This window comes from Bradyrhizobium sp. LMG 9283 (assembly GCF_045571415.1).
In the GTDB taxonomy this organism is placed as follows: domain Bacteria; phylum Pseudomonadota; class Alphaproteobacteria; order Rhizobiales; family Xanthobacteraceae; genus Bradyrhizobium.
The window spans coordinates 1,935,468-1,993,138 of the sequence record NZ_CP120691.1 but is presented as its reverse complement, the minus strand read 5'-3'; the positions used below and the strand labels follow the sequence as shown (position 1 = coordinate 1,993,138).

At 59.3% G+C, this 57,671-nt stretch carries 48 protein-coding genes and 3 pseudogenes (2 of these 51 cut by a window edge); 17 read left to right on the top strand and 34 right to left on the bottom strand.

Going from position 1 to position 57,671, the window contains the following annotated elements:
• Positions 1-3,232, bottom strand: the 5' portion of a protein-coding gene (locus P6U29_RS09240) for an Ig-like domain-containing protein (RefSeq protein WP_407117301.1). It extends 2,006 nt beyond the left edge of the window; the window shows 3,232 of its 5,238 coding nt (coding positions 1-3,232); the start codon lies at positions 3,230-3,232; its stop codon lies off the left edge, out of view.
• Positions 3,233-4,435: 1,203 nt separating this feature from the next.
• On the opposite strand from P6U29_RS09240, the gene P6U29_RS09235 reads away from it, so the two are divergent.
• Positions 4,436-5,434 carry a glycosyltransferase family 2 protein gene (locus tag P6U29_RS09235; protein ID WP_407117300.1) on the top strand — a complete coding sequence of 333 codons (999 nt, stop codon included), beginning with the start codon at positions 4,436-4,438 and terminating at the stop codon, positions 5,432-5,434.
• Here P6U29_RS09235 and P6U29_RS09230 read toward each other — a convergent pair.
• Positions 5,423-6,619 carry a glycosyltransferase gene (locus tag P6U29_RS09230; RefSeq protein ID WP_407117299.1) on the bottom strand — a complete coding sequence of 399 codons (1,197 nt, stop codon included), beginning with the start codon at positions 6,617-6,619 and terminating at the stop codon, positions 5,423-5,425. The two genes, P6U29_RS09235 and P6U29_RS09230, sit on opposite strands and share 12 nt — an antisense overlap.
• A gap of 107 nt (positions 6,620-6,726) precedes the next feature.
• Between P6U29_RS09230 and P6U29_RS09225 the strand changes: the two genes are divergently transcribed.
• The gene (locus P6U29_RS09225) at positions 6,727-7,776 is read left to right on the top strand and encodes a glycosyltransferase family 2 protein (protein ID WP_407117298.1); all 1,050 of its coding nucleotides are present in this window, start codon (positions 6,727-6,729) and stop codon (positions 7,774-7,776) included.
• A 59-nt stretch (positions 7,777-7,835) separates the two neighbouring features.
• Here P6U29_RS09225 and P6U29_RS09220 read toward each other — a convergent pair whose 3' ends face one another.
• Entirely contained in the window at positions 7,836-8,654 is an 819-nt protein-coding gene (locus P6U29_RS09220) for a glycosyltransferase family 25 protein (RefSeq protein WP_407117297.1), read from the bottom strand.
• A gap of 229 nt (positions 8,655-8,883) precedes the next feature.
• Between P6U29_RS09220 and P6U29_RS09215 the strand changes: the two genes are divergently transcribed.
• On the top strand, positions 8,884-10,593 hold the full coding sequence (locus P6U29_RS09215) for a putative Ig domain-containing protein (RefSeq protein ID WP_407117296.1): 1,710 nt from the start codon (positions 8,884-8,886) through the stop codon (positions 10,591-10,593).
• A gap of 10 nt (positions 10,594-10,603) precedes the next feature.
• Here the strand turns inward: P6U29_RS09215 and P6U29_RS09210 are convergent, their stop codons facing one another.
• Entirely contained in the window at positions 10,604-11,731 is a 1,128-nt protein-coding gene (locus tag P6U29_RS09210) for a polysaccharide pyruvyl transferase family protein (RefSeq protein ID WP_407117295.1), read from the bottom strand.
• Positions 11,732-12,157: 426 nt separating this feature from the next.
• Between P6U29_RS09210 and P6U29_RS09205 the strand changes: the two genes are divergently transcribed.
• Positions 12,158-12,958 carry an FkbM family methyltransferase gene (locus P6U29_RS09205; protein WP_407117294.1) on the top strand — a complete coding sequence of 267 codons (801 nt, stop codon included), beginning with the start codon at positions 12,158-12,160 and terminating at the stop codon, positions 12,956-12,958.
• Positions 12,959-13,052: 94 nt separating this feature from the next.
• On the opposite strand, the gene P6U29_RS09200 is transcribed toward P6U29_RS09205, so the two are convergent.
• The 6 genes from P6U29_RS09200 to P6U29_RS09175 form a co-directional block, all read right to left on the bottom strand.
• A complete protein-coding gene (locus P6U29_RS09200) occupies positions 13,053-14,009 on the bottom strand; it encodes a GDP-L-fucose synthase family protein (RefSeq protein WP_407117293.1) in 957 nt (318 codons plus the stop codon).
• Complete coding sequence (gene gmd / locus P6U29_RS09195) at positions 13,990-15,072, bottom strand: GDP-mannose 4,6-dehydratase (RefSeq protein ID WP_407117292.1); 1,083 nt, start codon at positions 15,070-15,072, stop codon at positions 13,990-13,992. The genes P6U29_RS09200 and gmd overlap by 20 nt, the downstream gene beginning before the upstream one ends.
• A 5-nt stretch (positions 15,073-15,077) precedes the next feature.
• Positions 15,078-16,625 (bottom strand): lipopolysaccharide biosynthesis protein, encoded by a 1,548-nt coding sequence (locus P6U29_RS09190; protein WP_407117291.1) that lies wholly within the window; start codon positions 16,623-16,625, stop codon positions 15,078-15,080.
• A 13-nt stretch (positions 16,626-16,638) separates the two neighbouring features.
• A complete protein-coding gene (locus tag P6U29_RS09185; protein ID WP_407117290.1) occupies positions 16,639-17,739 on the bottom strand; it encodes a glycosyltransferase family 61 protein in 1,101 nt (366 codons plus the stop codon).
• A gap of 182 nt (positions 17,740-17,921) precedes the next feature.
• Complete coding sequence (locus P6U29_RS09180; RefSeq protein ID WP_407117289.1) at positions 17,922-19,268, bottom strand: family 16 glycosylhydrolase; 1,347 nt, start codon at positions 19,266-19,268, stop codon at positions 17,922-17,924.
• Between the two features lie 147 nt (positions 19,269-19,415).
• Positions 19,416-20,543: an acyltransferase family protein gene (locus P6U29_RS09175; RefSeq protein WP_407117288.1), complete on the bottom strand. Its 1,128-nt coding sequence runs from the start codon at positions 20,541-20,543 to the stop codon at positions 19,416-19,418.
• Positions 20,544-20,747: 204 nt separating this feature from the next.
• Here P6U29_RS09175 and P6U29_RS09170 point away from each other — a divergent pair, with 204 nt between their 5' ends.
• On the top strand, positions 20,748-22,028 hold the full coding sequence (locus tag P6U29_RS09170) for a hypothetical protein (protein WP_407117287.1): 1,281 nt from the start codon (positions 20,748-20,750) through the stop codon (positions 22,026-22,028).
• A gap of 25 nt (positions 22,029-22,053) precedes the next feature.
• Here the strand turns inward: P6U29_RS09170 and P6U29_RS09165 are convergent, their stop codons facing one another.
• Positions 22,054-23,154: a glycosyltransferase family 2 protein gene (locus P6U29_RS09165; protein ID WP_407117286.1), complete on the bottom strand. Its 1,101-nt coding sequence runs from the start codon at positions 23,152-23,154 to the stop codon at positions 22,054-22,056.
• Positions 23,155-23,595: 441 nt separating this feature from the next.
• On the opposite strand from P6U29_RS09165, the gene P6U29_RS09160 reads away from it, so the two are divergent.
• From P6U29_RS09160 to P6U29_RS09135, 6 genes are all read left to right on the top strand, one after another.
• Entirely contained in the window at positions 23,596-23,874 is a 279-nt protein-coding gene (locus tag P6U29_RS09160; RefSeq protein WP_247279499.1) for a hypothetical protein, read from the top strand.
• 448 nt (positions 23,875-24,322) lie between these two features.
• Positions 24,323-25,306, top strand: coding sequence for an NAD-dependent epimerase/dehydratase family protein (locus P6U29_RS09155; protein ID WP_407117285.1), 984 nt, complete (start codon positions 24,323-24,325; stop codon positions 25,304-25,306).
• A gap of 641 nt (positions 25,307-25,947) precedes the next feature.
• A complete protein-coding gene (locus P6U29_RS09150) occupies positions 25,948-28,365 on the top strand; it encodes a polysaccharide biosynthesis tyrosine autokinase (protein ID WP_407117284.1) in 2,418 nt (805 codons plus the stop codon).
• A gap of 67 nt (positions 28,366-28,432) precedes the next feature.
• Positions 28,433-29,074, top strand: coding sequence for a hypothetical protein (locus tag P6U29_RS09145; RefSeq protein WP_407117283.1), 642 nt, complete (start codon positions 28,433-28,435; stop codon positions 29,072-29,074).
• A 137-nt stretch (positions 29,075-29,211) separates the two neighbouring features.
• Positions 29,212-30,612: a hypothetical protein gene (locus tag P6U29_RS09140; protein WP_407117282.1), complete on the top strand. Its 1,401-nt coding sequence runs from the start codon at positions 29,212-29,214 to the stop codon at positions 30,610-30,612.
• A gap of 15 nt (positions 30,613-30,627) precedes the next feature.
• The gene (locus P6U29_RS09135) at positions 30,628-31,296 is read left to right on the top strand and encodes a hypothetical protein (RefSeq protein ID WP_407117281.1); all 669 of its coding nucleotides are present in this window, start codon (positions 30,628-30,630) and stop codon (positions 31,294-31,296) included.
• Between the two features lie 933 nt (positions 31,297-32,229).
• On the opposite strand, the gene P6U29_RS09130 is transcribed toward P6U29_RS09135, so the two are convergent.
• Positions 32,230-33,660 (bottom strand): undecaprenyl-phosphate glucose phosphotransferase, encoded by a 1,431-nt coding sequence (locus P6U29_RS09130; protein WP_407117280.1) that lies wholly within the window; start codon positions 33,658-33,660, stop codon positions 32,230-32,232.
• A 597-nt stretch (positions 33,661-34,257) separates the two neighbouring features.
• Here P6U29_RS09130 and P6U29_RS09125 point away from each other — a divergent pair.
• A complete protein-coding gene (locus P6U29_RS09125) occupies positions 34,258-34,995 on the top strand; it encodes a metallophosphoesterase family protein (protein ID WP_407117279.1) in 738 nt (245 codons plus the stop codon).
• Between the two features lie 90 nt (positions 34,996-35,085).
• Here P6U29_RS09125 and P6U29_RS09120 read toward each other — a convergent pair whose 3' ends face one another.
• From P6U29_RS09120 to P6U29_RS09075, 10 genes are all read right to left on the bottom strand, one after another.
• Positions 35,086-35,364 (bottom strand): hypothetical protein, encoded by a 279-nt coding sequence (locus P6U29_RS09120; RefSeq protein ID WP_407117278.1) that lies wholly within the window; start codon positions 35,362-35,364, stop codon positions 35,086-35,088.
• Between the two features lie 732 nt (positions 35,365-36,096).
• Positions 36,097-36,804: a M10 family metallopeptidase C-terminal domain-containing protein gene (locus P6U29_RS09115; RefSeq protein ID WP_407117277.1), complete on the bottom strand. Its 708-nt coding sequence runs from the start codon at positions 36,802-36,804 to the stop codon at positions 36,097-36,099.
• Between the two features lie 362 nt (positions 36,805-37,166).
• Entirely contained in the window at positions 37,167-37,388 is a 222-nt protein-coding gene (locus P6U29_RS09110; protein WP_407117276.1) for a hypothetical protein, read from the bottom strand.
• Entirely contained in the window at positions 37,385-38,380 is a 996-nt protein-coding gene (locus P6U29_RS09105) for a calcium-binding protein (RefSeq protein WP_407117275.1), read from the bottom strand. Before P6U29_RS09105 ends, P6U29_RS09110 begins: the two co-directional genes overlap by 4 nt.
• A gap of 528 nt (positions 38,381-38,908) precedes the next feature.
• The gene (locus P6U29_RS09100) at positions 38,909-39,223 is read right to left on the bottom strand and encodes a hypothetical protein (RefSeq protein WP_407117274.1); all 315 of its coding nucleotides are present in this window, start codon (positions 39,221-39,223) and stop codon (positions 38,909-38,911) included.
• A gap of 22 nt (positions 39,224-39,245) precedes the next feature.
• Entirely contained in the window at positions 39,246-39,416 is a 171-nt protein-coding gene (locus P6U29_RS09095) for a hypothetical protein (protein WP_407117273.1), read from the bottom strand.
• Complete coding sequence (locus tag P6U29_RS09090) at positions 39,416-40,033, bottom strand: DUF433 domain-containing protein (RefSeq protein ID WP_407117272.1); 618 nt, start codon at positions 40,031-40,033, stop codon at positions 39,416-39,418. The genes P6U29_RS09095 and P6U29_RS09090 overlap by 1 nt, the downstream gene beginning before the upstream one ends.
• On the bottom strand, positions 40,030-40,635 hold the full coding sequence (locus tag P6U29_RS09085) for a hypothetical protein (RefSeq protein WP_407117271.1): 606 nt from the start codon (positions 40,633-40,635) through the stop codon (positions 40,030-40,032). Before P6U29_RS09085 ends, P6U29_RS09090 begins: the two co-directional genes overlap by 4 nt.
• A 93-nt stretch (positions 40,636-40,728) precedes the next feature.
• Positions 40,729-41,580 carry a metallophosphoesterase gene (locus P6U29_RS09080; RefSeq protein ID WP_407117270.1) on the bottom strand — a complete coding sequence of 284 codons (852 nt, stop codon included), beginning with the start codon at positions 41,578-41,580 and terminating at the stop codon, positions 40,729-40,731.
• A complete protein-coding gene (locus P6U29_RS09075) occupies positions 41,555-41,746 on the bottom strand; it encodes a hypothetical protein (RefSeq protein WP_407117269.1) in 192 nt (63 codons plus the stop codon). The genes P6U29_RS09080 and P6U29_RS09075 overlap by 26 nt, the downstream gene beginning before the upstream one ends.
• Before the next feature lie 267 nt (positions 41,747-42,013).
• Here P6U29_RS09075 and P6U29_RS09070 point away from each other — a divergent pair, with 267 nt between their 5' ends.
• Positions 42,014-42,268 (top strand): hypothetical protein, encoded by a 255-nt coding sequence (locus tag P6U29_RS09070; protein WP_245266644.1) that lies wholly within the window; start codon positions 42,014-42,016, stop codon positions 42,266-42,268.
• A gap of 224 nt (positions 42,269-42,492) precedes the next feature.
• Here P6U29_RS09070 and P6U29_RS09065 read toward each other — a convergent pair whose 3' ends face one another.
• From P6U29_RS09065 to P6U29_RS09045, 5 genes are all read right to left on the bottom strand, one after another.
• Positions 42,493-42,819: a hypothetical protein gene (locus tag P6U29_RS09065; RefSeq protein ID WP_407117268.1), complete on the bottom strand. Its 327-nt coding sequence runs from the start codon at positions 42,817-42,819 to the stop codon at positions 42,493-42,495.
• A gap of 13 nt (positions 42,820-42,832) precedes the next feature.
• The gene (locus P6U29_RS09060) at positions 42,833-43,756 is read right to left on the bottom strand and encodes a hypothetical protein (RefSeq protein ID WP_407117267.1); all 924 of its coding nucleotides are present in this window, start codon (positions 43,754-43,756) and stop codon (positions 42,833-42,835) included.
• A gap of 244 nt (positions 43,757-44,000) precedes the next feature.
• Positions 44,001-44,159, bottom strand: coding sequence for a hypothetical protein (locus P6U29_RS09055; RefSeq protein WP_407117266.1), 159 nt, complete (start codon positions 44,157-44,159; stop codon positions 44,001-44,003).
• A gap of 331 nt (positions 44,160-44,490) precedes the next feature.
• A complete protein-coding gene (locus P6U29_RS09050; RefSeq protein ID WP_407117265.1) occupies positions 44,491-46,227 on the bottom strand; it encodes a MobA/MobL family protein in 1,737 nt (578 codons plus the stop codon).
• A 307-nt stretch (positions 46,228-46,534) separates the two neighbouring features.
• A complete protein-coding gene (locus P6U29_RS09045) occupies positions 46,535-47,170 on the bottom strand; it encodes a hypothetical protein (protein ID WP_407117264.1) in 636 nt (211 codons plus the stop codon).
• A 14-nt stretch (positions 47,171-47,184) separates the two neighbouring features.
• Between P6U29_RS09045 and P6U29_RS09040 the strand changes: the two genes are divergently transcribed.
• Positions 47,185-47,364 carry a hypothetical protein gene (locus tag P6U29_RS09040; RefSeq protein ID WP_407117263.1) on the top strand — a complete coding sequence of 60 codons (180 nt, stop codon included), beginning with the start codon at positions 47,185-47,187 and terminating at the stop codon, positions 47,362-47,364.
• Between the two features lie 66 nt (positions 47,365-47,430).
• Here the strand turns inward: P6U29_RS09040 and P6U29_RS09035 are convergent, their stop codons facing one another.
• From P6U29_RS09035 to P6U29_RS09010, 6 genes and pseudogenes are all read right to left on the bottom strand, one after another.
• The gene (locus P6U29_RS09035; protein ID WP_407117262.1) at positions 47,431-47,967 is read right to left on the bottom strand and encodes a hypothetical protein; all 537 of its coding nucleotides are present in this window, start codon (positions 47,965-47,967) and stop codon (positions 47,431-47,433) included.
• A 459-nt stretch (positions 47,968-48,426) separates the two neighbouring features.
• Entirely contained in the window at positions 48,427-49,170 is a 744-nt protein-coding gene (locus P6U29_RS09030; protein WP_407117261.1) for a hypothetical protein, read from the bottom strand.
• Between the two features lie 255 nt (positions 49,171-49,425).
• On the bottom strand, positions 49,426-50,637 hold the full coding sequence (locus tag P6U29_RS09025) for a hypothetical protein (protein ID WP_407117260.1): 1,212 nt from the start codon (positions 50,635-50,637) through the stop codon (positions 49,426-49,428).
• A 6-nt stretch (positions 50,638-50,643) separates the two neighbouring features.
• The gene (locus P6U29_RS09020) at positions 50,644-51,081 is read right to left on the bottom strand and encodes a hypothetical protein (protein ID WP_407117259.1); all 438 of its coding nucleotides are present in this window, start codon (positions 51,079-51,081) and stop codon (positions 50,644-50,646) included.
• Positions 51,082-51,324: 243 nt separating this feature from the next.
• Entirely contained in the window at positions 51,325-51,576 is a 252-nt protein-coding gene (locus P6U29_RS09015; protein ID WP_407117258.1) for a hypothetical protein, read from the bottom strand.
• A 68-nt stretch (positions 51,577-51,644) separates the two neighbouring features.
• Positions 51,645-52,835, bottom strand: a pseudogene (locus P6U29_RS09010) (IS3 family transposase).
• 65 nt (positions 52,836-52,900) lie between these two features.
• Between P6U29_RS09010 and P6U29_RS09005 the strand changes: the two are divergent.
• From P6U29_RS09005 to P6U29_RS08995, 3 genes and pseudogenes are all read left to right on the top strand, one after another.
• Positions 52,901-53,209, top strand: a pseudogene (locus P6U29_RS09005) (DUF1214 domain-containing protein); the annotation flags it as partial.
• Between the two features lie 919 nt (positions 53,210-54,128).
• Positions 54,129-55,286, top strand: coding sequence for an FAD-dependent oxidoreductase (locus tag P6U29_RS09000; protein ID WP_407117257.1), 1,158 nt, complete (start codon positions 54,129-54,131; stop codon positions 55,284-55,286).
• 257 nt (positions 55,287-55,543) lie between these two features.
• Positions 55,544-56,903 (top strand): annotated as a pseudogene (locus P6U29_RS08995) (transposase).
• Between the two features lie 207 nt (positions 56,904-57,110).
• Here the strand turns inward: P6U29_RS08995 and P6U29_RS08990 are convergent.
• Positions 57,111-57,671: the 3' portion of an AAA family ATPase gene (locus P6U29_RS08990; RefSeq protein ID WP_407117256.1), read on the bottom strand. 2,388 nt of this gene lie beyond the right edge of the window; 561 of the gene's 2,949 nt are visible here — the last part of the coding sequence; its start codon lies off the right edge, out of view; its stop codon occupies positions 57,111-57,113.

The following is a 57,671-nucleotide window of genomic DNA, read 5'->3' as shown; positions in this document are numbered from 1 at the left end:
GGGCGGTGAGATTGCCGACACCGTCCATCGCTGCGGCGGCAAAGGCGTGGCTGCCTTCGGCCAGCATTGCGGTCGCCATGCTCCAGTTACCGTTGCCGTCAGCGATCGCCGTGCCAATCTGAGTTGTCCCGTCGAAAACCTTGACGGTTACACCTGCCTCCGCGCGCCCCGTGAGGACCAGATGATTTGTATTGATGAGGCCCGACACGATCGAACCGCTGTCGTTGACAGCCGAGATCGTCGGCACGGCGATAGGTGTCATCGCCATCGGCGAATTCGTCGCGGAAACGAATGAATAGTCGGCCGACGTCAAGCTGGTGACGCCCGCAATGCGCAGCGTATCTGCTCCACCCGCGTAGTGAACGGTCCACACGTCGTTCACATGGGTCAAATAGGCGCCGCTGTCGTATCCTTTCAGAATCAGCTTGTCGTGTTCGGCAGTCGCGGTCGTGAAGACGTGGAAATCGGCGACCGTATCGTTGCCGCTGCCTGCATTGTAAATGAACGTATCGTTCCCGGCTCCTCCGGAGAGCCAGTCATTCCCGCCGGCGCCATCCAGGGAATCGTCACCGCTCGAGCCGACCATGCGGTTTGCCATTTGGTTGCCGACGCCCGCGAGCCCGCCCATCATCAACGTCAGGTTTTCGACGTTTGCCGGCAACGTGTACGACGTCCACGCCTCCACACTGTCAATGCCGCCGCCGGGAATTTCGACGATTTTCTGGTTCGCGTTACCGATGACGTAGGTATCATCGCCGTTCCACCCGACGAGCGTGTCATCGATATTGACCGCCGAGAGCTTGTCGTTCGCCGCGGTGCCGTACACCATGCGGCTGCTCGCTTTCCCGCTGATCCAGGACGTAATTGTCCCGCCGACCGGGAGTGTTGCTGGCAATTGGAAATCGTCGCTGGTGAATGCCGAGACCGTCGTGTTGCGGAACACCAGGGTGTCCTGGCTGGTCAACTTCAGATAGACGTTGCTTGCGACCTGGGTCATCGCCGCCTGCACGTCGGCGAATGAGGTGAAGGCAAAGCCGTTGAGCTGGACGACGTCGTGCGCGGCACCCGATCCCGGAGAAAAGTCGGTGATGATGTCCGAACCATCGCCGGAGTTGACCACGAAGATATCCGCACCGCCGCCGCCCGTCAGGATATCATTGCCGAGCCCGCCGCTGATCACGTTCGCCGCGGAATTGCCGATGATGATGTTGGACTGAATATTGCCGGTGGCGTTGATGGCCGCCGAACCGGTGAGCGTCAGATTCTCGACGTAGCTCGAAAGCGTATACGTCACGGAGGAGTTTACCGTGTCGATGCCTCCGCCATAGGCCTCGATAACCTTCGCACCGGAATCGGGCACGACATAGGTATCATCGCCGGCACCGCCGGTCATGGCATCGGCGCCTCCTGCACCACCGATCAGGTCATTACCGGCTGTGCCGCTCAGCGTGTCCGCAGCCGCGCTTCCCACGATCGTGTTGGTCGGTGCGCCACTCGTGAGCAGGGTGTAATTCGCAAGCGTGTACTCCGGCAACTGATAGGCTTTGATTGAATCGATGGTCATCGTCGCCGTCGATCCTGGAGCGGCATTGCCCGGCCAGCTCCCGCCCATCGCCAGATTGGCGATCATATACATCGCCGAATTCATGTCGGAGGGTGTGGCCTGCTGTGCGACCACCTTCCCGTCGACGAAGAATGTCAGGTCGTAAGGGGTCCATTTGAGCGCAAACGTGTGTTCTCCGGTGGTCAGGTTGGCTGTATTTGCCCAACCCCCATTCGTCGCAGGCGCGTAGGGCGAGTGAATGGCCCAATGCGCCTGGTCAGGATCCTGACCAAAGGCCTCGAGCACATCGATTTCCGTCTTGAGGTTATTGGCAGTGCTGGGCAGCAACCAGAACGCTGGCCACGCGCCGCTTGTGCTGGGCAGCGTGGCCGTCATCTCGAAATAGCCGTAGGTCTGTGTAAAGCTGTTCTGGGTCGAGATCATGCCCGACGAGAAAATGGCACTGCCTGTATAAGGCGTTGCGCTCGCAGGCAACGGTTGCGCCGTGATGACGAGATGACCGTCCTGAATCGAGAACGGATTAAGCCCGAGCGACGTTGATGCCTGAGTGGCCGGCAGTCCGGAAAAGCTGGGATCGACATACACTTCCTGTTCGCCGGCTAGCCCGTACCCTGCGGCTCCGCTCCAGGCATAGCTCGTGCGCCAGGTCAGGCTCGGATCCTGGCCCGCGGAGAGCGCGTTGAAGTCATCGTTGAAAGTCTGGACCAGTCCGGTCAGCGGACTGACGATGTTTATATTGGCGGTCGTGAGATTCTGGAGGCTGGTGTTTTCAAGTGTTATGGTTTCGCCGCTGGCGATCGTCAGGACAAGATCGGTGCCCACCTGCTTCATGGCCGCCGTGACATCGGTGAACGTCTTGAAGCCGGTGTTGTTGAGCTGCAGGACGTCCCCGCCGGCGCCCGCCTGAAAGTCCGTGACGATGTCGTTGCCGTTGCCCGCTGTCACGACAAAGGTGTCGCGACCGGCCCCACCGGTCAGCACATCGTTGCCTCGCCCGCCGTCGATCATGTTGTCACCGGCATTGCCGACAATGATGTTGTTGAGATCATTGCCGGTGGCGGGCGACGGAACGTTATCTGTCAGGACAAGATTCTCGACGTTCGGCGCATTGACGAGGCTATATCCGTTGACGTTCCAGACACGGATCGTATCGATACCATTTCCGGCCTGCTCGACGACCTTGGTGTTGTGGTCATAGACATAGTAGGTGTCGTCCCCTGCTCCGCCGATCAGCGTGACGCCCGTACCGCCGGCCTCCATGCCGTCATTTGTCGCCCCGGTCGTCAGCGTGCCGCCTGCGGGGACGGTACCCGCCCAGTTCCATGCCGTTCCGCTCGCTGGGAGCGGATTGTCCAGCACGACATTGCTTGCAACCAAGGTCGAAAGCGCGACATTCTGCAGCGTCAGGGTTTCGGTGGACGACAGCGTGACGATCGTATCGGAGCCCATTTGGGTGGCCGCTGCCAGGAAACTGGCGAACGTCGCAAAACCGTAGTTCTGCAACCGCAACACATCGCCGCCTAAACCCGCCTGGAAATCAACGACCGTATCGGAGCCGTACCCCTTCGAGATGACGAAGGTATCGCTGCCTGCGCCTCCGGTCAGAACATCGTTTCCGGTCCCGCCAAACAGAATGTCAGCACCGGAACTTCCATTGATAATGGTCATGATGGATACGTGCTCCTTTTACGTGGCACACAACTATGCACGCGTTCAAAAGAACCTTATGGATTCGACGCAATTTGACGCATGACGAGAGAAACAGCTGGCGTCTGGCGATTTCTGCGGAGACACCGGAATGCTACGGGCTCATGTGAAGTCCAAGCTGCTTTACAACAAGCATGCTCAGTGCAGGGCCGTCATCACGCTGGGTTCCGACCAGGGAACCATCGCATCCGATAGTGAACACATCATCCTGCGAAGTTCCTGTTACGCACGCTCGTCGACTCGCCAGAACTTTCGCCGGAGGGCCCTCGGCCCGAACCCGGCCGTCTTCAATGCACACCACAATGGTCCGCATCGCGCACCGAATTCATGCGATGTGTTATCAGTAACGAGCATGCCGAGCCCGGCGAACGTCTTCGATGGATTGCCCATCAACCCGTATGTCACCCTCGTTGCCGAATAGAGCCGCAACAACGTGGGTACGATCAATCGGCGGCATGCCAACGCGTGGAGCTGCCACAAAGGCCCGAAACGGTGCAATACGTGGATTGACGTTGCGAAATTATTGCTTCGCTGCGGTCTGGTCCGCGGGATAGTATCGCGCCTGATGCGCTTCCGATAGAATCTGTCCCGTCGATGATTTCACGAGGGCGGTCCATTCATACAGACCTGGCTTGCAAGGACCAAATGTCCGGATTGTCCCAGACGGCACAACGCCATTACCAGGAACCGGAACGTTCTGGCCTCCCATTTCGCGAGCGCCTTCCGCAAGTGTGAGCGTCATCGAAGTGGCACCGGCGGGGATGTTGCGCAGACGTATCTCCGGATTTGGGAACAGCGTGACACAGCCATGCGCCCCGCGCCATGAAAAATCCAACGTCATCGGATCGGCCGATGCAGGATGACAGACCGCTAGCAACAAAGCGACGGCAACAACAACAACAGCAGCTCTCACATATCGCTCCCAGTCCGGTTCGCTTCCGATCTTCGAGCGATCGGGGCACGCACTATTCACAATTCACGCAGAATAGATCGCCCATTTTAAGGCGCCATCAGCAAGCCCACTTGCAACCGATGCATTAAAAGAAGCAGTCATGAGTTGGCCATTCTTTTGACGGACCGTCGGTTCGTCCTTTGGCGTGCATCAACGACCATTCCCGCGCCTGCCAACGGATTAAGCAAACAACCGCAAGCCGCAGCTGAATCGTGTCCAGAGAAGTCCTGATTGTCATACCGGTACTGAACGAGGCCCCCCACATCGAGACGGTTGTCCGCAACCTGGCCCGGGACAGTCTTCAGGCAGGTCGCACAATAGTGGTTGCAGATGGCGGCAGCACCGATGGGACACCCGACATTGTCCGCCAGCTCGCCAAAGACATTGGCGGCGTCCATCTGTTGCGCAATCCGCAGCGGCTGCAGAGTGCCGGGGTCAATCTAGCCGTACAGGTCTATGGTGCTGCGGCGCAGGTCCTAGTGCGGTGTGACGCCCATTGCGGATATCCAGCGGATTATGTTTCGAGCCTCCTCAAGACTCTGGACGAGCGCAAGGCCGACTCGGTCGTGGTCCCCATGGACTCGCGTGGCGAGGGCTGCCTGCAGAAGGCCGTCGCCTGGGTCTCGGACACCAAGGTCGGTTCGGGCGGATCGGCACATCGCGGCGGAAAGCAAAGCGGCTTTGTCGATCACGGGCATCATGCGGCGATGACCATCGACGCGTTCCGCAGGGCTGGTGGTTACGACGAAACCTTCGCTCATAATGAAGATGCAGAGTTTGATTGCAGGCTGCGTGCAATCGGCGGCCGGATATTTCTGGATTCGAATATCCGCCTTTCATATCGACCGCGGTCGAGTTTTCTGAGCCTGGCGAAGCAGTACTTCAACTACGGTCGCGGTCGATCGAGAACCGTGAGACGGCATCCAGGATCGTTGCGACTGCGTCAATTCCTGGTGCCCACGCATGTTGCATTAACGATTGGTGCCATCGTGCTGTCGCCGGCGGCGCCGCTGCTGTTGACGTTGCCGGCGGCCTATCTGGGGATAGTGGCGCTGATCGCAATGATGATTGCAGTAAAACATCGCTCTATTTGCGGGCTGCTTGCACTGCCGGCCGCTGTCGTGATGCACTTCGCGTGGGCACTTGGCTTTTTCTGGGGCATCGTGTCGATCCGCCAGGCCACCTGGCAGATGACCCCTTCAGTTTCCTGAACCCTGCAGAACCTGGGCAGTGGCCGGTGCGACCACACGCCGGCCCGCCTTCGCATAGGCGGCCTCAGTCAGGCGTGCAATCGAGGTCCACGTCGGCACCGAGTCTCGCAGATCCAACATTCCTTGACTCTTGCGGTTTCGATAATCCGGGTCGCTGATCAAGCGCTCGAGCGTCCGGGACAATGCGGCGGGATCACCTGGAGGAACGAGCGTCCCCTCTGCCCGATCGCTCAGCCATTCCGAAAACGTTCCAAGGTTCGACGCGACGATCGGACGTCCCGCCGCGATCGCCAGCATCAGCACCCCCGATGCGTCGATATCCCGGTACGGAAAAGCCAGGATGTCAGCGCGCGCGACCAGCGAGGTCACTTCATCTTCCGGAATGAAACGCAGGTCGAATTCGACATGGTCTTCGAGCTGCAGATCCTTCACCATCGCAAATAGCGGCTCCATCGCCATTTCCGGCCAGCCCACGACCTTCACCACGCAATTCGCCCTGACCTCTCGGGGAAGCAGCGCAAGTGCGCGAAGCATGACGTCGACGCCCTTGTAGGGCTTTATCTTGCCGAACAGGAGTATTTGAACGCGCCCGTCCCCTGCCGAGGGCTCGTCCGCCGGTCGGGTGATATGATCCGTCAGCAATCCGTGCGCGATAACGGATATCTTTTCGTCCGGGATACCAACGCGTAGCAGGCGATCGCGTGCAACGGTCGTATGAACGATAAGATGGTCGAAGCAATGCAGAATGCTGAACGCGCCAATTCGCTGTATCCGCGAGCTCGGATTATTATTGAACGGATTCGAGTCATGAACGGTCAGAACCGTTGGCGCGATCCTCCTGAACTTTGGAATGAACTGGCTGTCGACGATCGCCAGCGGCGCCCATTGGAAATGGATCACATCAGGCGGCGTCCTCCTGAACCGCCTGATCAGCCGTGTCATTGATTCAGCGTGACTGAGGCCCTTCAGCCCCAGTTGCACGTTGCGTGGAAGTTTCTTGAAAAAGCGCGACTGCAATCCCGGATAAAAATGCCGGTCAAGAAACAGGTCTTCATCAACGGAAGGCTTCCGCCCGAGCTGGCGCCCGACAATGCTGGCCGCATGCCCAATATCGGTCAATCCTTTGGCTAATTTAAGATCATATGGCCAAGTAAACAGCGACGGATCGATCAGAGCGATTTTCATGCGATTGCCTCACCAACCATGCTTTGCGGACCGTGAAATTACTTCTGGCTCATCAAGGCATGGATTGATAGCCTCTTCTGTCACCTGCAAATTGTGAGCGACACGCGTTGAAGATCAGCATCGTCATAACTGTCTACAATTACGAACGGTATGTCGGATTGGCAATCGACAGCGCGTTGAATCAGACCCGTCCGGCGGACGAAATCGTCGTCGTCGACGACGGATCGATCGACGGTTCCCGCCAGATCATCGCCGGCTATGGTGACAGGATACGAGCCATATTTCAGGAAAATCAGGGCAACATCGCAGCATTCGAAGTTGGGTATCGCGCAGCGACAGGCGATGTACTGCTGTTCCTCGATGCGGATGACATCCTGATGCCGACAGCGGTCGAAAACGTCGCTGCGCACTGGCGTGAAGGTGTTTCGAAAGTTCAGTTCAATCTGGACATCATCGATGGCGCCGGCAGGCGACTTGGGCGCTCGTTTTGTGCGTTTCCTAAATCCTACGCGCCAGATGATGTGCACGCAGAATTTACCAGGTCGGGAACGTACATCTGGCCAGTCATGTCGGGAAATGCGTACTCCCGAGAGTTTCTTCAACAGGTCATCCCGCTCAATCCGCCCGTGGGATACGACGGCGCCCTCAACACGATCGCGCCTCTTTACGGAGACGTGGTCACGGTGCAGGAAACCCTGGGGCAATATCGGCTCCATGGCAGAAATATCAGCCGAAATGATGCGAAGGGCCGGGCGCAGCGGTTTCCGGACTTTCCTAGGCAGATCGGGTTCCGTGTCGCAGAGTTCGATATCCTTAAGGCGCATTGCGACAAGAAGTCCATGCACGTGCAAGCGGCACGGCCGATCGATAACGAGATCGTCTTTGTCAACTATCGCCTCGCGTCGCGTAAACTGGGATTGCACTATGTTCGGCAGGACGCGGACACATCGAGTTCACTTCTGCGCCGTGGGATATGGCTTGCGCTGACCACGACAACACATTGGCGTGCCGCCGCCTCTCATATCGTGTGGTTCACAGGGCTGTTCTTGAGCCCTTCCTGGCTTGCGTATCAGCTGATCATGCTCCGCTTCAACAGGGCAGAACTCTTGAGGCCGCTCGTCAGGTTCGGAAGTGTCATCCGGCGCAAGCCGGCCTGAGTGGGCAACGCCGCAAAGGCAACCCGCCTCAGATCTCGCCGTACGCCTCCAGGCGTCGATCACACGCTTTCGATCGTACGAATTGTCTCCGACATTGGCCCGGAAAGACTGGTTGCGCCGGCGAGGCGGGCGCGAATCCGCCTGTCGGACTGGCGAAGGCGGATATTTTCCGACAGGCGCAGAACATATTCCTTTGATTTCCACGCAAGCCGAGCCGCTCTGTCAACCGCAGTAGGCTCGCGGACCGACTCCGCCGCCTTTGCGATCGAAGACGTCAGCGTCACCTCAAGGCACGGAAAAGGAAACAAGGCATAATTGTGGAGGCCATTTGCCCAGAAGCGGTCCATCTCCCAGTCGATCGGCCGATGGATCGTTGTCACGCTGTCGATGAATCGACGCGCGGCATGGCCGGAGATTAGATAAGCCTGCGTTCCCATTGGCGCCCGCTCAAACCGCACCAATTCCCGCTGATCCAGCCAGGCCACGTGCTGGCACTGCGCCATGTGTCGCCCATACAGCCGGAGATAGCCGATCTCGGCAGCCTTGCAGATGTCCGGAAGCGATCGAAAGCTGAACCCGGCATCGAGAATGACGTCGTCTTCGATCACAAGTGTCCATGAATTGTCGGCGTCTGAAGCCGCCACTTGCGCCATGATGCTCATATGACTAGCTGCGCAGCCGATCTCGGCACGTGAAAGGCCCCTGCCCCAAAAGCGGATGGCCAGCGCCTCATCATATTGCGGGAGCCCCTTGGCGGGCACACGCAAGGCATCAAAGAAGGTCCATGGAATCTCAAGCGACTCCAGATTAGCACTCGCGCGCTCGCGGCGCACGGAACCGGCCAAACTAATCGCCACAATTCTGAGATTGTTGCCCATCGATTGATCAGTCCGACGCGTTGATTGGGAACCGTATTGCACGTGATCTCCAAACGATTACCGCGAACCGGTCTGTGCTGACAAGGACGCGGCGCCTGGCGGCTGCCATGCTGGTGGCCATTTCACATTCTTGTTTCGTATAGCACGGCGAAATCTGCGGCTATACCTAAAGCGGTCCGCATTCGTAGGCCTTGGATCGAACCAACGGTTCCTCACAGACGAGTGACACATGTACATCGCGAAAGTCGCGATGGTCTCAAGCAAAGAGGCGCGGATGCCATCAAAGCATCGATTCACCAGCACCATTGCAGCATTGTCCGTCGCGTCATTGGTTGTCGGTGCCTCAGTAATTTATCTTGGCGCTATCAATGATGGTTTGCGACAGCGCCTGCAATTCATCCCGCTGTTTAAGGAACGCAGCCAGGTCGTCGGCGGCGCCGTCGTCGGCCAGAATGGCAGTGGGTTGTATGCGGGCTATACGCTGTCGTGGGGTGATGAATTCAACGCTCTCGATATCGTGGGTCCGGCAAACCCTCGCGGCAAGTTCTTCCCGACTGGCGCCTATCATCCAGGCATCCGCGGCAATACCACGTCGCTCGGGACAGCTTTTGATGCCGACCCGCTGACCACAGGCTACAAGGACCGCAACCGCGGCGTCGCGGTTGGCTTCGACAATATGTCGATCTCCGGCTCGGTGCTGCGCCTCGGAGCGCGCAAGGCAACAACGCGCGAGCAGGCATTCCTTACGCCTACCGACCGGTCCATCAACGGAGGCGTGCGGCCGCACCTCTCCGCGATGATCCATACCGCCGGGGCGTTTGCATACTACCCGACCACCAACGCCGTCATCATCGAGATGCGTGCCCGGTTCAGCCCCAGGCTTACAAATCCGGCCGGCTTTCATCCCGCGTTCTGGACCTATTCGGTCGCACCCGTGCTTAATCCAACCGGCAACGAGTGGGATCTTGAGTGCAACTCCCAAGGGATGCACTTCAGCAATATCGTCCATACCTCGGGGGCGATCTCGACCGACAACAGCGCCGGACCATTCGACTATATGGACGGCGCGTTCCACGTCTTCAGCTTTGTCTTTCGAAACGGCGGAAACACCCAACTCTACGTCGACGGCGCCCTTCGATCCCAGTTTGCCGGCGTGGATTCCAATACCAAGAATATGCCCTCATTTGTGCTGCTGACGTCACACATATTCAATAACACCTTCGCGGGCGAGGCGTATGACGCCGCAGCGTGGGCCAGCTCGGCGACCGGCGCCTATCTCGATGTCGACTGGATCCGCGGCTGGCGCACGACAGGCGTCAAGCATTGGAAGCCGCTGGTTTCGGTCGCAGATCTCAATGTCGATTACGACGGCAACGGCAAGATTGTGCTGCCGAGTGCCAAGGCCCTCTGGGGTGATGCGGGCGTTACCGAATTCGTCCAGGTCGTACCCTATGACAGCTCCGAACCGGGTATGACGGAGCAGACGACGTTTACGCAATTCCCGGAAGGGATTTCGTACGATGCGACATCGCGCACGATCAAGGCGGACTTCACCACTGCCAAGGGCAATGCCGGGCGGTCTCATGTCGTCGTTTATGGCTACAAGCCTGACGGCTCAACGATGGAGCCACTGCGATTCTCCATCAATCGCGGCCCGCGCGTGACGACGCGCCCCCTTTCAGCCGCCGCAGGCGACAGCTACCGCCACGATATCTATGGGGAGTGCGATGTCGGAGTCATGATGCCGAAGGTCTTGTCCGTCAAAGGACTGCCGCAGGGGCTCGCCTTTGACCGTTCCACCGGACTGATCAATGGTGCTCCAACGGCGCCAGGGGTCAGCAGCCTGACAATCTCCTGCGCAAACAATGCGGGCCAGACAACAAAGAGGACGACAACGTTGACCGTCCACGCGCACGATCCGGCGAACCGCGGAGGATGATGCTCGACCCTCAACCTTGATCCGTCGGGACCGAACTGCCCTGGCAGATATGCAGAAAATTTGCGAGGGCGTCGTCCACACTTGTGCTCAGTGGTAGGCTCAACTTTTCGAAGGGCTTGCTCCACGCATCGACGAACGTGCTGATTTTCCCATAATTGTTGTCAAGGACCGAGTGCGGCACATTCAGCAACACGCAAAAAATATGCGTGTGAAGCCGGTCCGTGATCACGTAGGCCGACGATCCAACCTGCCTCATTCCACGAGCTACACGGTTCGACGCCAGCAGGTGAAACCACCGAATGCGCACGTCGAGCTCCGACGGCGTCATGCCCTTGAGCAAGAGGAGCGCCGTCTCGAGCAGCGCCTTGACAAACAACCACTTTCCCAAGCCTCGTTGTTCGATGAGCCAGTCCTCGACCACTGCAAAGTTTGGGAGCGTCGGAAAACGCTTTTGCTCCACCCTCTCGTGATCGGTTCGGAGCAGCAGCAACAATTTCCTGGTTACTGGCGCTGGTGAACTCTGCGCCCCCAGGCAGAATGCCATGTCCGGACAGAGATCGACGGGCGCAGTAAATTCCGTTGTCGCAATATTCAAACTTTGCACGTCGCGGACCAAAATCCGGAATTTCTTGTGCGAGTTGATGATCTCCGCGGCGCGTTTGAGACTTGCCTTCGAGGAGAAGTGTATGGTTTGCGGCAACTGAATGATCTGGCGATCCGGAAACTCCGACAGAAGCCTGAGCCGAAACTCCTGATGGCTAGGCCACAGGTCGCCGAAATTGCCCCCACCATGGATAAGGATAGGTCCGACAGGAACGGCTCTTTCAAACTCTTCCTTTGACCAGGTGTCATAGGTGCAGACGTAGGACGGTGCTCGGCCTAGCTTCTTCTGCAGATAGGTCTCTTCACCCAACCATATGGCGCTGTCGCCCACATTCGAGTGATTGGGGAAGTCCACTAGCGCAAAATTCTCGACACCCTCCAGATGGGGCCCGATGACCTTTTCGATCTCGTCCTGCATTTCTGCAATCAGTGTACGAGAATCCTTCATGGGAGATTCGGCCATCGTGCTGAGTTCGGTCCCGTCGGTCGCATCACAGCATCGAACGGCTTTCGATGCATCGGCAAAACTTCCCATTCGACTAATCCACTTCTGCCATTGCGCCAGGCACCCGCTGCGGTTGAGCGATGACGCATCCGCATGCCGCCAGCGAGAACGCCCGACGTTTGCGCTGCGAGCTTCCCGCGTCAGTCATTCGATCTTTCGCGCTCAGCCTGCTTCTGCTCTATCACGCTCTCGTGCCTCTCTCGGTGTCCCCTTGCCGATGCAGAAGCTGACCAGGTTCCAGAGCACGGAATAGATCGGCTTAGCAGCCAAAAGGCAAGTCTCGGCAACGCTGCCGATTAGCGACAACACCGCACATATTCATGACAAGAATCGAATCTATTGAAGTCTTAAGGCAGGCAAATGTGTTGATCGCAACGAACATAGGCAGCGAGCCTGCGGGAATGCCGCTTCTTGCAGCAAGCCTGCACCAGGTGCGTTAGCAAGCTCGGAGTCACCATGATCGGTTTGTTGAAAGACTACGTAAAGGCCCGCCTGCTTGATAACGACTTTATGATATCCGGTACCTCGAAGGAGCAGGAGCTCAGGGAATTCTTCCGGGACCTTTTCCCTGTCGTGACGGACAAGGAATTGATTCGACTGGGCGGATCGGCTGATGGCGGCTATTTGGTTCCGGACGACCTCGATGGCTGCGTCGGTTGCTTTTCGCCCGGGGTCTACAACGTCTCTGACTTCGAGCTCGGCCTTGCCGAACGCGGCATCCCGTGTTTCCTCGCTGACTTCTCGGTGGATGCACCCGCGATCCACAATGACCTGCTCGATTTCGAAAAGAAGTTCCTCGGAAACGAAAACAACGCCAAGTTCATGACTTTAGAGAACTGGATGTCGAGAAAGGGCCCTCGGACCGGCGATCTCATTCTCCAGATGGACATTGAAGGCGGCGAGTACGAGGTTCTCATCGAAACGAGCTGCGACGACCTGAAGCGCTTCAGGATCATGATCATCGAGTTCCATTCCATGGACAGAATTCTCAATCCCATCGGTCTCAAGCTGATCGGCGCTGTTTTCAAGAAGATCACCAAGCACTTCGACGTCGTACACATTCATCCGAACAATTACTTCAAACCCATCGAGTACAGGGGCTTCAAGGTGCCGCCGATCATGGAATTCTCGTTCTTGCGCAAGGATCGCGCTGCTCGCCGGACGCCTGCGAGAAAGTTTCCTCACGACCTCGACAGGAGAAACGTCGCAAACAGGGACGATGTCGTGCTGCCGAAATGCTGGTTCGCTCCGGAGTGATCGCCGCCGCGGGCGCGCCGATGAATCACGGCAGCCGCGGACATCGGTCGCGCGGATGCGCGACCGTTGGCTCGCAATCGCAGAAGTGCGCTTTCTACTCTCGCGCCTGCAGGTTCTCGCCGAGATATGCCTGATAGGCCAGCTTGAGCCCATCCTCGAGCGGGGTCTTGGCCCGCCAACCCAGTTTCGCCAACCGGTTGACGTCGAGCAATTTGCGCGGAGTGCCGTCGGGGCGCGAGGTGTCAAAGCTGATCTCGCCTGAATAGCCGACGGTCTCCGCGACCACGCGGGCGAATTCGGCGATCGCAATGTCCACGCCGGTGCCGATGTTGACGAGCTCGCCGCTCGAATAGGTCTTCATCAGATGGATGCAGGCGTCCGCAAGATCGTCGACAAAGAGGAATTCGCGCCGCGGCGTGCCGGTGCCCCACACCACGACGTTCTTCGCTCCCGACGTCTTGGCCTCATGGAAACGGCGGATCAACGCCGCGACGACGTGGCTGTATTCGGGATGATAATTGTCGCCGCGACCGTAGAGGTTGGTCGGCATCACACTGATGAAGTTTGAACCGTACTGGCTGCGATAGGCCTCGACCATCTTGATGCCCGCGATCTTGGCAATCGCGTAGGGTTCGTTGGTCGGCTCCAGCGGGCCAGTCAGCATCGACTCTTCGCGAATCGGCTGGACTGCTAGTTTGGGGTAGATGCAGGAGGAGCCAAAGAACATCAGCTTCTCGCATCGATTGACATGCGCGGCGTGGATGACGTTGGTCGCGATTGCCAGATTTTCGTAGAGGAACTCGGCGCGCAGGGTATTGTTGGCGACGATGCCGCCGACCTTGGCGGCGGCAAGGAACACTGCCTGCGGACGCCTTGCCGCAAACCATTTATCGACCGCGGTTTGGTCACGCAGGTCGACCTCGCTTCGCGAGACCGTCAGAAGTTCGACATTTTCCTCCGCCAGCCGCCGCACCAACGCGGAGCCAACCATGCCGCGATGGCCGGCGACAAAGACGGTCTTACCGGCCAGCTCAAATGGAGTGCTTGCCATTGGTGACCTCTCGCCTGGCCTCGAGCAAATCGGAAGCCACCATTTCCTTGACCAGTTGCGCGAACGGGGTCCTGGATTTCCAGCCGAGCTTCTCGCGCGCCTTGCTGGGATCGCCGATCAGGAGATCGACCTCGGTGGGACGGAAATAGGTCGGGTCGACTCGCACGACGATCCTGCCTGACTTCTTGTCGATACCGGTTTCCTCGACGTCCTTGCCCCGCCATTCGACTTTGCGGCCGACTTCGGCAAAGGCGAGCTCCACGAACTCGCGCACCGAGCGGGTCTCCCCGGTTGCCAGCACGAAATCGTCGGGCCGGTCGGCCTGCAGGACCATGTGCATGCCTTCGACATAATCCCTGGCGTGGCCCCAGTCGCGCTTAGCCTCGAGATTCCCGAGGTACAGCGTCTCCTCGAGGCCCGCCTCGATGCGGGCAACGGCACGCGTGATCTTGCGGGTGACGAAGGTTTCGCCGCGGATCGGGCTCTCGTGGTTGAAGAGAATGCCGTTCGAGGCGAACATGCCGTAGGCCTCGCGGTAGTTCACCGTGATCCAATAGGCATAGAGCTTCGCCACCGCGTAAGGGGAGCGCGGGTAGAAGGGAGTCGTTTCCTTCTGCGGCACTTCCTGCACGAGGCCGTAGAGCTCGGAAGTGGACGCCTGATAGAACCGCGTCTCCTTCTCCATGCCAAGAATGCGGATCGCCTCCAATAGCCGCAGCGTTCCGATCGCGTCAGCGTTCGCGGTGTACTCCGGGCTCTCGAAACTGACCGCCACATGGCTCTGTGCAGCCAGATTGTAGATTTCGGTTGGCCGGATCTGCTGCATCAGGCGGATCAGGTTTGTCGAATCCGTCATGTCGCCGTAATGCATCAGGAACGGCACATCGCCGGCATGCGGATCCTGATAAAGATGATCGACACGGGCGGTGTTGAAGGAGGACGAGCGCCGCTTGATGCCGTGGACGATGTAGCCGAGGCCGACCAGATACTCGGCGAGATAGGCACCGTCCTGACCGGTGACGCCCGTAATCAGCGCGACGCGCCGCTTCGACCTTTCATTCATATTGCTCACCCGACTGCTCGGTTATCATCGACGATTTTTCCCATTTTCCCAAACCTGTTGGCGATTGCGCCGAGGATTCGCAGGATCTCACGCTCGGGCCCGGCCGGCGCGCCTGTCGCTCGCCAGAATCCAAAGAGTGACCCGACATAGGCAAGAGCGCCCACGAGAACAACAGCGATCAACCGAACATAGACGTGAGACTCATGGCCAAAAGATGTGATGAAAGCCCAATTCGTCAGAAGACCGACAATGATCATCGTGCAGGTGGACAAAGCGGTCCTCAGATTCACGAGAAATTGCCGGGAGACAGAAGTGTCGATCAATTCGCGGACCAGGACCATGTTGTAGACGACACCGCCGAGCGTAACCGCCACGCGAGCGACCAGCAGGCCAACTAACCCTCCTACCCACAAGCCCGCAACGATGAAAGGCAGCCTCACGATCAGGATCGCAACGTCGCGATGAAATAACCTGCGCGTCTGGCCAAGGGCCAGACCAAGGGGTTGGACGGTCGCGCTGAGCGTATGCAACGCAATTGCACCACCGAGGAGCTGGATCACGATCGTCGCGCCTGCCCAGGCCTCACCCAGCGCGAGCGGAACGAATTGATCGGCGATCAACGCGAAGCCGAACCCGGCCGGAAAGGCGATCGCACACAGCATCGATTGCGCCGACAGATAAGCTCGTTGAAGGGCGGCTTTGTCATCCCTCAGCCTCACGAACGCGGGAAACAGCGTCCCGGCGAGCGGATTTGTTGCTTCTCTTGTCGGCGTGGCGGCCAGGTCGCTGCCGAGCACATATCCACCCAGTGCGGATTTCCCGAGAAAATATCCGATGATGATCTGGTCGAAACGCCAGTTCAGCGTGCTGACGGCCTGCCCGAGCGACAGCCACACAGAGAACGAGAATAGGGAGCGGCTACCCCTTATCCGGAATTTCGGCCGGAACGGCTGGATCAGATAAGAGGCGACGACATCGATGAAGTTGGCGACGACGGCTCCGGCGATAAGCGCCCAGTAGCTCCTGAAGCAAATGGCGATCCCGGAGGAGACGAGGATGGTTGCGAGCGCCCGGCTGCTGCTCGTCACAAATTCCTGCCAGAAGACGAGTTGACGCTGCATCATCGCAAGCATCGGATTTCGAAGGCCGGATATCACGATCGAAAAGCTCAGGACCAACAGGATCGGAATCAAGCGGCCATCGCCGTAGGACAATGCCACCGGATAGGCGAGCAACGACAGCAAGAGTGCCAGCAAGCAGGCACGAGCCAGGCTCAACGTCCACGCGGCGTGGAATTGATCTTCACTTGGATCCTTGTGGTGAATGAGCGCCGATGCCAGGGACAGTTCAGTCATCGACGTCAGAACAGCAATGATGGCCGTCGCGACGGCAACCAGGCCGAAATCTTCCGGCGTGAGCATTCTCGCCAATATGAGCGTGTTCAAGAAGCCGAGACTGGCAACCACCAGCCGGCTCACACCGATCCAAGCAGCTCCGATGGCGATTGAATTTTTCGACAAAGGGAGCGCCGTACGCGCACCAATAGCGACCATTTTCAATGCTCGTTCATTGACAGATGGTTTCCAGTGCGCGCTCAAAGATGTCAGGCGCAACCTCGAAATCGAATGGACTGGGCCCAAACGCTCCCTGCGGGCGCGTTCCCTTGCTGTTCCCCACGATGTAAGAATAGTCCGCGCCGGCGGACGTTGCGATCGTGTAGTAGTAGGGATGCACGTGGTCTGACGGGATCAGCTCCAGGACTTTGGTTCCAGGCGAGCAGAATACGAGATTGGTCAGCCCCGCACCATGTGCGCCAACGACAATCGAGCATTCCGAGAAAAACGCCGCTTCATCCTCAACGTCATCAAAGTCGTAGATCTGGAAGCCGAACTTTTTCAGTGCAGGCATCAGCTCTTCTTCGTTGGCAACCTTCCTTTGTCCTTTGCGCGGAACGTATACGCGCCTGTCGTGACGAAGCGGCGACTTGGCTACCTGCAAGCGGAAGAACTCCGTAAGCCATGGCGCATAATTCCGTCGCATGCCTGGAAACGAAGTGCCGATCACGAGATCGGCCTGGATATCCTCCTGGCCTGCCCACACGCACTTGTGCATTGGAATTCCAAGCCGGCGAACGAGCTTGGCTGCCGTTTCGGACCCAGGCTTGGGCAAATAGACATAATCGACATCATCGAGCGAGAGGCCGCTTTTCTGAAATAGCGCTAAGCGGCCCAGGCAATCGAGCAGGAAGTGCCCATAGTTTCCTCCGGCGAAATCGCTCGCCAGCGAGAGACAGGTGCCGCTTAGCGGCAGCGGCGTGCTGTAGGCAACTGATCGCGGATGGCGCGAGAACGACGATCCGTACCAGGTGCTCTCGTAGAGCAGCGATCCATCCTCCGTCACGAGCCAGCCGTCGGGACCGAGGATGCGGGCCTTGTCCAGGCGGAGAATGCCCAGCTCTGGCATTCTGTTGTCAACGCTTTCACCGAAACCTGCGTCGCGGCTGCCGAATCGAACCGGCGCCTTCCGCGCCAGTACCTCTTCCTCGATGGCAGTCAGCCAAGTATGCGGATGTTCACTTCGCCACGCGCGATGATCACAAAGCCGGCTCGGGCTGCCGCGCAATGCACCACGGAGGATTTGCCTGACGGCGCGAACCTTAGAGTTCATGGATGACTACCATTGCAAGAGACACTGACCGTGACAGGCAAGCCCGCATGACGGCCCGCCCACCTGCCACAGCCAAAGCAAAATTCAGACCGACCTGCGGACAGCGTGCCGATCGCAATCAGCGGTACTCGGCTTGATCCAGATCACACGGGGTTGTGCTCACGCTGGATGCGCCCTTCCGATCAGCGTCGCACATGCAGCGACAATAGACGGCAAGATCTGGCTTTCTTTGGCTGGATCACCGTGGTGTCGCAAGCAACGGGGACTTCTTTGGGGCCGACCTCGCCCGCGACTTCAGCCGTCAGTTTGCTGCCCAGCAGATAGTTCCCTTCGCGCGGCACGGCGGGCAGCGCAAATTCGATCACGCTGACGCCATCTTCCCCTTCCTTGCGAGAGACCTGTTGCAGCGGCTTCTTTGCCGATGCGACCATGGCGCCGGTTGTTGCATCGAAGACGTACGCATGAAGCGTTCGATTTGTCGGATAGTCTTCCGGAATTTTGATGGGAATTTCGATCTTGAGCGGATCGGTTGTGCTCAGCGACAATACCCCCGCATTCGGCTTCTTATCCGCTACCACATTCGTAACATTGAGGAATGTCGGCTTGGGCATGTCATTGAGCGCTGCCGTATATCCAAAATCATTCGGATCCGGCGTCACGTCGCTCGGACCGCATTTTCGGCTTCCCCGCTCGGACGACGTGAACTGGCAGACGCGAACGTAGTCGATCTTGAACGTCTGCGGGAAAGCCGCATCATCGACCCCGTGCCGGCCGGCCCAGGCTGCTCCGCCGACGGCGTAATTGAGATCAATGTGCGCCGGCGGCCCCAGTTGGCCGTCCTTCCTGAGCCACTGGTACATGCGCGTGTAGATGAGACGGCCGTCCCAGAAGAACGAAATGCGGTCAGGAGCCCAAACGAAGCCGGCAATATGCCAGTCCTTGTTCAGATCCTCTTTGCCGACCATGTCCTGAAACCTGAGCACGAACGAGTTGTCCACATACGTGTAGGACTGCGGCGTCCACTTATCTTTACTCATGGCATTCGAGTGCAGCATGTTCGGCTTGTCTTCCACGCCATTGATGACGTACTCGAAAATGTCGATCTCCGGCGGATGCCAGAACTTTCCATCGATGTCGTAATCGGCTTCGAGCCAGAATGCCGGCCACGATCCCCGCGCATTCGGAAGAAAGACCCGCGCTTCATAGTAGCCGTAGTAGAATGTCTGATGGCTACGGATCATCGCGGAATCGAACGTGTCCGCCCCCTCATTCTTTTTTGCGGTCAGGCTCAGCGCACCTTCGGAAACCACGTGGTTGTCGCGGTAGTGCTGCTTTTCATCGTTGAAACGATCCATCGTTTCGTTGTTGTAGATGTATCGGGTGGCCCATTTGGTTCGATCAAGCTTGTCGCCGTTGAACTCATCCGAAAAAACCAGCTCCCAGCCAGCGCACCAGGCCGGCGCTGCGGATCCGAGTGCAACGACTATCGAGGCGACACAAAGGACTTGCCTGCGCACGGCTGCGATCATCAACGAGATCCTTTCGGTTCGGCTGTTAGCCCGGCTGGGAAACGCTCTGCCGGCCCAATGCGCAAAGACGATGGCAATGGTGACGCGCCACGTCGCAAGCCGGCACAATCAAGCGCACGGCTCTGCGGCATTTTCCCGAATAGACAGTCAACTTGCGATCGTTTTGGGGCGGTGACTTGTCGAACAATCAAGAACATTTGACGGTTCCCCGATCAGGTTCCCTCCTTGAGTGCCGTCGAGGGTTTGATTGATCGGCCGGACTGCCGGTTTCGCTTCCGAGGCCCTGTCGAGCCGTTTTCGAATTTGTCCCGTCGCCTTCACTTCAAGGAAGCGATGGCTGATCGTCGCGACGATAAGAGACGGCGGAAGCGACACCAGGAGGAAAAACAATTGCGATCCGCTCCCCAATGCGTCGACCATGCCCGTTCGATACATGATCAGCTTGACCCCGGCCATGACGATCGGCGGCCAGAGATAAAAACTGAAGCTGATCGTTCCAAGCCACTGCATCACCTGCCAACGCAGCATTCTTCCGAACAGACCGTTTCCTCGGGACATGCCAAGCAGGAAAATAGTCCCGAAGACGCCACCAAGAACAATAAATGGAAAAGCAGAGATCCAGTCATGGAGTGACAAATATGCCGGCGTGACAAAGCCAACGTAGTCTGTTGCGCTGGCCAGCTCGAGGCCTCTCCAGACAGTCAGGAACAGCACGAAGCAGATCGCCGGGTACTTCGCCAGGGATTGCAATAAGGTCGACGATAGGTACTTCTCCGCAATGAGCACGCCGCCAATCATCAGGAGCGCGCGGGGATAGTACACGAGCAAGATCAGCGAACTGACGGCTAATGCCAGCGCCAGCGGCCGACTGATGCCGCTGATCAGGAAAACAACGGCACATACTCCATAGAACAGGAATTCGTATCCGAGCGACCACGCGGCGGGATTGATCTGGATGATGTCAATAAATGGAGGCGGCGCCAATAGATTTGCACCAACCAGCAGCAGACTTGGACCCTTTCCTGAAAGCCAGCCAAAAATCGCGATCGCGATCACGGTCGCCCAGAGCACAGGAAGAATCCTCGCATAGCGATCAAGAATAAAGGTCAAGACCGAGGATGCGCGATACAGGCTTGGCAGAATGACGATTCCACTGATGCCGAAGAAGAACTCGACACCGAATTTTCCGGTCTGCAGCGCTTCTCCCAACAGCCCCCTGGCAAACAGATCGAACGTCGGGAGGCCGGAATGAACGACGTGATAGACGAATACCATGAGGCAAAACAAACCTCTGGCACCATGAACGTAAGGGTTAAATCTTGCGCTCGTGTCGTGTTCCATGTGGGAAGTCACTACAGGCTCAAGTATAGAGGGTGAACAGCCTCACGAGCGAGACCAAGATCGACCGCGATCGTTGCCCTGCGCTCAGACGTACCCACCAACCGAGGCGCCAAGAAGCAGTAATCGACGAGTCCTAACATGGTGAGCCTCGACACATTCCCAGCCAGAACCTCGTCTAACAAGCGCGCTGCAGCAGCGTCAAGCGACGAGACCAACAGCGTCATTTTCGCGCATATCGCCTTCATTCTGTGCATTTGCATGCAGCGCTTCGGACTCCTCATCGGAACCGGACAGATCTTCTTTTCGCTGTTCGGATTCTTCGCGCTCATCGCGTGGGGATGGTGGGTTGGCCTGGTGAGCATTCGCGGGACGCAGACTCTCGCATTCGGACTCGTCGTCGTCTGGTTTCTCTTCAGCGCGGTCGCCGCAGCCGAATCTCCCGACCGCGGCGTCGAGACCAGTGCGGCATCACTTGCGATGGTTCTTGTCACGAATTCGATCTTCCTGTTCGGACCCTCGACGAGATTCTCGAACGAGGCGGTCCTTCCCGTCTTCCTGTTCTATGTTCGCCTGTGCGCCGTTCTGGCAATCGTCCAGATCGTTCTTCAATTCGGCGGAATACGCATCTTCTCGTTCAAGGATGCAATCCCGGCGCTCGATCCGGTCCTCGTCGAGTCCGCCTACAATCAAAATGCGGTGGAATTTTATGGGTCTTTGAATCGGCGCGCGAACGGGTTTTTCCCGATGGAGCCGGGAGCGCTATCCCAATTGCTCGCTATAGGTGTGATCGTCGATGTGTTCGTTTTGCGGCGACTTGCCTATCTTCCGTTGTACGCCATCTCGTACGTGCTCACTCGGTCCGGATCGGGCCTCCTGGTGCTCGTCGTGTCCCTCGGTGCCTATCCCCTGATTGCTCCGCTCAAATCACTGCGGGTTATCGCCATCGGGACGGCCGTTGCCTTAGTGATCGGCACAACGTACCTCGTTGCACCGGAACCTTTTGATCCCATCGTTAGTCGGCTTGATGAATTCAGTTCAACCAAGTCGAGCGGCTATGCTCGCTACGTCGCACAACTACAGACCTGGGACTATCTCTTTCAGACCGACAGAGTGCTTATCGGCTCCGGGCCCGGCGGGTTGGAACGGTCGCCCGCCTACTTTGGCGGCAGCGGAAATCCCGTTCTCAAGCTCGTCGCGGATTACGGAATTATCGGGCTACTGATTTTTCTGTTCTATCTCATTCTCTCTATATTCAGGAAAGACAACTCGATGCTCGCATTGACAATGCTGGCCTGCTATCAGCTCGGCGGCGGAAACCTCGCCATGGCTCCATTCCTGATCATGATGGCAATGCTGTGCGTATGGTCGCAGCCGCCAGGCGCCGGCCTGAGGTCGATCCGTCCCAAAGCTGCCGTCTGACCGAAGCGTCCCGGCCCCGCCTTGATCATCGAATGATGCGGAATCGACCGAGCAAAGCGCGCAACCATTTCGGCCGCTGGGCGGGCACGTAGCGCAAACTCACCAGGGCACGACGGAAGTACTGCGGACTGATCAGGATGCAGAAGATCCAAGCCAGCAGCGATATGCGCTGCGATCTTGAGAAACCTTGCGGCGACGCAGCCGCTCCAAGCGCATCGACAGCGATGCTCAATGAACTATCCGCCGCGATTGGATGAAGGTCCGGCCGCAGCTTGAACGACGCTATCCGCAAACAAAGAAATATCAAATTGCGCTTGAGCGCATCGGGCGCAACCGGCAGCTTCTCCGTGCGCGCGATCTCGGAAAAGAACTTGTACCGCCTCCGCGTGAGGTCGATCTCTCTCGCAAAGCGGGTATCGTCGAGTTGAAGGAAAGCCCCGTGATTGAGGCCGTGCACGCGATAGTCTGCCAACGGCTTGGTGATCGTTACGATCTCGCCACATGCAGGAGCGGCCGCCAAAAGATAACTGTCCGGAGCTCGATCAACGAAGTCGGACTCAAAGCCGAAGACGCGCTCGACAAACCATTTCGGGTACGCATTTCCTGACCCGGGCGGCGTCGGATAAGCGCCGGTGGTTGCCATCCACTTGCGGACGTCCTCCGAGGACGGACAGGAGAAGTACTGCGGCAGGACATTTCCGGTCGGCTGCCCGTCGGCATCGATCACGCGCATCTGAAACTGATATTTGCTCGCGGCTTTGGACCAGACGGATACGATCTCCGTCATGACATCAGGATGCAAGGCATCGTCCGAGTCGAGAAATATGATGATATCGCCGGACGACCTGCGAAAGCCGTTCACACAGGACATCATCTGCCCGGCGTTCGCCTGGCTGATGATTGTGACTTCGTCTGCAAATTCGTTGATGACGCCGAGTGAGTGGTCCGTCGACCCGTCATCGACGACGATCACTTCGACGTTTGGCCATCGTATGTCCAGCGCGCTGCGGATCGCGGATCCCACGTAAGCTGCGTAATTGTGGTTCGGAATGACGACCGAGAGGCGCGGCAGGGTCGCCAGTTCGACTTCTGGCAACACAGCGTGCCCTGGTATCTCCTTCAACATTCGCCGCTCAGAATACTCGCGTTGCAAGTACGTCGCATGACCGCCGACAGAACATCACAGTCGACGGACGTCAGACACCCAATCCAGGAAGGTGCAGCCTCTAGCACGTGTTTTCAAGCGCAAGGAAGAGGCAAGATTCCTCCTGCAATCCGGGGAACTATTTACCTGTCATTCTGTTGCCGCAACTGCAACTCTATCCTGCCGCCGACAATCGCGGCTTCTTTCGAGAGCTGGTCCCAACCATCACGGATGTGTAGAGCAGTGAAGATGCATGATAACCGATCTAGGCGCTCAGACGGTTATGTGGCGATATGTGTAGCGATCGCTTCATCGCTCCTCGCGACGACGGCAGATGCTCAAATTTCAGGCTTCGGTCGCACATCTCCTCCGATGTATGGCGGCTCCGGCATTTCCACTCGGCCTTCGAGTTCGATTCGACCGATGGAAGGTACCTTCGCTCCAAATCACACGACAGTGGACGGAAAGCTTTGCATATCAGTCAATCCGGTGACGCATCCACAAGCCAACAACCCCAAGATCATCGAGCAGATTGTGCTGGTTCAAAACATCTGCGGTCAATCGATCCGGGTTCGGGTTTGCTACGCGGGAAGTTCCGATTGCATCGTCGTTCCGCTCGCGGGCTACCAGAAGCTGCAAAGATTATTGGGGATCGCGGCGGGATCAACGAACTTTCAATTTGAGTATCGCGAGCTCTATTGAGTCGTTGATTCAGACGAGCAGTCCTAGCTGAACGCTAAATGATACCCTCACAAGAAATGTGCGATCATATCCGCGGCGAACACGTCCTCCCATCTATTCGCGTTGCCGCTTGAATCAGCGCCACCGCATTCGGGATCGCCCAGATGGAACCGATGTTTCCGAGCATGTCACACGCGCTGTCGGTAACGATGTTGTTATCGCCACATGAGAAACGCATGACCAACCAATTGCTGCCCCGAATTGCCCGCTTCATTGATGTCGAGCAGCATAAGCGCTCGCGCTCGCGAGCGGGCGCACTGCACGTCAAGCAATCTTGTTCTTTCCGGGCACAACTCTTGCAACGGCAGGGCGTGCAGCTCTCCAATGCGTGCGCTCGATTGTCAGGGAGCCTTGACCGAAATTTGACGCCGTTGACTCAGCACCTTCACTCACGTTGACCCTCGCGCACATGTCCAATCCCACCCAGGCTATTGTATTCGGAGGCGCAGGCTTCATCGGTACACATCTGATGACGCGGATGCTCGCTTCCGGCCGCTACGAGCGAATCGTCTCAGTGGATATCGGGAAGCCTAGGGCGCACGTCGAAGGCGTCGAGTATGTCCATCATGATGTCCGTAAGCCAATCGACCCGAAGCTCGCAGGCGGGGTACCTGCCGACATCTTCAACCTGGCTGCAGTCCATGTCACCCCGGGTCATCCGGACGGCGACTATTATTATACAAACGTGCTGGGCGCGGTGCACGTCTGCCGATTTGCGAGAGACACTGGCAGCCGGAATGTCATCTTTACCAGCTCGATATCGGTCTACGGTCCGACCGAGACCCCACTTACCGAAGATGCGACGCCGGTCCCAGTGAGTGCCTATGGACGCTCCAAACTCTCGGCCGAAGCGATCCATCGTCTATGGCAATCGGAGGACCCAGACAGGCGGCTGACCATCGTGCGCCCCGCCGTCATCTATGGGCGCTACGAGCGAGGCAATTTCACGCGATTGTCGAGGCTTCTCGAAAGGCGGGCCTTCATCTATCCCGGCCGAACCGACACCATCAAGTCGTGCGGCTACGTGAAGGACCTGGTCTCGTCGATGTTCTTCATGGCGTCTCGCAATGACGGTCTATCGATCTACAATTTCTGCTATGAGCACCGTTACACCATCAGCGAGATTTGCTCCGCCTTCTCTCGCGCTGCCGAATACCCCAAGCCGACGATAACGATTCCGGTATGGCTAATGAATCTCGCCGTGCTTCCATTCGAAATGCTGCAGGCTGTCGGCATCAAGACCGGCATCAATCGTGACCGGATCAAGAAATTGTGGTTTTCTACGAACATTCTGCCGAAGCATCTGATCGCAAGCGGGTTCAAATTCGACTACGATCTGGCAAGCTCGCTTGTGGATTGGAATCGTGAATCCTCCATCAAGGATTTTGATTGAGGTCCCGTTACTTGATCTTTCGAGTGCCCGATCCATCGGAGATTCACGGTGGAACTCCAAAGCCGACCCTCGCCGCTATAGTGGATTCTCCGAAACCGGACTCGTTCGCTCCGGCGTCACGTGTTCGGTCGTAACCGCGAGAGCGGATTCGCCTTGCCTGTGGCAGTTGCAAGATCCTCATGCTTGTCCGTCACACTCACGTCGATATTGCATCGCAGAATTCGAGACCGGTCGGACGCTGTCCACCGGGTCGGCCCGTAGGATTCGTGGAATCCTGCCCAATTCGTGGGCGAACCATGATCTTCTCAGGGGGCGTAAATTGTCTCGATCTTGAAAGTCGCTTTTTTGGCAGAGTTGACGGAGATGGGCATTATGACGATTTTGCGGCAAGCGGCACCTAGAGTGGCCCTGCAGCGTTGCCGACACTTCTCTGACCAATAAGGTGTCGCACGATCCGACTAGGTGCTTTGACGAGAGAGCCTCGGTGGCACTGGTCAACTCTCGAGCGCCGCGCGTCGAACACCGCATCCGTCGTGTCGAATTCGACCAACAGGGAACTTCTACGCGGCATTTTTGCACGAATTCAGCGCGGCAAGGCCAGCCTGATGCCGCATTCACAGAGATTTAAGTAGGCGGGCCGGATGCTTCAAACAAAGATCACATCTCGCGAGATCGAAACCACGGCGCCGGAGGCCCCATCGCTGGAGCAGACCATCTCCTCTGCGCTTGCGCTGATGAGCCGCCAGTATCCCGTGATGATTTTCACGCTGCTACTGTGCATCTGTCTTGCCGGCGTCTACGTGTTCACGGCACCGAAGCGATATACCGGAACGGCGATCCTGATGATCGACAGCCGCAAGATGCAGGGCCTGCAGACGCAAGCGCCCGCGAGCGGCGCAGACAACCCGATCGACTCGGCGATGGTCGACAGTCAGGTCGAACTTCTCAAGTCCGAAGCCATCGCCTCCAAAGTCATCAAGGATCTGAAACTTGCGGAGTCGCCAGACTTCATGAGCGATGGTGGCGGATTGCTCAGCAGCATCAGTAGCGCGATTACCGGAATATTCTCCGAGTCGACCCCGCCCACGGAAGAGCAAATACTGCGCGCAGCACTCGCTCGCTTTGCAAGCGGCCTCAGCATCAAGCGCGTCGGGGTGAGCTATGTTATCGAGATCTCCTTTCAGGCATTATCGCAAGAGCTGGCAGCGCGGATCGCCAACGCGGTCGCCGAGGGTTATATAGTGGACTCGTTGGAATCGAAATATCAGGCCTCGAGACGGGCGGCGGTCTGGCTGCAGGACCGATTGAAGGAATTGCGGTCGCAGGCGTCTTCCGCTGAACGCACCGTCGCGGATTTCAAGGCCAAGAACAACATCGTCGACGCTGGCGGGCGACTTCTCACCGAGCAGCAACTCGCTGAAATCAATACTTCGCTGACGGCTGCGCGTAGCCAGCGTGCGGAGGCACAAGCTAAGCTCGAACGCATCACCGCGATATTGAATGCGGACAGCGACGATTCCAAGGTCATTCTGAATGACCTGGCGACGGTGAGCGAGACGATGGCGAACCCGGTCATCACCAAATTGCGCCAGACCTATCTCGAGTACGCGGCCAAGCAGGCCGATTGGTCGAACCGGTATGGATCGACACATCTGGCGGTTGTCAATTTACGCAACCAGATGCGTGAAATCCGACGCTCGATCATTGACGAACTGCGACGCACGGCCGAGGTCTACAAGAGTGACCTTGAAATTGCCAAGGCGCGCGAAGAGTCCAGCCAGAAGAGCTTGAACGATACGATCGCGGTCTCGAATAATACCAGCCAGGCCCAGATCATCCTGAGAGATCTGGAAAGCAACGCTCAGAGCGCTCGCGCATTGTCTGACAACTTCCTGCAACTGTACATGGTCTCGGTTCAGCAGCAGTCGTTTCCCATTACCGAAGCGAGGGTGATCAGCCAGGCGGCGTCGACCCTTCCCAACAAGACGTCGCCAAGAACGACACTCATCCTGCTTGCGGCGATCGTGGGTGGGTCGATTCTCGCAGCTCTCGTCGCAATCCTGCTTGATATGATGGATCGCGTCTTCCGTACCGTTTCGCAGGTCGAGCAGTTCGTGGATACCCGCTGTCTCGCTTCGATCCCGGTCATAGAGCAGGGTGCCATCAAAGCGAATTCCGCTCCATCGGGCAAAGCGGCCTGGCGATTCGGCAAACGCGACAAGCCCAAACCGCAGCAGGCATCACCGAGTCACGGGGCATCCGGCACGACGTTGCCACTCCACGGGTCCGCGCCCGCGTTCAGCCACCAACAGTCGCATCGCGACCGTCTGCTTTCAACCGATGAGAGCGTCGGGCGCCACGTGATCAATGCCCCGTTTTCACGCTTCGCGGAGGGATTTCGGTCGATCAAGCTCGCCAGCGATTTCGCAAATTTCGGTGCAGGGTCTAACAAGGTCCTGGGGATTACCTCCGCTCTTCCGAACGAGGGAAAGTCAACCGTCAGCGAAGCGCTGGCGCAGACCTTGGCGCAAAGCGGCTGCCGTACGCTACTGATCGATGGCGACATCCGCAACCCAAGCCTCACCGCAAGGCTTACTCCGGCTGCGCAGGACGGCTTGATCCATGTCGTCATCGGCCAAGCCGACTGGAGGAACGTGGTCTGGATCGACCCGCAGACGAATCTACATTTTCTTCCTTGTGCCATCACATCCCGCTTCTCGAATTCGAGCGACCTGCTGGCCTCGCAACAGATGGACGATCTGTTCCAGCAACTACGGCAGCACTTTGATCGCATCGTTCTCGATCTTAGCCCGCTGGCGCCAGTCGTCGACGTTCGGGCGACCAGGGGGCTGGCTGATTCCTATATCCTTGTCATCGAATGGGCGAAGTCGAAAATCGATATCGTCGAGCGCGTGCTAGGCGAAACGCCGGTTGTGCGCGAGCGGATGCTCGGTGCGGTTCTTAACAAGGTGAACGTGTCGGTGATGAGCCGCTACGATACGTACGGCGCAGCCTACTATCGCAATCGATACTACAAGAGGTATGGTTACGTCGATTGACGTCAGATGCTTGATCCGGAGCGGTGGGCAGCGCTTGCCCCGATTTTTGACAGCCCTTGGATACAACATGAATGATTTGGCGCTAGCGCATGTTAGGTCGGCGCTTCTGATGGTGCGCTCAGTTCTGCTCGTTGCTGGTCTCTTGGTGACGACGGCTCCTGGTCGAGCCGAGCCGGTGCGTCCGGGCATTCTGAATTGCGGGTCTGGCATCAGCGCCGAGCAGCGTCGACGTTGCGACGAAGAGGCGTTCAAGCAGATCGAGTCCGGCAGCCAATCGACACAGCTTGAGAGCGGATGGCGACTAGTGAAGAGCAAAAATCCAGACGGCGGCGCCGATGCCATTTCAGTGATGCATGTCGTCGATAGTGCCAAGTCGGATACGCGCCTTGCTGGTCTGAGCCTGCAATGCGGGAAGAGTGGCATCGAAACTGTGCTCATTGTACTCGAGCCACTGTCCCGCTCGGCGCGACCGAACGTAGCCCTCATAGCAGGAGAGAAGCGCGCAGAGTTCCAGGCATCTGTGATCCAGGGCGGCGTAGCGCTCCTACTACCCGCCGACGCCTCGAAGCTTGCTGCCAGCGACTGGCAAACCGCAAACGAGCTTGCGGTTGAAATTGGGACCACACCGAGCGCGATCCGCGGCGCGGTGCCAATGGCTGGACTGGCGACGGCTCTCCGTTACTTGTCGCAGTACTGCTATGCTCGATAATTTAGACGGTCACGGAACTGTCATGCCGGGCGAATCCCGGAAATCGACGGCATGTGACCAGTTGGCAGGCCGCGTGTGATTATGCTTCATAGCGGCAACTATCCGGCCATCCATCACCGAGACGAAGGTGGCGTCGCATGCGCGGCTATGCGACGCGTATCAATGTCCGACTTGTGCAATGCTGCACTCCATTCCGCCTTCCACGTCTCACGGTTCTCCGATTGCTCATCGCTTCCTGGCTTCTGATCACATTGCTGGCCGCGACTCCGATCTTGGCCATCACAAGCGGTTCCTTCGTACAGCAGGTGATTTCACTTGCTAGTGCGTTAATGATGGCAATGGCAACAAGAGGTCCGGAGGCGCAAATCGCGTCGGCCGCGCAGTTGCTGAAGCAATTTCTTCTCATATTCTTGCTTCCGGTCGTCTGGATGACGTTGCAAATGTTGCCGATGTCTTCGCTTGCGAACCCGATCTGGTCGGCGACTTCGATCGCATTGAATCAGCCATCGCTGCCGGGCCGCATCAGCGTTGATACGGGCGCGACGTTGCAAAGCCTGTTCCTCTATCTGGTCGATGTGTCGCTCCTGGTGTCGACCGTCATCATCGCCAGGGATCGCCGTATGGCCGAAACGATCCTGTTCGTATTGAGCGCAGTGACGACCCTCATGTCAGTCGAGTTCCTACTCGGCCGGCTCGATTTATTCGCCGGAATCATTCCCCAGTCCGGCGCAGCTACGAATCTGTTTCCGGCAGCAGCTGCTCTTGCGATATTGACAAATGGAGCGCTCGTCGCCCGGGCACTCGAACGCCACCTGCACCAGCAGAACATCCACAATCTGGCCTCGCCCCAACTGTGGGTCGGCGTTTTCTGCGGCTTGTTAGGAATTGCCGTAGCATTCGCCGCACTTGCGGCCCTCGAACAGCACACATTGGTGGCGGTTACTGGCTGCGGATTGATGGTGCTCGTGTTCATAGCTGCTGTCCGGCGCCTGGGATTTCGGTCTTGGCCTTCGGCGCTATTGTTCTTGGTCCTTGCAGCGATCGCCAGCGCGATGGCTGTACCGCACTCTCGATCCGGAAGCTTGGGCCTCCTTGGATTCGTCAGCCTCCCCCCGGAAGCAGTTGCGCCGGCAAAGCACTTGCTCTCTGATGCACCGACGTGGGGGAATGGTCTCGGAACCTTTAGGCTGACTTCGAGAGCCTATCAGGAGTTCGGCGCCGCGCTGGCAGACCCACCTTCCACCGCCGTCTTAATGGCTGTCGAGGCGGGAAGATTGGCGAGCGCCATCCTGGTAGCCTTCGCCGCCCAGTTCTTCCTCGTTAGCCTTCGCGGCGCCGTTCGGCGAGGACGTGATTCCTTTTTCGCGGCTGCCGCGGCCGCCGGCGTTGTCGTTGTACTCTGCGAAAGCTTTCTTGACTCGAGTCTCTCAAACCCCACGATTCAAGCGATCGTGGCGGTGTTGGTCGGAGTTGGGCTTGCACAATCAGTGGGACGGACCAGTGGCGCCAACCACTCGGCGGCATCCGCGCGACCGTAACATTGGGCATCGAGAATGAGTTCATCGAGCAGATTTCGCATTCTTCTGATGGCGTCGGCCTTGACGGTCGGATCCTATGCGATCGTGTCGGCCGTAGCGGAGGTGACGGCGCTGGGACGGATAACGTTTCCCGCAGATGCGGCCGAGATTGCGGCGCGGTGGACTGCAGATGCGCCCTCATTGTTGGGAACGCGCTCGGCGTTTGGATCAGAGCTGGAGAGCAATCATGCATTGATCGCCGCGCTGCAGACAATTGAGTCCGGTCAGCAAAGGCTCACGATCCTGCGATCAATAGCGCCCGATGCTCTCGGCCGGGTCAGGCGGACGCTGTCGATCTCTCCCTACAAACCTGAACTATGGCTGGCACTGGCTCTGCTTCAAGTCCAGCGCGACCCGTACGATCCGGTCGTGGTCGAGGCCCTGAAGATGGCGTATTTTGTCGCACCAAACGACGCGCGATTGATGCCGGTGCGGATCGACATGGCGGCCCGTTTTGACGCACTCGCCCTTCCCGATGTCAAGGACCTCGTACGCAATGACGTTCGGCTTATCCTAATTCGCCGACCTGCGTCGAGATCGGCACTCGTGTCCGCTTATCGGAGGGCATCAAAACTGGGCAAGGCTTTCCTTGAGGATGCCGTTGAATCGATCGACCCGTCCTTCCTGTCGACATTGCGCGGTTGAATTCGGACAGGAAACTCCTGATGCAGTGCGGGGAGCAGTCGGCACCAAAACACGAGGCGTGGACTTCGCCCGGAACAAGCACTCGCTTCGCTGCACTCGCCCGAACCCAGCCTCACCGGTCGATCCGGGGTGATGCCGGAGTTGACCGCATCGCTCATAGGTTACAGATCTTCGATCGTTCGGGAAGATGGTTATGATTGGCGCGCCGCCGCGCGTCTTCTTTTCACGATGAATTCTCTTGCGCAATACGGGGGGCGGTTGCCGCCGCCGGCGAACTCACCTAACGCTCGCGCGATCCATAGGTCCAGCGCCAACCGTAGTGGTACGGAGTCCACAAACGACGGTCATTGTCGTAGCCGATGTTCGCGCGGATTGATGAAGGCGGGCGTGAGGTGATCGAGATAGAGTATCTGCGGGAACTCGTCGGCTGAAAGGAGCCGACTTACATTGCAAATGCGCTGTGGACCCTTTCCTTCTGAGGTTCCGACGGTTAATTTGACCCATACTCTTGCATTTCGGTGGGACTGGATGACGGTACTTGCCATATTAAGCATCTGGCTACTGCTCAACGTTTTATTCGTGCTCATCGTGGTTCCTCCCCGCGGGGCGCGATCGCGGCTCAACAGGTCAGGAACAATCCTTGCGCCCGTCCCGATCGAAAAGCATCAAGACCAGCTCGATCACAACGAACAATTCTCCTTTCGCCACGCTCTCGGATCATTCGCAACGGGAGTCTTTTTCGTTCTGATGCCCCGGCTGATCGCAATACGGGAGGCCATCATGCGGCTGTGGAACAGGGCGCGTCGGCGTAAGACCTAAAACTTGGTGATTGGCGCGACGGCTGGAGGGCTCCAAAAGGAGCTCTCGCCTCAATCCGCATCTAGCTCAGCGCCTATGAGTCCGCGCCGCGCCGCCAATGACGCCTGCGCTGACCTAATACGCCTCCTGGGAAATGACGGTAGCCGCGGTGCGCGCCATGATTTTCAGGTCGAGCCAAATGCTCCAATTCCTTACATACCAAACGTCATATTCTACCCGCTTTTCCATCAGGTCGATGGTCGGCGTTTCGCCCCGGAAACCGTTAACCTGAGCCCAGCCCGTGAGGCCCGGCTTCATGTGGTGGCGGTATACGTAGTTGCTGATGATCTCGTCATAATAGTTGTCATGGGCAAGCGCATGCGGGCGTGGTCCGACCAACGACATGTCGCCGCGCAGCACGTTCCAGAGCTGGGGCAACTCGTCAATGCTGGTCATGCGGAGGAAGCGCCCAATCCTCGTGACGCGTGCGTCCCTCTTGGTTGCCTGAGTAATCGAGTGACCATTCTCGCACACGTACATGCTGCGAAATTTCCAGATGTCGAACGGCTTGCCGTTGAAGCCGCGGCGCGACTGTCGAAAGATCACGCTCCCAGGCGAATCCAGCTTGATCAGAATGGAGACGGTGATCAGCACCGGCGCTAGGGCCACTAGCGAAAACAACGCCAGACCGACGTCGAGGCAGCGCTTCTGGAGGCGTTCAAACACGCTGAGCGGTGGTCGCTGAATCTCGATTGCCACCGTGCCGCTGACCGGCAAAAACGGACGCGATACCAGATCTGCGATCGAATTATCCGGCAACAGACGGATCGGCTGTGGTACGGCGCGCAGGTGCAGTTCGAGTTGCTGCAACGACGGCAGCTCGTTCCAGTCAACCGCCAACAGGTACTCCTCGACATCTGCTGCACGGGATTGGAGGATGACATCGCGGATTTGCCTCTCCCAGCTGGCCCCATGGCTGTTAGCGGAAAGCACGAAATGGCGAACCACGTCGAATCCGTTCTTGCGCAGGTCCTTGAAACGGCTCGAGGTGAAATCAAGCGGCTTCAGGCTGAGCAGGGCAACCTTGCGATCGACCAACCGGCCCTTGGCAAAGCTCGTGCCGAGCGCCCACTGCCACGCAAAGCGCAGGCTGAGCAATCCAACGCCGCCAACGCCGGTGAAGATAAGGAACGTGCCGCGGGACAAATTGTCCGACGATTTCAATAGGAACGCCGCGACAGCAAGGATTGTCAGTGACACCAGCCAGATGATCACCGCTTTGCGCAATTGCCAGACCAGACTGAGCAAACGGTGCGTTGCATACACACCCTGAAAATATGCGATCGCAACGAACACTGCGCTGACGATCAGTCCGGCGCCGATGGGCGCTCCGTCTCCAGATGATGGCGTAGCGAGGCTATACAGTTCCGACGCCACCGCGTAGCAGAGCAAGATCAGCAAAAGGTCGGCCGCGATGACGAGAAGCTGAAACGGCCTCTGAAGAGCCGTGCCCCGTGCGGAGGACACCGCATAGGTGCTTTCAGAACCATAAGTTGCAACAACCATTCGATCCTCTACGTGTGGAGAGTGCCTGGCGGTCATTGTGATGCTGAAGATTTGCCGCTTCCCAGACGAAGGGTGTTAAGTGATCGCAGCGACATTGTGGCGCTGCATGCAAAACTTTTGCGATGCACTGATGCGTCGCGTCGAATGGGAAGTGATAATTCGACGCGCTGAAAAATCTCGTCACAGTGCTGACATGTCGGCGACGCGCTGCCCTATTTTGAATCGAGTTCCACATCCAACACGACGCTTTAATGCTCGCGCGAGCGCGTCTTCGCTCATCTTTGAGGCGCCGATCCTGTTGCGAGACTGCGAACAGTATTTGCGGGAACTTCAATTTCTGACTACGAAGGCATCGTAGGATTTGCGTTGAGGCATGCATCTTTGCCGCGCTCTGCAGTTCAGCGATGCAATTTCCACGGACCGCTCTTCGCTGACCCGTTGCAAACAGGTAGGCAAAAAGTTCCGCCCTTCTTTTGGCGTGATCAAGCCGGAGAACGACGCTACCCTATTCACCGCACATTGTTCGCGTCACATGGGGAGTTCTCAGGTGCCGGCGACTTGGGGAAATTTTCTCGACCACCTCATCGATTGAGCGCCATGATATCTTTCGCCCGACCACGTCGGCCAATCCAAAAGCCGCACCTGCCGGAGGGAGTTCGCATCTATGCGATCTCGGATATTCACGGCTGTGCGCACTTGCTCCAGCCGATGTTGCGGGTGATCGACGCCGACGTGGCTCGCAGCCGCCCGCACTATGCGATCGAGGTTTTCATGGGCGATTACATCGATCGCGGCCCGGACACGCGCGCCACCCTCGACATCCTGGTCGAGCGTAGTCGCCGGGGCAATGCGGTCTTCCTCAAGGGTAATCACGAGGCATTTCTGGTGAGCGTGTTAGAAGACCCTTCACTGTTCGCGGACTGGATTGCCGTCGGGGGGACCCAGACATTGATGTCTTACGGGCTCGCCCCGCCGGACTTGAGGCGCGACGAGCCGACATCGATCTTACGCGATTTGATTCGCGCAATGCCGACTGAGCATCTGGAATTCCTGGACAATCTGCGGCTGAGCTTTACGTGCGGGGATTTCTTCTTTGTGCATGCGGGCGTTCGACCGGGCGTGGCGTTATCCGAACAGCAGGAGAACGATCTTTTGTGGATTCGCGAGGAGTTCCTGGAGAGCGAAAAGCATTTCGGCAAATATATCGTGCACGGTCACACGCCGGTGCGGAACGCCGATGTGCGAAATAACCGCGCCAACATCGATACCGGCGCCTATGCGACCGGCAATCTCACCCTGATGAGCATCCAGGGAAGCCGCATGCTCGCGGTGTGACATAGTGGCAACCGCTTGCCATGTGCCTGCCAAAGCCCTTCCGCGACGAGGGTCAAATGGGCCTCGGCGCCCAGACGTGAAGCGCCTCGCCTAATTGAGCAAGCAGGGCTTCTGCAGCCGGGCACGCGTCTCGGCCATCCAATCGTTCCAGGCCCGCTCATGCTTGACGTAGAGCTCCAGCCAACGCGCGCCGTGCTCGTTCTGGTGCAGACGACGCTCCTGGTCCGGCAAACCGGCGCGCAATCGCGCATCCGGATTGTCCAGCGTTTCGAACTCGACCGTCTCCGAAATCGTTAGGCCGACGAGAACACGCTGTCCCGCGCCATCCACGATGTATCGCCGCGGAGCGTCCTTCTTGGGTTCACTCATCTCGTCATGCCCCCATCCGTTTCAGTGAAACCCCGAGTGCCCCCGGCGAGCCGGACGGTGCCTAAAAGGCTCGACGGGCATGGCCGAATGTTGAGGTGCGAGTCGAAGTCTCACCGGAGCTTGCAGCCCTTCGCTGGACGCGCCAAGCACGGAGCGCGTATCCCAAGATGAGGCCAGCGCCAAAAATGGAAGCTGAGACAAATGCAGAAGCCATGGAGGGTCGTCCCGGATAGTCCGGGGACACATCAAGACCGAGCAGTGTGTCGACATCATGATTCTCGATGGCTCTCGGCGCCGAAAGATTGTTCACGTCCTCGACCTCTTGTGTGCAAGGCGATGCCGTGTCCGATCACCCCCCTCTCATTTCGGCCGGCAACGATCACTCTCTATATAAAGATGCTTTTGCGAGCTTGCGGGCCCGAGCCTTTGATCGTCGAGCAGGAGCGCGTCGCGCAGACCCCGCCTCCCGCAACGGGGAATTCGGGCCGATCGGTCGACTGATGCCCTTGCAACCGTCCGGGAGCCGTCGCATTATTTCGCATCGCATTTAGAGGGATTCAATCCAATGAACTTCCGCGTGCTTATTCCATCCATTGCCCTGTCTGCTCTTGGCCTCACCTTGACCGCATCCGTGGCGCCAGCCGCCGAGCTCGCGCTTGGTCCGGCGCATTATCGGGCGGCTTCCGTCCAAGGCGGACTTGTGCTGTGGGATGATGTCTACCCACCCGCGATCTATGGTCCCCAGCTTCGCCCGATCGAGGAAGTCGCGGCCATGAAAGCGCAGGCACGGCCCGTGTCCCAGCGCTGGTGGGGATACTGGTACGTCCGGTAAATTCGAGAGCGCTTGGCTGAGGCCGAGCCAGGCTGGACTAACGACTGCCGCCACACCGGGTAACCGGATGGTGGCGGTCTTTGTTTTGAGGCGCGCCGCATACGTCCCGGGGCCATCTGGCCCCGAAGCTGACGCCTTCTCCAAAGCCTAGGTGATGAGGAAGTTGCCATTGTGTAGCGTGCCAGTGGCGTTTTGCAGGCTAACGTCCATATCACTGGCTCCGTCGCCGTCGATATCGATCTGGAGGTAGTCGTTGCCAGGCCCAAAACACTGCAGATGGCCGAAGCCTGGTTCGCGCCGAGGAGCGCCGCACTGTCCACATACTCGATGTGACCGCCGGCGATGCTGGCACCTGAGAAGGAAAAGCTATCGTTGTCCGCATCGAAATTGTGAATGGTATCGGCAGCACCGGTGGCGGAATCTGCGATGCTGGCGAAACGGAAGTTGTCGTGGCCTGCGCCGGCGAAGATTTCATCCGCGCCCGCGCCGGCAGTGATCGTCGTGTTGCCGGACGTATTGCCGATCGTGATCCTGTCGAAATTCGCGCCAGCATTGATGTTTTCGACATTGCTTACCGTGATGTCGTAGACGTTCGCGTTGAAGTTCAAGGTGTCGTTGCCGTCGCCGAGATCGGTCGCGTTCGCCGGGACTGCCGTTCAACGTCAGAGTATCGTTCGACGAGCTCCCGTTGAGCAGATTCACGTTCCAGAGATTGTCGAACGAATTGCTGCCTGCGGCGAGGTTCAGCACGTTGGCTGTACCCTCGCCGAGATTGACCGTGACGCCGGATACGGTGTTCAGGAGTGTGACCGTGTCGTCCGATGGGTTGAGGTTGCCGGTGAAATCACTGCCATTGAGGTTTCGACGCCAACGATGCTGAGCGAATTCACGCCATGGCGAGAGAGACCAGATCGCTGCCACCGCCCATGTCGATGGCGACGCGTCGACATTGTCCATCAAGCTCAAAGAATTATCGCCTGCATTGCCATTGATGTGCTCGACACCGACCGCGGCAAATGCAGCGAAGTTTCGCGTTAAGGACGATCGTGTCCTCGCCATTACCGAGGTCGATCGCGACCCCGTCCGCAGCAGAGATCGCGCCGGTCACACTCAGAGTGTCATCACGCGCGGTTCCGTTGGCGTTGACATCGAAGATGTTCACGAACGAGTTCGCGCCGGCGGCGAGATTCATCGTGTTGTCGCCGTTGCCGAGGCTGATCTCCAGCCAGTGATCGTCGTCGACAAGTTGAGCACGTCATTGACGCCAGGCGTCGCACAGAAATCGGATCCGGCGATCCCCTCGACGTCCACGAGGCTCAGCGTGTTGGTGCCGCCCACGAAGCTGAGATGGTCATTGCCGCTGCCGAGGTTTACGACCAATCCGTCAGCGTTGTTCGTCAGGTTGACGAATTCGTCGCTATTGCTGCCAACCAGGTTCTCGACGCCGGCAAGATTGAGCGTGTAACTATTGCCGAAGACGCTGCCGTTGAGCAAGACAGTATCCGCTACCCGGCCCCCCAGATTGATCTGATGGCCGAAGATGTTGCTCCCGATACAGAGATAATCGTCACCGGCCGTTCCGATGACGGACGCACTGCCGGAGATCTGCTGTTGCGTCGAGAAATCAATCAGACTGCCCGAAGCCCCCGACGACAGCAGCACGATTGCGTCGCTGAACTGTGGCACTTCGACATTGGTCAGGCTGTCGATGCCGTCTCGGCCCGCCGTATTGTCTTGAACGACAATCGGTCCAAGCGTCGTGACGGTGTACTGCGATTGGGTCCCGGTGAAGATCACCATGTCGGTGCCGGCGCCGCCGTCGATCGTATCGTTGCCGCCCTGGCCGGTGATGCCGTCATTGCCGCCTCCGGCACTGATCGCGTCGGCGCCGCCACTGCCGAAGAAGTACTCGTCATTTGAGCTGCCGACCAGCGTGTCGGCCAGATTGGAACCCTGGACGCTGTTGACGCCACCCGTGATGACGTCGGCGCCTGCGGCTCCGCTCACCGCTCCCGTCGAGAGATCGACGGAAACGCTTCCGCTTGCCTGGGAATATGAGATGCGCGTATTGCCGTTGCCGGTGATGGGGTCGTTGCCGAGAAGGCTTTCGAAATTGAAGGTACCGAACAATCCGACGAATGTCGCCGCATTGAAAGTGTCAGCCTGGTTGCTGCCGGTCGCCAACCTGCATTGGTCCTCAACCGTGAGGAACGTCTGAAAGCGATCTTCTCGAAGACGGAGCTCATCGGCAGTCGGAGCTCGTTCCTCTTGTTTCTCAACTAGCGTGAAAGGTCGATCTGTAGAACCGCGCAGCGTGGCGACAAGGTGGTTTCAAGACGTGTGCGCTGATCTCAGTTGGCAGGGCACTCTTTGAGATATTACAACGAACAGGACTCTACGCAGGTCAACGCAAGAGCCCTTTGTCCGCGACACATCACGGGCACTCAGTGTTACCATCAGTCCCACTCGCGATGTTGATCTGGAGCCAGCCGGTCCCGCGTCAAGCACCGCGTTTGGCCACCGCGCGCCACCACAAAGCCCCAAGCAGTATAATCGTCCGATCGTTGCCGGCGCTGTCCTTGGAGGCCACGCGGGGGGCCAAGTATCGGTGCCTGCCGCGACCGTCACGGCCAAGCATTCTCCAGTGCTCGGAATCTCTGCCGTTAGCCTGCTCCGAATCGGGCTTGAGACGATCGAGATCGTCCTCAACGATCACGGTGCGATCGCCCGCCTTCCGCTGCAGTGCCTCGCCAGCAAGCGGCGGAACGTCTGTCCCCTTCCTCGAGGCGGAATATAAGTTGTTGAAATTTGCTTCGCTGCGCGCGTCTGTTTCGGGAGAGGCAGGAGATTGCCGCGCGCGGCGACGATTTGCGCGACGTCCGCAACCTGCTGCCAGAGGACGGCATCCGTGCCGTCCCGCACAATGTCGCGATAAACGCCGCTCGTACTCCCCTCGTGAGCCCCATTGTCGCCGAAGATAATCTCGTCGAGCAGTTCGCCGTTGCGTGTAATTGTGACGCGGATCATGACTCTCTGCTCATGACGTCCATCAAAATCCGTCCTCGCAGATCGCCCGCGACCGATAGCCGTCGATCCACAGGATAGGTCCGGCCGGCTCGCGAATGGCGCTCCTGCGGTCCGGGTTGAAGATGGTGACGTGGTGGTGGCGCACGTGCAGGATAGTCGCCCGGTCGCCCTTGATCAGGACCAAGGATCGCATCATCTTCGTTCCACCCATGGCGCATCGCGCTCGAGCAGACGGCAAGCCTGTTGCAGAGCGGTCTCGATCTCGTACCGAGAGAGCGACGGGTGCTCCAGGCGCGCGATGTCGTCGGCCGATGTGCTACCCAGTTTGGCGAAAACCGGCCCTGGCGGTATGCGTGTGCCCCGGAACACCGGACTGCCGCTCATCACGCCGGGATATCGCACGATGACGGGCTCGTCTGCCGAGAGGCCGCCTGCGATGGTGTCAATGATGGCGATCCGAGCGAGGAACTCGAGGCTGGATTCGCCCACCCTCCTCTGGGCGCCCCTGATCCGTCGCATCATTCCCGGCGTGACGAGATGAACGCCGCATCCAACAATATCGGCAATCATCGCCTTGGCGGTGAACATCTCGGCGGGATCCCCCCGGAGGACGAGCAGCAATTCGCCATCACAGACCTGTGCATCCAGCAATCTCATGATGTTACCTTCGGCATTTCGTTGCAGAAGCGTCGTCCTCATGATCGGCTTGCGGACGTGCTCGTCACAGTCGGCCAGAGTGGCGGCCGCGCTCCTCGAGACCGCGTGCTCGACGGCATCCGACAAATCGCATGCCTCGTCGTCGGAGCTCATGCGTGGTTCGCTTGCGCGCAGAGTCGGACAAGTGTTGTCGGGCTCAGTGGCTGGGCGAAGAGATCGAGACAGACGAGATTGGCGCAGGCGAGCGCCATCACCGCTGGCGCGGGATCGGTCTCGCCGGCCAAGGACTTGAGCAACTGGCCGAGCGGCATCGGCCCCTCGTCGAGCAGGACTTGCAGGATGCGCAGGCGCAGCCCGATCGGAACAGGCACGTCTTGGTGGGCCCAGACCAGGTTCGCATTTGCACGGCGCGGCTCGCGCCCGATCTCTTCGGCTGTGAGCTCAAGCTGGTTGAGATTGAGCTCATCCAGCGCGATCAGAACGAGGCCTGCCTCATCGATATCCCGGATCCGCCGCGCCGGGACGACATCCAGGACATAGCGTCCGTCCTCATGCTGGATGATGATCGCATCGAGCTCGACCCGCGCGGAGGCGACGTGGGCTGAGGCGAGGTAATCGATAGACCGCACCCGCGGATCTAGCGTGGCATGGATCAGCGCATCGCGGAGCGCTGGATGTTGCAGCGGGATCGGGGTCGCGGTCTTGGCGGAGACGAACCAAGCGGGGAGACCCTGGACCTCTTTTTTGTCGCACATTGCTTGAACTTTCACTCAAATCAAGGAGAGGACGTAAGCGCGTTCGCCTGCGTCCGGTTTTCGTCGATCTCCGTCATGTCCCGCCGCTCCCCTTCAGATCTCGATGATGAGATTCGGATCGAAGTTCCGGTTGTCCCAGGCATGCTGCTGGGGCGGCCACGGTCCATAGCCCTTCGCGTTCGACACCACGCGCGTTGCACCGATCATGGTGTCCTCGGATTCGTGGGTGTGGCCGTAGATCCAGAGATCGGCGGGCTTGAGCGCGCCGCGCCCGTCATTCGCCGCCGGTCGCATCAGGGCCGTCAGGTCGCTCCGGTAAGCAGCGCTGAGGATCTCGTCCGGCCCTAAGGGGTCGGAGGGCGCCAAAGCAGCGCCGGCATGCGGGGCGTGATGGGAGATCACCACCAGCTTACCCGAACGCGGCTTGCGCATCTCCAATTCGAAAAACGAACGGGCCTGCAGGTGCCGAGCCAGCGCGTAACTCGGGCGGAAGCGCTTGGCATGGCGGCCAATCCTGATCTTGCGGAAGTCGTTCATGCGCTCGGCCGCGACTCCCATGGCGCGATGCGGATCGCCGAACAGATCGAAGTCCGTCCAGGTGGTTGCGCCAGCGAAGGTCACGTCGCCGATCCGAATGCAGTCATGCTGAAGCAGATGGACGTTCGTACCCGCGGCGGTCGCTCTGGCCTTCTCGACCGTCCGGTCGATATCGGTGCCGTAAAATTCGTGATTGCCGCCAACGTACAGCACCGGCCGATCCGGTACCCGCTCGAGCAGCCACGTCACACCCCGTTCCATGCGCGGGATCAGATCGCCGGCGATCACCAGGACGTCGAACTGCGGCCGGGCGTCGCCCGCCGGCAGGTCCCAGCCGCGCGTCAATTCCACATGCAAATCCGACAATACCCACAAGCGCACGTCAGTCCTCACTATTGTCGTCGTCATCGAGAGGCTCGGACTGAAGCAGCGCCGCCACGAGCTCCTCCGGCAGTTCATCGATGGCTAGCGCGAACACGACATCCGGCGATTGGCAGAGCGGGCATTCATGACGGTGCGATTCATAATCGCACTCGCCCTTGCGGCCGCAGGTTGCACACCGGAATCGAGCCATCCCTATCGCATCCCACATTGCGATCACCGAGCCGGTCCAACAGATCAGGAACAGCCAACTCGCCCCCATCGACTTCCTCACGCGTCATTAGGAGCCTCGCGACATTCCAAGGCCCGGGAACAGACCATAAACATATACCTATGTCAACGTCCATCTGTATAAAAATGTACATATATGCATAGCGAGCTGCAATGTTCCTATGCCCCCTGCTGCCTATGGCCATTTGGCCGAACTCCGCCTAGAATCCACGCTCAAGGATTCGTCAACATGCGAATCCTTGAGCCCCTCACCCCCGGAGAACTCATGGCTGACGCAGGAAAATCCGCAAAGCAAAGCAAAGCGAAGGCACCGACCGGGCAGCAAAAACGGAATTTCTTCGCGACGATGTCCGGCGAGGTGATCAAGGCGATCAAGCGAGCCGCCCTTGAGGACGACACGACGGCGTCGGAGATCCTGGAGGAAGCCGCCAGAGACTGGCTCGAACGGCGAAAGCACAAGGCTCCGAAGCGCGAGACCGGTTAGTCGATAGCCACGCCGTCATCGATATCACCAGCCCACGGGTCTTACACGAAGCGAGTTCAACCGCTCGGCCACGCCAGCGGTGTGTCCGCGCCCGATTTCGCGGCATGGCGCCAGTGACGGCCGGCCGGATTCGCATCAAATTGGCCTTGAGGTGAGAGCCAGGCTGAAGCTTCATGCTCTGCGCTCCTCGCCGGTTCGTAGCTCAGCGAACGCGCGCAGCGCCTTCAGCACGGCCCGCTCGGCCAGGCAGCGCCGCCGCGGGAGGCCGAGTGACTTAGGTAGAACTCGGACCAGGAGCGACACAATTGATCTGCGCGGTGCGGATCATGCTCGGCGCGATCGATGACATGGGCGAGCACGAGCGCGCATCTGGGATCGGCGTCGAGCGCGATGGACAGCACCGCGCTCATCGCGATGTCGGTCTTGTCGTCGCCCAGCTGCGGGATCGGCATCAATGACAGCACCAACGCGATCGCGGCATAGCGGGCGGAGAGATTGGCGTTCGCGTCTTGCGCGGGCTGGTGCCCCCGCATCCACGTGGGATTGGACATTTTGCAGGGCCTCCTACTCCGCGCGCGGCTCGGGGCTGCGCGGGCGCACCCACTTGGTGGCGGCGACATGCGCCCCAGTGATAAGCTTGGCCGCCACCGCAGCGGAGAAGAAGGTCCACCCCACCCGAAAGCGCAGGCGATCTTGGACGCCGGCAATCGGCACCAGGACGCCCTTGGCGCGAAGTTCGGCGCGGAGATCCCTGATGTTTTGCCGGAGGCTTGCGTTCAGGATGTTGCGCACCTCGGAGCCCGCCGAGACCACGAACCCCTCGTCGTCGTGATGGCCCCGGGCCCAGATTCCGCAATAGTCCAGTTCGAGCTCGCCTTCGGGCGGGGACGCCATCGGCAAGTCGGTCGCGGCGGCCTCGTCCGCGTTCTGGCTGCCCTTGATCTCGGCATCCGCGGGCAACCGTCTTACGCGGTTGGCGTTGAATATCCTGCAGCCGGCGTCGAACAGCAGGCGCCGGCCCTCAGTCACAAGCCGCTCCAATGTTGCTGTGTGTTCGACCGGCCAAGGCAGAACCCGCGGCGGGGCGGTGTTGGCCAAGGTGACCAGACCGGCCTCTTGGGCGAGCGCGGTCAGGCGGTGATCCAGGTAGAGCCGCGCCGACCAGGCCAGCGTGTGCGGCTCCTGCTCGTGGAGCAGGTAGGCCTCTGCGGCGAAGGCTTTGGCAGGATCTGCGGCGTGCTCGGCGACGCACCGGGCCGCGCGGTTGCTCTCGCCGATATAGGCTTCGCCGTGCCCTGCGATCACGTAGCACGCGGACCACAGATCGCAGCTCGCCGCCAAGTCCTTGGCCATCGCGATCGGAAAGGCGGTGACGGCCAGCCGGCCGGCGGGATCGCGGACCTGACGATAGCCCTCGATCCCGCCGCGGGGGCGATAGATCGTATGGGTGCAGGGCTGCACGGGAATGGTCTCACTGGGCAACTTCATGGATCGATGTCTCTGTTCTCTTCAGAGATCGCGAAGCCGACATCGGACCGGCTGATGCGCACCAAACGCCCGGCGCAGATCGCAGAGCTCAGGCCGTCATCACGGCTTGCGTGGCCAGTTCCGCAAAATCGCGGACGCCAGGATGGCGTCCCCATTCGGCGGGATCGCCAGTGCATGCAAGGGACCGGGACCGAATTCATGCGACGCCATCGCGCCGCATGACGTCGCGCGTCGCGATCCGCGCCTAGCCGATAGCGAAGGTGATGGTGAAAAGGGACATGCCGTCCGCCATGGGCCCGACGCCGGGCACGACAGCGCCGCCGGTCACATCGGACTGGGCACCGAGCACCGGACAGGACGGAAGATGGAACGCCGAATCGGCGCTATAGTGACGCTTAGCCATGATTGACTCCTGTTAAGTCGTTGTGGTCAGGCCGCTTGCCGGTGTTAGCCGCACCGGCAGGCGACCGCCTTCGCAGGCATTGCGAAGGTAACCTCCAATATCTCGCCTGGTCCCGGAATATTCCAGCCGGCGCGGCTCCCCTTCGAGATGCGTGGTTAACGGCATCCAGACGGCCCCTCGCGACAGACCGTGTTCTGCAGATTGGCGCTGGACATTCTCGCGTGATCGCCCTCCGCCACACAGTTGGCGCGATCGAGATGCGGCGCCTGGCGCGTCGCGCACGTCCATTTCGACCGCCGCATCGTGGGCGGACCTAGATTAGTGCCGACAGCTACCAGAGCGGCTTAGGATTGCCGGTCGACGCCGAAACGCTCGCCCCGCTGGGCGGCCGACGCTCTCCGCTGCGAAGCGCAGACGATCGATCTTCGGTCCGGCGCAGGATCCCATCAAGGTTCTGCAGCCTCTGCCGCTGCCGCTCGTCAGCATCCTGCAGAGAGCGGGCAATTTGCGCCAGCACGCTCGCATCGGGCCTGATCTTCCAGGAATCGTCGTCTGGCAAGCTTTCGAGATCATCGATCGCCTCGGACGGCGAGCCGGCGGCCCGCCTCACATCCGCGCCGGCGGCGACGGCGCCAGCGTCATGGTCCGCCGTCGCAGCAATAGGCGCGAACATGGAAGCCGGCTCGGCGACCTTGCCCGGCTGAACCGGATCGACGTTCGGGCCAACCGGATCTGCCGCCGAGCGAAGATCGTCTTCGCTCGCTGCATCCGCTTGCATGGAAACCTCTGCAACGGCCACGCCTACTACTTCCGTGCAAGCCTTCGTCGCCTCATGATCGGCGAGGAATTTTGCGGCAACCCCGAGCGGGTCATGGCGCGCAATCGCGGCCTTCATTTCGTGAAAGAACGCCCTCGCAATGAGGTCCCGCGCCCCGGCCGAGGGCGCCCGATTGACCATGAACACGCCTTCGGAGGCGGCCGCGATCGCCATCAAATCGGCCAGTCGCGCACCTCCCTCCACCACCAGTGCCGGCCATCCGAGCCGGCGCACGAACCGCGCGACGATCGCAGCGTCCTCCGAATTGCCCGTCGCAGCGATCTCGAATGCGCGACCGTCGAAGGCGACGGACGTCCCCGTCAACGACACCGTCGGCAAGCCCGATGCCGCGTCCAGTTCGCCGTTGAGCTCATAGCCCGCCTCCCGCGCGGCGTCCGCGAACCGCCGCCTGAGTTCGGCGGCCTCTTGTTCGCCGACACGATACACCGCCGCGTTCGTCACCGTCATGCGCGCAAGCTCCGGCTCCGGAATGCGCTGCGGTGCCTTGCGATCTCGCCTCAGCCGGCGGCTCGCCTTCAGCGCTTCGACGGCCGCGACATACCTGCCTTCATTGTGCGCGCAAAACATCGGCCGCGGCAGCCGCTGCTCCGGAATGCCGGCTCCCTTCACAGCATTGCAGCGCGGATCGACATAAGCCTCAACGCCAAGCATCGCGCAACCGAGGGTGATCCGGCCCGCGAGGACTGCTCGCGCGTATCTCCCACCACCGCGCCGGAACAGCGCGTTCCAGCTGCGCTCCTTGAAGCCAAAACCATCTTGCCCCAGCACGCGCTGCGCAAGCCAACAGTGCGCGTGCGGGTTCGCTTCACCGTCGCTCGCACACACACTCTCGACATCAACCCGCACCGCCATCCCGCCCTCGACAAACGGCAACAGCGCAAACGCCGCAAGCGGCAGCAGCAGCGCGCGCGGGACCGCACGCGGTAGCGCAAAATCGACAGTCCTGCCCTCTTGCGCGTCGCGCCGCGTTTCTCGGAACGCCGCGGCCATGAAGAAATGCTCCCACTCGGCGAATTCTGTGGGCGCGCCTACCGGCAGCAGAACGCCACCACCGACGCGGCAGTCGGCATAGCGGCGGTAGTCGATGCGTCCGAAGCGATCGTCGGCAAGCGAGCAGGTCTGGTAAACGAGCCGCGCAAGAGCGGTATTGCGCTTGGTGGGCTGGACGACGGCAAAGTGGATCGAGCAGAACGACACGATTGACCTCAACGTATAATGGACGTCAGCCAACTGCTAACATTGCCTGCTGCAAGTTCTGAGATCGAGTGATTGCCTTTCATCGGCAATTGAGAACTGCCCGGCTCACAGTTGCGTGAAATCCACCGCACCAATGGCGATCCGTCTCTGCAGGGAAGATCTCATGACGGCGCAGAAGGGCTCGCCAACGAGATGCAAACGACACCACACCATCGTCGCTCGGACGGCCACGACAGCTGATGCAAACGCGCGAAAGCGTCCGCACAAGATTCCGCGGCCGCAGCGGCCCGAGCCGGCCGGAGGTGTCTTCAAGCCGCGTTGCGATGGAAAGATAAGCGCTTCAGGCGGCGGGCAGCTGACGCACCAACGGCAGGCGCGATCGAGCCATGTTCCGCCGCAGGTCTGCGGCAAGCCGCTCGCGAAGGTTCTTCAGAAAGTGCCGATCGCGCGCCCCGGGTTTGTCCCCAAGAAATCTCAGCAGTGCCGCCTTTCTCGTGCCATCGAGCGCGTCCGCAACCATGGCAGACATCTCGGCAGCACCAACGAGCTCCGGCTCGCTCGCCTTGACCTTTGCGCGGCGAATGCATTCCTTGACGAACTCGCCCGTCAGCCGTTCGCCACGACGGGCCCGCGCCAGGATCTCGATGATGGTTGCCTCGTCAACCGACGGAGCGGCGAGATCCAGCGCTGCGCTGAGCGGCACGAGATACACGTCTTCCCCGTAACGCTCAAACAGGCCCGCCAGCATCATATAGAGCTGAGCGGTGCGCGGCTCGAAGCCCGCCTCCAGCCGGCACCAGCTCAGGAACACTCCACGAGGGAGGCCCGTCTTCGCCCGGATCAGGCACATGCCCATCGCCACGGCCGTTTGCGTGAGCTGTCTCGCGCCTGCGCGGATCGCGCCAGCGAGTTCGCGCAGCTCCTCCGCCTTGTCCACCGCAACTTGATCGTAATTGAACTGCCCCGCATCCGTCACGATGAGTACTCCTGATGACATCTCTCGCCGCAAGCCGTGCATCAACAATGGCGGCAGATTTGAAATTTGTCAACAATATCAATGCAATGATGGCATCTTGCGACAACTTCGCCGGACCTATCGCGCCAAATGCGAAAAATTTTCGCATTCGCTGCCTCAGACGACGAGCGCGCAACAGGATGCCGTTCGAGTGAATCGGCTGATCGAGGCGAAGAACTGCGCGATGACCGTAGGAGCGGACGCGTCAGTCTGATCGGTCCTTACCTGTTGAGGAGGACCGAGCATTCCGACTTGATCGCTGCGTCCGTGGGCTGATTCACCATCGCTTCAAGATAAGACTGGAAATCGATCCACCAGGCAGCTTTGCAGTGAGCAACCACCCCATCAATGGCAGCCAGGCGTGCGGCAAGCACGGTGGTAGTGGCCTGCTCAATGGCCTCGGGCGATACAGCGCCGATCCGCGCTTTCTCAAGATTCGACAAAAGGTGCGTTGGTATTTCGCGCTTGACGATGAACAGCCACTTTTCGCGAATCCGCTCGGCCCACTCGATCTGTTTCCTGGTGCCAGTCAGCTTCGTTGCGGCCGCCGCCTCCTTGGTTCGCTGAACTGAATTGGAAATCATGCAATCGCGCTTTGCCCTGTGCGCACCGAGGCAGACCTCGCAGAGAGTGCGTCTGGCTGCACGAGTCCTCATCTCGTTTATGAAATCACGTTGAGATTTGATGCTTTCCTGATGTCCGCACGCGTACGTCACCTGGATCTCAGAACCATTTCCAAACATTGTCTTTGAACTCATCTTAAACGCGCCTCCAACGGAACGTCCGGATCAGCACCAAACCGGATATTGATGAATGTAGGCTTTCTACGCCGCGCCCACAAAATCCTGACCGGCGGTCCTCATCGCCAATGCGCTTGCATGGTTGACGTTACCCTCACGCATTCGAATTAGCTGCACCGGCACAGCTGTCTCACCGCTCTGTAGGAGAGTGTTTCTAGTCATCTACATCTCATCCAAATCGTATCTATCCAGCGGCCCACCCGACGCAGCGCACGCTCGCACGGGCCAATGCGCTCCCGGACCAGGCGAGCGCGAAGCAACGCGAGTTGCTTGCGCTCCGACGGTTTCATCAACTGAACTGCAAACGGAAGATCGCGCAATAGCGTGAGGCTCGTGTTCGAGCAGGCGAGACGCTGGATGATCTTTCTGACGGCCTCGTGGCCCCGGCGCTCGACACGTTCGAACTGCGCGGCAAACCTAGTTGGTGCGGGGAAAGCCCAAGGCCTGGTGGGCCGCCTCCATCATGGCAGCGATCCAACTTGCGATGCGCTGCTGCACGACGGCCGCAGACAACCGGTCGAGCGGATTGCCCGCGCGGTCAGCCCACAGCGGAGCCAGCCTTGCCGGATCGGCCGTGACAAACTTGACGAGGTTCAAGCCTGGCGTGCGGTCTACCGGCTGCCAAAGCCGGTCGTCCATGCGCGGCAGGACGATCTCGCTCACGCCAGCGCGCATCCTGGCGAACTGTTCCGGCTCGAGGTCCAAAAGCTGGGGATCAAAATCCGACGGGAAAACGGTGCCCACCCGCTCGTTGAGAACCCAGACCGGCCGAGCCAGCGGGAGCGCACCGCGCACCAGTTCAGTGGAAGCCGTCATCGCACGCATGGCGTCCAGATTGGACGTTGTCACCAGCGCGATGATCAATTGGCCGCCGCTCTCGGTCACAACGCGGTCGAGATGCAGATCGCGCAGGTATCGCAGGACCGGCACGTCCCACGTGGCCGCAGTGTCGAGAACAAGGCTGCCGCTATTCTCTGCGGAGTGAGCGATGGCGTTGGTCAGCGGCGAGAATGCCCGCAAGACCGCGAGCGGGTCGTCCGATGCCGCATCGAGCAGATCGGTGTCGATCGTGATGACGTCGTCGCCGAGCTTGGCAAGCAGCCGCTGCTGCACGTCCGCGGTGAAGACGCGGACCTGATAGCCGACCGACCGCAGAATCAAGGTGACGAGCTCGGAGAATAGCGTCTTGCCCTGTCCGCCGATGGCGGAGAGGACGACAATCAGATGCCAACCGGCGGCAAGATCGGAAGTTTTGACTTTCGGCATGAGCTTCTCCTGGGTGATGAGAAGCCGAATAGGGCATCACCGGAGATGGAAAGCCCCCACGAACCCAAGGCGAAAATGTCGTAAATCGTCGTAGACTGTCGGAATTCGACGTCGTCCGTCGTATTTTGTGGTATTTCGTTGATCTCATCTTCAACCCCTCTGCAGCCAAGGCTTGCAGCCCCGCGCAAGTTGCAGCAGAAACAGCGCGTCGGTTTTTGCCTGCGCGGCCGCCGCAAGATCGATGGTTGGCACCGGCAATCCTGTTGCGCGCGCCTTCGGTGCGATGACCATTCCCTCCGTTGCTCCGCGACCCCTTGGTTTGCTCCGAACTTGCTTCACCTGGTGAAAGTCGCCCATGCAGGCGCGTCGCAGGAGTTCAGCGGTCGAGCCAACGACCGCTTCGTGGCACTTCAACCAAAGGTGCCGGCGGCGTCGCTCGCGCGGCGATTCCGCCCTGCCCGGCCGCCCGTCCAGCATTCCCGAGAGCCGCTGGGCGACAGCTTTGTGCTGATTGATCGCCATCCAGATGGTCAACATGGATCCGATAACGTCCGCCCGCAGACGATCCGAATTCTGATCGCCAATCAACACATCGATGATCTGCGCCAGAAGCACTTGAACCGCGGTTTTCGGCCGCTCGGCCGCCGGCTCGAGCACCACCTGGAATACATCGAATGCCAGCCGGGCCGCCGGCAGCGGTTCAGCCCAGTCGTAGAGCGTTCGCCGGCCGGGATTCTCCCGCGCCGGATCCCGTGTGGCGCGGCGTACCCGCTCATGCACCTGTCGAAGGAAGTCCGAAGCTTCGCAGGGAATGGAGGCAATGAAATCTTTAAGACGCCGCTGAAGGTTGGCTGCCTTGGGCTCGGGCAAATCGGCAAAAAAATATGCATTGGCCGCATCAAACGGAAAAGGTATCGACCGAACGGCCACCAAATGCGGCTCCTCCGGAAGCTGACGCATCGCGGCATTCACGACGTGGGGCTCGACGGAAGCATTTACGACCGCGGTGCGGTAATGGCTCGCGTACGCCTCCGGATTTCTTAAAGTATCCAAGGTGACGGGCGCCACGTCGACGTCCGAAAATGGATACCGTCCGACCAAAGCGTCGAACGTCTCAGGAAGGATCTCGTCCGGGATGGAAACCTCATGTCCTGAGCACACCTGTTGCGCTGCGTCCGCCAAAGCACCTAGCTGCGACACCACCGCACTGATCCGGGGCGAATTCGCGCGACGCTCGCACCGCCATCGGTACGATAGCGTCGCCTCCTCGAGCTCTACGATCTTGATCTGGATCTGCTCGGCAGGGACACCAATTCGGTCGAGAAGACGCTCCAGCTCCCCACCATCATCATTTGACGGCATGGCGAGCTACTTCCGCCTCGCCCTGCCAAACAACACTTCGCCCGTTGCGGCATGAGATTGCGCATCGCGGATGCGCTGCTTGAACTCGCTAAGTTCGGGCGAATTTGGCAGATCCTGGTCCGATCGCGAGGTCCTTGCTGTTGCTACATTGTGACCTGCCCTGACGTGGATCTCGGCTGGCGCCCAATCTTTGATGCTGGCTCTGGCTCTGGCAATACAGGTGTAAAGCGATCTGTCGGTGAATTGAGCTCCCTTCCGGCCCCGTGCGCCTCCGGCGTTGAGCGCCTGCGCCAGTTGCTTGTAGGTGTAGCCTTGCTGGAGCTTCGTTTCGAACAATTCAAGGTGCTCGGAAATCACCGCTTGAGTTTTCGGGCAGCCCAACCCCGTCGGAGCAAGCGCCTCGATTACCGGTTGCAGGATGTCCTCGTAAAGGGACGCCTTCATGATGATCTCGTGATGTCCTCAAAGAGAGCGATGAACGAGCGGGCGATATCGGCTGAAGAAGAAGCCAGTGTCCAGATGAATTGCCCCAGATGGTGTTGAATATCGGGGAGAGACAAATATCCCGGCGCGGCGACAGCTGCTGTAACCGCTCGCTCAATCTACATGCGCCGATACCCAGGCCAGGCACCCAGCTATTCCCGCCCAGGCCGCTCTCGATTTGGGAAAAATCCGAGAATTTCGGGTTCAATCGAGCAATACCCGAACCGAAAGAGCTCCAGTTGAGACCCTTTTCCGGCCAGCGAGCATGTCGTTTTGGAGGCGTTTTCGCCAGTTCGCCTCCCCAAAAAGTTGGCCGCGATGGGTGAATCGTGAAACGCCGATTTCAGTCGCAGTCAACGCGAGGGTTGGCGGTGCGTCTGGGGCGGAACGGTTGAGCATCGTCATCCAGAAGACCCGCCAACTCAGGATGCAAAAGAGCGAGATCAGATTGGTCATACGCTGGGCGGTCCTGAGCTTCGACTCCTCAAACCATACTTTCGAGCCTCTTGACCTTGCCCCCAGTTTTATCCAATCCTGAGTTCGCTCCGGTCGTTGGATTTGCCCGGTTGGGCGGTGGGAGCGACGGGAGCTGGCGCGGAGCCTTCGGCATAGCGCAGCGCCAGATCCCGGCGCGGGTGACAGGTGAAGGCGAACTCGGAGGGCGTTTTCCATCCGAGCTGCGAGTGGGGTCGGGCATCGTTGTAATCGGCCCGCCAGCATCCGAGTGCGACGCGAGCCTGGGCCAGGGACGTGAACAGCGTCTCGTTCAGCAATTCATCCCGCAGCCGGCCGTTGAAGCTCTCGATGAAGGCATTCTGCATGGGCTTGCCCGGCGCAATGTAGTGCCAGGCGACGCGGCTCTGATCCGCCCATGTCAGGATGGCGTTGCTGGTCAGCTCGCTGCCGTTGTCGCTGACCACCATTTTCGGCTTGCCGCGCTCGATCATCAGCCGGTCCAGTTCCCGCGCCAGGCGGATGCCGGAGAGCGAGGTATCGGCCACCAGCGCCAGGCACTCGCGGGTGCAGTCATCGACCACGGTGAGGACGCGGAAGCGGCGGCCGCAGGTCAGCTGATCCGACACGAAGTCGAGCGACCAGCGCTCGTTCGGCGCCATCGGCACCGTCATCGGCGCCCTGGTCCCGATGGCGCGCTTGCGGCCGCCACGGCGGCGCACTGCAAGCTTCTCTTCCCGGTACAGCCGGAACAGCTTCTTGTGGTTGACCCTATAGCCCTCCCGCTTGAGCAGGACATGCACGCGCCGATAGCCGAAGCGGCGGCGCTCGTGCGCGATCGCCTTTCATGCGCTGGCGAAGGCCGCCAGCGTCCGTCCGGATCGTCTTGTATCTCACAGTCATGCGGCAGCTGCCGATGGTTTTACACGCCCGCCGTTCGCTCATCCCGTGGGCATCCATGAGATGGGCGACAGCTTTCCGCCTCCTCGCGGGCGTCACCATTTCTTTCCCAGCAAGTCCTTCAGCGCGACATTGTCGAGCATGGCATCCGCCAGCAGCCGCTTCAGCCGCGTGTTCTCATCCTCCAGCGCCTTCAGCCGCTTAGCCTCCGACACCTCCATACCGCCGAACTTCGCCCTCCATTTGTAGATGCTGGCGTCGCTGACGCCATGCTTGCGGCACAGGTCGGCAGCCGAAACGCCGGCCTCGTGCTCCTTCAAAATCCCGATGATCTGCTCTTCCGAAAAGCGGCTGCGCTTCATGCTCTGGTCCTTGTCGTGGGCCAGAACGAACTTCAAACTGGATTAAGCCCGTGGGGCAAGGTCACAAGGGCATCCCGGAAGAGAACTTCTGGTCGTTCACGGTGTACGACAACATGACGCGCTCGATGCTCGACACGCCCCAGCGCTATCCGCGCGCCGGCAGCCAGAGCTACCCGTCGCCAGCGGCAGAGGCGGATGCCGACGGCTCCACGACCATCTACTTCGGTCCGACACAGCCCGCAGGAGTGAAGCGCGGCAACTGGATACAAACCGACCCGAAGAAGGGCTGGTTCGTGATCCTGCGCCTCTACAGCCCGCTTGAGCCGTTCTTCACGAAGAGCTGGCGGCTGAGCGAAGTCGAGCAGGTGAAGTGACATGCGGCGGCGGCAGGCATAAGCCGCCACGCCTGCCGCCGCACGCTGGACAAGTGAAGCTGGCAATTGCCGCTTACGAACCATCGAGAGGAGGGGCACATGGCACCTAGTTGGTCGGCTGTACTCTACGTCCCCGCCTTAGCAGCGGCTTTCGCTTTCACCGGATCCACTGGGCAGGCTGCCCAGGAAAACGTGCAAAGCATGTTAGCTGCCAGATCCGCTTGCAGGGATTTGTCTGTGACAAGGCGATTGGTGCGAGGAAGGACGCGAAGCGCTCAAGACCTGACTACGCCGTTTGGGTGCTCAACTGTGGTAACGCGCGCTACCGCGTGAGCCGGGCACCCGACATGGCTGCCAAAGTCGACCCGGTCCGTTAATTGGCCGTGCCTCACTAGCTGCCGGCTGGCAGCCTTTCGCATGACAGGCTGTTGTCTAACCCGTATTCACCTAGCTGATGCGCGTCTCGCGATGGCAATCCGACCGTCTTCACCCCGAAAGCTAAAAGATGAACTGGTCGACCGGACGTGCGAGCGATGTCCGCAAGTGGCCCATATCGACGAATACCAGCGTCCCTCTACACGTCAGCTGTCAGGGGTGGATCGGTCATAACCAAGCTGCGGCGAAACGATGCGAATGACCCGAAGGCGACATTGCGGGCGTTCACCGATGCTCGGTATTTCTTTGAATTTCCTGGCTAGCCGTCGCGCTCCTCAGCCTCTTGTTCCGCTCGACCTACTGATATAACTTCACCGTCGTCGCGAAAAACGACTGCCTGCCCTTAGGCCGTCGAATACACGTCAACCGCGCGCCTCGCGTGGTTCGGCCAGCGTCTCCGATAGCAACCGCCTGACGAACATCAGGCAATCGCAGCCATCAGCGCCCACGGACGCTGCATGTCTGCGACGATAGGAGCGCAACAATGCGAAATCCAATTACAATTATTGGTGCCGGACTTGGTGGCCTCACACTCGCCCGTGTTTTACATCTCCACGGCTTCGCAGCAACAGTCTACGAAGCTGAAGCCTCGGCGAGCGCAAGAACACAGGGAGGTCTGCTCGATATTCATGAATACAACGGTCAGCTCGCCCTCAAAGCCACAGGACTATTTGACACGTTCCTCTCTCTGGTCCGCCCTGGCGAAGATGCAAAACGTATCGTCGATAAAGACGGCAACGTCCTATTCGACAAGCCCGGCAGCCACACAGGCAATCGCCCCGAAATTGACCGGGGCGATCTTCGGCAAATGCTTATTGATTCGATCCCGCCGGAAACGATTAAATGGGATCATAGAGTTGCGTCTATAGCAGCCCTCGGGAAGGGACGGCATGAAGTCACCTTTGCCAATGGCTTAACGGTCACTTCCAACGTGCTCGTGGGTGCCGATGGCGCGTGGTCGAAGGTCCGCCCCCTTCTTTCAGAATCAACGCCAACCTACACGGGCACCTCGTTTATCGAAACATTCCTTTTCGATGGCGACACGCGCCACAAGGCAAGCGCGGATGCGATCGGCAGCGGCACGCTCATGGCCGTTGCTCCGGGCAAAGGCATCCTGGCGCACCGCTATGCAGACGGAACGCTCCACACCTATGCGGCCTTAAACAAGCCAGAAGATTGGATTAAGTCCATCGACTTCAGCAACACAAAAGCTGCCTTGGCTCATATTGCCGAGCAATTCCAAGGATGGGCTCCGCAACTAACCGCACTCATTACAGACGGCGAAACCGATCCTGTGCTTCGCCCCATCTATGCGCTCCCAGTTGGACATCGATGGGAGCGCGTGCCGAGCTTAACATTACTTGGGGATGCGGCGCATCTGATGTCCCCTTTCGCAGGCGAAGGCGCGAACCTCGCTATGTATGATGGCGCAGAACTCGCCCGAGCGCTCGTTGCCACTCCCGATGACATCGAAGCCGCGCTCGCCAGCTATGAAAACGGCCTCTTTCCCCGAAGTGCTGAAGTCGCCGACGAGACCGCCCAAAATCTCAAGCGGTTTTTCGACGATACCGCGCCTCAGAGCGTAGTCGCTCTGTTCAGCAAGCATCTCATCAGAACGGAGAGACCGTTCGCGAATATCTAATGCGGCGCGCACCGACAAATCGTTGCTATATGCGTCTAGCGTACCGTCATAGCACTAAAAACCCCGGTAGAGCGATGGTTTTGCTGGCGGTAGCTAGTTAATCTGCTTCTGGCCCATCTGCGGAGTTGCGCCTCCTTTGCCGGAGGTCCGCTCATCGCGCCAGAGCGGACTAGATTTGCTCAACGCGAGTTCTTCGCTTTTTGACCGATTTGTTGAAAAAGGCGGCTGTTGCGACGCAGAGATATCAGTGATTCAGTCTGTCTAGTTGGCAGGACTGGCATCGGCAAGTCGACCAGGCTGCGTTGTTCCATGAGTTCTCGCTGGAAAGGCATATCCCCGCCGACCACTTGCTCCGGTCGATCGACAGGTTTGTCGACCTTGAACAGGTCAGGCAGGACTTGGCGCCTTTCTACAGTAGCATCGGTCGGCCTTCGATCGATCCCGAGCTGACGATCCGGATGCTCCTGATCGGTTACTGGCATCCGATCGGAGCGACGCCTGTGCGATGAGGTTCACCTCAATTTGGCCTACAGGTGGTTCTGTCGGCTCGGTCTGGACGGGGCGGTGCCGGATCACTCGACATTTTCCAAGAACAGGCATGGCCGCTTCCGGCAGAGCGATCTCTTCCGTCGCGTCTTCGAGAGTGTCTTGCGTCGATGCATCGAGGAGCGGCTGGTCGGCGGTGAAGGCTTCGCAGTCGATGCGAGTTTGATCAAGGCCGACGCCAATCGGCAGAAGGGGATCGAAGGCGACAAGGGGCTTCCACCCGAGGCCGCGGGCCGAGCGATCGATGAGTATCTGGCTGTCCTTGATGATGCCGCCTTCGGAGCGGCGACTGAGGTTACCCCGAAGTTCGTGTCGCCCTCCGACCCTGCCGCGCGTTGGACGGGAGCGCACGGCGGACAAGCCTACTTTGCGTATTCGACGAACTACCTGGTCGATGTCGAGAACGCGATCATCGTCGATGTCGAGGCGACCACGGCGATCCGTCAGGCGGAAGTGTTGGCCGCCAAGCGCATGATTGAGCGCTCGCTCGAACGGTTCGATCTTTATCCGAGCCGCCTTCTCGGCGACAGCGCTTATGGTTCGGCCGAGATGCTCGGCTGGTTGGTCTACGAGCACGGGATCGAGCCACACGTTACGGTGTTCGACAAGTCGGCCCGCACAGATGGGATCTTCTCGCGCGAGGACTTCACCTATGACCATGCAGGTGACGTCTACCGGTGTCCCAGCGGCAAGGTTCTTACCACGACCGGAGCGCTGGTGAACGATGGCGCCACGATGCTTTACCTCGCCAGCAAGCGCGATTGTGATCGATGCGCATTGAAGTCCCGGTGTTGCCCCAAGCAGCCTTCACGGAGGGTACCGCGCTCAATCTACGAAGGCGCTCGCGACATGGCGCGCCAGATCGCAAGGTCCTGGGAGGGCCGTACTTCGCGTCGGCTCCGCAAAAAGATCGAGATGCTGTTTGCGCATCTCAAGCGCATTCTCAAGCTCGACCGTTTACGGTTACGAGGCCCAAACGGCGCGCGCGACGAGTTCACCCTCGCAGCCACCGCCCAGAACCTTCGTAAGATGGCCAAACTGATCCCGATGCCAACTCTCAGGCCATCATAGAAGCTGGCAAAACTGGTGCGCGCGCCAATACAATGAATTACTGCGGCCTTTTTCAACAAAATCGACCCGTGGCAGAAGTCGCCCGTCAGCAGGATGTCCGCTTTGCGCCATTACAGGCCGGTTGGCCAGGGAGCACTTTGAACTCAAAGCATGCGAAAGCTTAGACTTGTCCGGAACCTAGATCGGGCGGTTATGGCGGTAACTTCGTCACAAGTCTGCTAGCACCTTGCGAGCTTCCACGAGATCGCGCGTTTCTAAGCCCTCGCTGAACCAGCTGTAGATCGGCACAAGAGCGTCGCGCGCCTCTCGCCGCATGCCGCGTGACGCTTGCAGCCTGGCGCGCGCAATGCTTGCGCGAAGCTCGGGCAACTTTGCTCGCTGGGCAGCGGCGATTTTGATCGCAGTCTCGAACTCCGCGTCCGCTTGATTTCCCGCCTGTTCCCCGACTGTCAGCAACAGCAGTTCACCGCGCTCCCGGTGAAGCTCGACGGCGCACCAGCTCTCGAGACTTGCGTCCGCAATTGCGACCGCTTCGTCGATGATCCGAAGCCCGGTCGCGGCGTTTCCGGCCTTGCGATGAAGCGCGGCGAGCAAACCAAGATGGTGCGGAATGCGTAGTCCCGCGCTGGTTCGCCGGAGATCCTCAAGCCCAGCGTCAAAGTCCGCAAGACCTTCTTCAAGCCTGCCGGATTCAGCGATCGCCCAGGCGCGAACGAGGCTAGCCCATGCACCATAGTAGTCGAAGCGGTACTCGGTGCAGATGTCGCG

What these genes read in the sequence shown, in the direction of transcription:
- P6U29_RS09230 (WP_407117299.1), bottom strand. Translation starts at nt 6,619, where the DNA reads ATGAAAATCGCTCTGATCGATCCGTCGCTGTTTACTTGGCCATATGAT.
- P6U29_RS09220 (WP_407117297.1), bottom strand. Translation starts at nt 8,654, where the DNA reads ATGGGCAACAATCTCAGAATTGTGGCGATTAGTTTGGCCGGTTCCGTG.
- P6U29_RS09215 (WP_407117296.1), top strand. Translation starts at nt 8,884, where the DNA reads ATGTACATCGCGAAAGTCGCGATGGTCTCAAGCAAAGAGGCGCGGATG.
- P6U29_RS09210 (WP_407117295.1), bottom strand. Translation starts at nt 11,731, where the DNA reads ATGGGAAGTTTTGCCGATGCATCGAAAGCCGTTCGATGCTGTGATGCG.
- P6U29_RS09205 (WP_407117294.1), top strand. Translation starts at nt 12,158, where the DNA reads ATGATCGGTTTGTTGAAAGACTACGTAAAGGCCCGCCTGCTTGATAAC.
- P6U29_RS09200 (WP_407117293.1), bottom strand. Translation starts at nt 14,009, where the DNA reads ATGGCAAGCACTCCATTTGAGCTGGCCGGTAAGACCGTCTTTGTCGCC.
- gmd (WP_407117292.1), bottom strand. Translation starts at nt 15,072, where the DNA reads ATGAATGAAAGGTCGAAGCGGCGCGTCGCGCTGATTACGGGCGTCACC.
- P6U29_RS09190 (WP_407117291.1), bottom strand. Translation starts at nt 16,625, where the DNA reads ATGGTCGCTATTGGTGCGCGTACGGCGCTCCCTTTGTCGAAAAATTCA.
- P6U29_RS09185 (WP_407117290.1), bottom strand. Translation starts at nt 17,739, where the DNA reads ATGAACTCTAAGGTTCGCGCCGTCAGGCAAATCCTCCGTGGTGCATTG.
- P6U29_RS09180 (WP_407117289.1), bottom strand. Translation starts at nt 19,268, where the DNA reads ATGATCGCAGCCGTGCGCAGGCAAGTCCTTTGTGTCGCCTCGATAGTC.
- P6U29_RS09175 (WP_407117288.1), bottom strand. Translation starts at nt 20,543, where the DNA reads ATGGTATTCGTCTATCACGTCGTTCATTCCGGCCTCCCGACGTTCGAT.
- P6U29_RS09170 (WP_407117287.1), top strand. Translation starts at nt 20,748, where the DNA reads ATGGTGAGCCTCGACACATTCCCAGCCAGAACCTCGTCTAACAAGCGC.
- P6U29_RS09165 (WP_407117286.1), bottom strand. Translation starts at nt 23,154, where the DNA reads ATGTTGAAGGAGATACCAGGGCACGCTGTGTTGCCAGAAGTCGAACTG.
- P6U29_RS09160 (WP_247279499.1), top strand. Translation starts at nt 23,596, where the DNA reads ATGGAAGGTACCTTCGCTCCAAATCACACGACAGTGGACGGAAAGCTT.
- P6U29_RS09155 (WP_407117285.1), top strand. Translation starts at nt 24,323, where the DNA reads ATGTCCAATCCCACCCAGGCTATTGTATTCGGAGGCGCAGGCTTCATC.
- P6U29_RS09150 (WP_407117284.1), top strand. Translation starts at nt 25,948, where the DNA reads ATGCTTCAAACAAAGATCACATCTCGCGAGATCGAAACCACGGCGCCG.
- P6U29_RS09145 (WP_407117283.1), top strand. Translation starts at nt 28,433, where the DNA reads ATGAATGATTTGGCGCTAGCGCATGTTAGGTCGGCGCTTCTGATGGTG.
- P6U29_RS09140 (WP_407117282.1), top strand. Translation starts at nt 29,212, where the DNA reads ATGCGCGGCTATGCGACGCGTATCAATGTCCGACTTGTGCAATGCTGC.
- P6U29_RS09135 (WP_407117281.1), top strand. Translation starts at nt 30,628, where the DNA reads ATGAGTTCATCGAGCAGATTTCGCATTCTTCTGATGGCGTCGGCCTTG.
- P6U29_RS09130 (WP_407117280.1), bottom strand. Translation starts at nt 33,660, where the DNA reads ATGGTTGTTGCAACTTATGGTTCTGAAAGCACCTATGCGGTGTCCTCC.
- P6U29_RS09125 (WP_407117279.1), top strand. Translation starts at nt 34,258, where the DNA reads ATGATATCTTTCGCCCGACCACGTCGGCCAATCCAAAAGCCGCACCTG.
- P6U29_RS09120 (WP_407117278.1), bottom strand. Translation starts at nt 35,364, where the DNA reads ATGAGTGAACCCAAGAAGGACGCTCCGCGGCGATACATCGTGGATGGC.
- P6U29_RS09110 (WP_407117276.1), bottom strand. Translation starts at nt 37,388, where the DNA reads ATGAATCTCGCCGCCGGCGCGAACTCGTTCGTGAACATCTTCGATGTC.
- P6U29_RS09100 (WP_407117274.1), bottom strand. Translation starts at nt 39,223, where the DNA reads ATGATCCGCGTCACAATTACACGCAACGGCGAACTGCTCGACGAGATT.
- P6U29_RS09095 (WP_407117273.1), bottom strand. Translation starts at nt 39,416, where the DNA reads ATGCGATCCTTGGTCCTGATCAAGGGCGACCGGGCGACTATCCTGCAC.
- P6U29_RS09090 (WP_407117272.1), bottom strand. Translation starts at nt 40,033, where the DNA reads ATGAGCTCCGACGACGAGGCATGCGATTTGTCGGATGCCGTCGAGCAC.
- P6U29_RS09085 (WP_407117271.1), bottom strand. Translation starts at nt 40,635, where the DNA reads ATGTGCGACAAAAAAGAGGTCCAGGGTCTCCCCGCTTGGTTCGTCTCC.
- P6U29_RS09080 (WP_407117270.1), bottom strand. Translation starts at nt 41,580, where the DNA reads ATGACGACGACAATAGTGAGGACTGACGTGCGCTTGTGGGTATTGTCG.
- P6U29_RS09075 (WP_407117269.1), bottom strand. Translation starts at nt 41,746, where the DNA reads ATGGCTCGATTCCGGTGTGCAACCTGCGGCCGCAAGGGCGAGTGCGAT.
- P6U29_RS09070 (WP_245266644.1), top strand. Translation starts at nt 42,014, where the DNA reads ATGCGAATCCTTGAGCCCCTCACCCCCGGAGAACTCATGGCTGACGCA.
- P6U29_RS09065 (WP_407117268.1), bottom strand. Translation starts at nt 42,819, where the DNA reads ATGTCCAATCCCACGTGGATGCGGGGGCACCAGCCCGCGCAAGACGCG.
- P6U29_RS09060 (WP_407117267.1), bottom strand. Translation starts at nt 43,756, where the DNA reads ATGAAGTTGCCCAGTGAGACCATTCCCGTGCAGCCCTGCACCCATACG.
- P6U29_RS09055 (WP_407117266.1), bottom strand. Translation starts at nt 44,159, where the DNA reads ATGGCTAAGCGTCACTATAGCGCCGATTCGGCGTTCCATCTTCCGTCC.
- P6U29_RS09040 (WP_407117263.1), top strand. Translation starts at nt 47,185, where the DNA reads ATGACATCTCTCGCCGCAAGCCGTGCATCAACAATGGCGGCAGATTTG.
- P6U29_RS09035 (WP_407117262.1), bottom strand. Translation starts at nt 47,967, where the DNA reads ATGAGTTCAAAGACAATGTTTGGAAATGGTTCTGAGATCCAGGTGACG.
- P6U29_RS09025 (WP_407117260.1), bottom strand. Translation starts at nt 50,637, where the DNA reads ATGCCGTCAAATGATGATGGTGGGGAGCTGGAGCGTCTTCTCGACCGA.
- P6U29_RS09020 (WP_407117259.1), bottom strand. Translation starts at nt 51,081, where the DNA reads ATGAAGGCGTCCCTTTACGAGGACATCCTGCAACCGGTAATCGAGGCG.
- P6U29_RS09015 (WP_407117258.1), bottom strand. Translation starts at nt 51,576, where the DNA reads ATGACCAATCTGATCTCGCTCTTTTGCATCCTGAGTTGGCGGGTCTTC.
- P6U29_RS09000 (WP_407117257.1), top strand. Translation starts at nt 54,129, where the DNA reads ATGCGAAATCCAATTACAATTATTGGTGCCGGACTTGGTGGCCTCACA.